Raw genomic sequence first — 43,537 nt, forward strand, 5'->3', positions numbered from 1 at the left:
GGCGGGGAGCGCGCGGCCGTGCCCGGCCACGGCGGGGGAGGGCCGCTGCCGAGCGACCTCGGCCCGCTCTACCGGGGCGGCCCGGTCGGCCTCGCCGACCTCGTCGCCGCCTGGCACCGCGCCGGAGCCGTGGACGGCTTCCACCTCACACCCGTCGAGCCGCGCCGTGACCTGGAGCGGCTCGTCAACGGCACGGTGCCGCTGCTCCAGCACCGCGGCCTGTTCCGCACGTTCTATCCGGGCAGCACCTTCAGGGAGCACCTGGGGCTCGCCCGGCCCGCCAACCAGTACGCCGCGCTCGCGGGGGGCCCGTCATGACCTCAACTGCCACGCCACGTAAGCACGTTCATCTCGCCGCCCACTTCCCGGGGGTCAACAACACCACCGTCTGGACCGATCCGCGCTCCCGCTCGCAGATCGACTTCGCGTCGTTCGAGCACCTCGCCCGCACCGCCGAGCGCGGCCTGTTCGACTTCTTCTTCCTCGCGGAGGGGCTGCGGCTGCGCGAGCACAAGGGGCGCGTCCACGATCTCGATGTCGTCGGGCGGCCGGAGTCCGTCACCGTCCTGAACGCCCTCGCGGCCGTCACCGAGCGCCTGGGCCTTGCCGCGACGGTCAACGCGACGTTCAACGAGCCCTACGAGACCGCCCGCAGGTTCGCCACGCTCGACCACCTCAGCGGGGGCCGCGCCGCCTGGAACGTCGTCACCTCCTCCGACGCGTTCACGGGCGAGAACTTCCGCCGCGGCGGCTTCCTCGACAGGGCGGACCGGTACACGCGTGCCGCAGAGTTCGTCGCCACGGCCCGCGAGCTGTGGGACTCCTGGACACCCGGAGGTGAGCCGCGGCCCTTCGCGCACACCGGCCGGCACTTCGACATCGAGGGCGAGTTCACGCTGCCGCGCTCCCCGCAAGGGCACCCCGTCGTCATTCAGGCCGGGGACTCGCCCGAGGGGCGTGAGTTCGCGGCGTCGGCGGCGGACGTGATCTTCACTAGGCACGGCACGCTGGAGGCGGGCCGCGCCTTCTACGCCGATGTGAAGAGCCGGCTCGCCACGTACGGGCGGTCCGCCGAGGACCTGAAGATCATGCCGGGTGTCACCGTGGTACTCGGCGACACCGCCGCCGAGGCCCAGGAGCGCGCCGCCGGGATCAGGCGGCAGCAGGTGTCCCCGCAGAACGCGCTCCTCACCCTGGAGCAGATCTGGGGCGTCGACCTCTGTGCGTACGACCCCGACGGGCCGCTGCCGGACATCGATCCGGTCGTCGACTCCGAGCTCTCCCAGGGCCGTACCAAGCGCGGCGACCCCCGTGCCATCGCCGAGCAGTGGCGCGCCCTGTCGCGCGCCAAGGGTCTGTCCATCCGGCAGACCGTCATCGAGACCACCACGCGCCAGTCGTTCATCGGCACCCCGCAGGCCGTCGCCGCCGAGCTCGACGAGTTCGTGCAGAGCGACGCGGCCGACGGCTTCATCCTCGTACCGCACCTCACCCCGGGCGGCCTGGACGAGTTCGTCGACCAGGTGGTGCCCCTGCTCCAGGAACGCGGGGCGTACCGCACGGAATACACCGGTACGACGCTGCGCTCCCATCTGGGGCTGAAAGAACCCGTACGCCCCGCACGCGAGGAAGGCCTGACCGCATGACCGACGACGCAGCCGGTGCCTGGCAGCAGTGGCACGAGCAGCGGACCGCATCCGTCTCCGAGCCCTACGGACCGCTCGCCCTCACCGGCACCCACTGGCTGGACGACTATCCGGAAGGCACACTTCCGGCCATTCCCGGGAAGTGGCGGGCCGACGGCGGCCAAGTCGTCCTGACCGCCGCCCCCGAGGACGGCCTCACCCGCGACGGACAGCCGCTGACCGGCGAGGTGCGGCTCACGGCCGACGCGCGGATCGGCCTCGGCGAGCGCCGCCTCGTCGTGATCGTGCGCGAAGGCCTGTGGGCCGTACGCGACTTCGACCCGCAGTCGGGGCCGCGACGCGACTTCGGAGGCATCGAGGCCACCGGCCACGACCCCCGCTGGACGGTCGAGGGCCGCTTCACGCCGTACGAGGAGAGCCGCACGGTCCGCGTCGAGAACGCCGACGGCAAGGAGCGCGGCCTCGGCCTCGGCGGTGAACTGGCCTTCTCCCTCGACGGACAGGACCTGACCCTCCAGGTCGCGGTGCAGGCGGACGGCTCGCTGTGGGCCGTGTTCGCCGACGCCACCAGCGGCGACGGGACCTTCCGGTTCCGCTTCCTGCGACCCGCCGCGCCCGACGCCGAAGGCCGTACGAGCGTCGACTTCAACCGCGCGGTGCTGCCGCCCTGCGCCTTCGCCGACCACTTCGTCTGCCCCTTCCCGCCGCCCGGCAACACCCTGCCGGTCAAGATCGAGGCCGGCGAACGGAACCTCGTCGGCCGCCACTCCGTCTGACAGAAGAGCCGAGCCCCGGCGGCCTGCGAACCACCGCAGCAGCCGTCGGGGCATGTGGACGTGTACCGGACGGACGGCCGAAAGGCGCCCTTGTGCCGGTCAGTTGAAACGCCGAATACTCCCGACCAGCGCTTGTCAGGGGCACCGCATCTTCGGAACATTCCGGAATCCGGAATCCGAACGGGAGCCGCTGGCTGCGCCTCACGGGCCCCCGACCCCACGCGGGCCCCCGACTTCCCTCGGGAGGAACGACCAGTGAGGATCAAGCGCACCACCCCCCGCAGTGGCATAGCGAGACGCGCCCGGATGATCTCCGTGGCCTCCGGACTCGTCGCCATCGGCGCACTCACCGTCCCCACGGCCAGCGCGTCGGACGCGCCCGTCGCGCACACCTTCAGCGCGACCCAGCTCACCCAGGCAGGCACGTCCGTCCTGAAGTCCGATGTACCCGGCACCGCCTGGACGGTCGACCAGAAGACCAACCAGGTCGTCGTCACCGCCGACAGCACGGTCTCCCAGGCCGAGATCGCCAGGATCCAGAAGGCGGCCGGCAGCAACGCGGGCGCCCTGAAGATCGAGCGCACCCCCGGCACGTTCAAGAAGCTGGTCTCCGGCGGCGACGCCATCTATGCGAGTAGCTGGCGCTGCTCGCTCGGCTTCAACGTCCGCTCGGGCAGCACCTACTACTTCCTGACCGCGGGCCACTGCACCGACGGCGCCGGCACCTGGTGGTCGAACTCGTCCCACTCGACGACCATCGGTTCGACCGCGGGATCCAGCTTCCCGGGCAACGACTACGGCCTCGTCAGGTACAGCAGCACGGGGACCCCGCCCGGAACGGTCGGCAGCCAGGACATCACCGGTGCGGCCACGCCGTCCGTGGGGACCACGGTCACCCGGCGCGGCTCGACCACCGGCATCCACAGCGGCCGCGTCACCGCGCTCAACGCCACCGTGAACTACGGCGGCGGCGACATCGTCTCCGGCCTCATCCAGACCACGGTCTGCGCCGAGCCCGGCGACTCCGGCGGCCCGCTCTACGGCGGCTCGACCGCGTACGGTCTGACCTCCGGCGGCAGCGGCAACTGCACCTCCGGTGGTACGACCTTTTTCCAGCCGGTCACCGAGGCGCTGAGTGCGTACGGAGTGAGCGTCTACTGATCCGTGTCCCTCGGCCGGCGGTCACCGGCCTTCGGACAGCGTGACCTGCAGCCAGCAGCAGGGAGCCCCCGTACGGCAACTGCCGTGCGGGGGCTCGCCCTTGTGCGCGTTCCGGAGTTACCTTCGAAGGAGAAACCGTCGAAAAACGTCCCTGAGTGCCTGGGTCCGACCCCTGGAGGCCTCCATGGTCGAGGAGCTGGTGGTGGCGGGAGCCGCTGCCGCGTCCGCCGCGGTGATCTGCGTGACGGCCGCGGCAGCGCGCGTCGTCAATCAGTACGAGCGGGGCGTGGTCTTCCGTCTGGGGCGGCTGCGACCGGATGTGCGCGGCCCGGGGTTCACGATGATCGTGCCGTTCGTGGACCGGCTCCGTAAGGTCAACATGCAGATCGTCACGATGCCGGTGCCCGCGCAGGACGGCATCACGCGGGACAACGTCACGGTGCGGGTCGACGCCGTCATCTACTTCAAGGTGGTTGACGCGTCCGAGGCCGTCGTACAGGTGGAGGACTACCGGTTCGCCGTCTCCCAGATGGCGCAGACGTCGCTGCGCTCCATCATCGGCAAGAGCGACCTCGACGACCTTCTCTCGAACCGCGAAAAGCTCAACCAGGGCCTCGAGTTGATGATCGACAGCCCGGCCATCGGCTGGGGCGTGCAGATCGACCGCGTCGAGATCAAGGACGTGTCGCTGCCCGAGACCATGAAACGCTCGATGTCGCGGCAGGCCGAGGCGGAGCGCGAGCGGCGCGCCCGGATCATCAACGCGGACGCCGAACTCCAGGCGTCCAGGAAGCTCGCCGAGGCGGCCTCGGAGATGTCCGAACAGCCCGCGGCGCTCCAACTGAGACTCCTGCAGACCGTGGTGGCCGTCGCCGCCGAGAAGAACTCGACCCTCGTACTGCCCTTCCCGGTGGAGCTGCTGCGCTTCCTGGAACGGGCGACGCCGGGGGATGCGGCGCGGCAGCCGGCCGCCGAGCGGCCGCCGATTCCCGGCCCAGCGGCATCGGAATCAAGACAGGACTAGACCTCACCCATTGCGGACCGCCCCTCTGCGCGGAGTGTTTGCAGTGGGAACCGACGTGGTGCGACAGGCGCATGACGGGGGTGCATGCGGCCGGGGGAGCGCATAGCGTCAGTCGCACGCGCGTCCTGAAGTCGACCTTGTGTGTCCCCTGTGGCCGTCGGGATAGTGGGCGCGTCAACCTACGGGACCGGCTCACCCCACAGCGGTCGGTTCCGACCCCCCACAGGAGGACGAGAGTTGAAGCACCGACGCATACCCAAGCGGCGTGCCGCCGCGGTAGGAGCGGGCATCGCCGCCCTGGTCGCCGCGGGAGTCACCTTCCAGACTGCGAACGCGAGCACGGACACCCCTGATGTGGCCCCGCAGACCCTGTCGATCGCGAAGGCCGGAAATCTCGCCTCGTCCCTGACCAAGGACCTCGGAGCGGACTCGGCGGGCACGTACTACGACGCGAAGGCCAAGCACCTCGTCGTGAACGTCCTGAACAAGGACGCGGCGGACGTCGTGCGGGCGGCCGGAGCCAAGGCCAGAGTCGTCGAGAACTCCCTGGCCGAACTGAAGGGCGCCCGCACCACCCTGAAGCAGGACGCGACGATCCCCGGCACCTCGTGGGCGGTCGACCCGGCCACCAACAAGGTCGTCGTGACCGCCGACCGCACGGTCGACACGGCCGCGTGGAGCAAGCTGAGCAAGGTCGTCGACGGTCTCGGCTCCAAGGCCGAACTCCAGCGCACCAAGGGGGAGTTCAAGCCCCTCATCGCGGGCGGCGACGCCATCACCGGCAGCGGCGGCCGGTGCTCCCTCGGCTTCAACGTGGTCAAGGGCGGCCAGCCGTACTTCATCACGGCCGGCCACTGCACCGAGGCGATCTCGACCTGGTCGGACTCGAGCGGCCAGGAGATCGGCACGAACGAGCAGTCCAGCTTCCCGGACAACGACTTCGGCCTGGTCAAGTACACCGCCGACGTCGCGCACCCGAGCGAGGTCGACCTCTACAACGGCTCCAGCCAGCAGATCACCAAGGCGGGCGACGCGACCGTCGGCATGAAGGTGACCCGCAGCGGCTCCACGACCCAGGTCCACGACGGCAGCGTCACCGGCCTGGACGCCACCGTGAACTACGGCAACGGCGACATCGTCAACGGCCTCATCCAGACCGACGTCTGCGCCGAGCCCGGCGACAGCGGCGGCTCGCTCTTCTCGGGCGACACCGCGATCGGCCTCACCTCGGGCGGCAGCGGCGACTGCAGCTCCGGCGGGGAGACCTTCTTCCAGCCGGTGACGGAGGCGCTGTCCACGTTCGGCGCCGAGATCGGCTGATGTAACGACAGCGGGACAGCCGGAAGCCCGGACAGCCAGACGCAGGGGCCGACCCGTCATCGACGGGTCGGCCCCTCGCGTTCTGGGCGGTTCGGGCGTGCCGGGTGCTTCGGGGCCCGGGCGGGGTGTCAGCTGTCTGGATCATGCTCCCACGGTCCGGGGAGCACGGTGTTCGTGCAGGTGGGGTGGGCTGAACGGGTGCCCGGGGCAGCGACCTCACTCGGATGTCGCACATGCGTTCGATACTTGGTCTATGGTGGTGGTGGGGAGGCGAGAGCAGGTCGGTTCGAGGTGCGCAGGAGGTGCGTGTGCCAGGGTTCACGCATTTGCACACCGTTTCCGGGTTCTCCCTTCGGTACGGGGCCTCGCACCCGGAGCGGCTGGCCGAGCGTGCCTCCGAACGGGGCATGGACGCACTCGCCCTCACCGACCGGGACACCCTCTCGGGCTCGGTCAGGTTCGCCAAGGCCTGCGTCAAGGCAGGGGTGCGGCCGCTGTTCGGGACGGACCTCGCGGTGGGCGGACCCCCGCCGGCCGGATCCCCCGCGCCGGGCCGCACCCCGGCCGAGCGCCGCAGGCAGCCCGTGCGCGGTGGTGCCTTCATCGACGAGTCGACCCCGCGCGTGACCTTCCTCGCCCGCGACGGAGCCATCGGCTGGGCCTCCCTGTGCCGCCTGGTCACCGCCGCCCACGCCGCCGGCGAGACCCGGCTGACCTGGGAGGACAACCACGGCGACGGCCTGACCGTGCTGCTCGGACCCGCGTCCGACGTCGGCCGCGCGCTCGCCGCGGGCCGCCCCGACCGGGCCGCGCACCTCCTCGTCCCCTGGCGGGAGATCTACGGCGACGCCCTGCGCCTCGAAGCCGTCCACCACGGACGCGAGGGCACGGGCCCCGGATCCCTGCGCCTGGCCGCCCGCACCGTCGGCTTCGCCGCCGAGCAGGGCATCCGCCCCGTCCTCAGCAACGACGTCCGGTACGCCGACCCGGGCCTCGGCCCGGTCGCCGATGTCCTCGACGCCGCGCGCCGCCTCGTCCCGGTCGACCCCCGCAAGGAACTCGACAGCGGCGAGCGCTGGCTGAAGGACGCCGGGGCCATGCTGATGACGGCCGAACGGGTGGTGGAGGCCGCGGGCTTCCGCCGCGACGCCGCGTACCGGCTGCTCGAACAGACCAACGCCGTGGCGGCCGAATGCCGCGTCGACCCCGAGGACGACCTCGGCCTCGGCTCCGTGCACTTCCCCGAACCGCGGCTCGTCGGCGCCGGCCGCCGCACCGCCCAGCGGGTCCTCGTGTCGCGGGCGGCGGCGGGGATGCTGCGCCTCGGGTACGACCGGAAGCGGGAGTACTGGGAGCGGATGCACCGCGAGCTGGACATCATCGCGTACCACGACTTCGCCACCTACTTCCTGACGGTGTCCCAAGTCGTCGACGACGTACGGGACATGGGCATCCGGGTCGCCGCGCGCGGCTCCGGTGCCGGGTCCCTGGTCAACCATCTGCTCGGGATCGCGCACGCGGACCCGGTCGAACACGGCCTCCTCATGGAGCGGTTCCTGTCCAAGCGCCGCTCCGTCCTGCCCGACATCGACATCGACGTGGAGTCGGCCCGGCGCCTGGAGGTCTACCGGGCGATCATCGACCGGTTCGGCGCCGAGCGCGTCGCGACCGTCTCGATGCCGGAGACGTACCGCGTCCGCCATGCCGTACGCGATGTGGGCGCGGCCCTGTCCATGGACCCGGCCGACATCGACCGGATCGCCAAGTCCTTCCCGCACATCCGTGCCCGCGACGCGCGGGCAGCGCTGGAGGAACTGCCCGAACTGCGGGAACTGGTAGGGGAGTCCCGGCGGGGCGGGGACAGGTACGGACGCATGTGGGAGCTGGTCGAGGCGCTCGACGCGCTGCCGCGCGGTATCGCCATGCACCCGTGCGGGGTGCTGCTCTCGGACGCCTCGCTGCTCGCCCGTACACCCGTCATGCCGACCAGCGGCGAGGGCTTTCCCATGTCGCAGTTCGACAAGGAGGACGTCGAGGACCTCGGCCTGCTCAAGCTCGACGTCCTCGGGGTGCGGATGCAGTCGGCGATGGCGCACGCGGTCGCGGAGACCGAGCGCGCGACCGGCTCCACGGTGGACCTGGACGCGGTGGCGCCCGGTGACCCGGAGACGTACCGGCTCATCAAGTCCACCGAGACGCTGGGCTGTTTCCAGATCGAGTCGCCGGGCCAGCGGGACCTGGTGGGGCGGCTCCAGCCGGCCACCTTCCACGACCTCGTGGTGGACATCTCGCTGTTCCGCCCGGGACCCGTCGCCGCCGACATGGTGCGGCCGTTCATCGAGGCGCGGCACGGGCGTGCGCCGGTCCGCTATCCGCACCGCGACCTGGAGGGACCCCTGAAGGAGACGTACGGGGTCGTCGTCTTCCACGAGCAGATCATCGAGATCGTGAACATCATGACGGGGTGCGGCCGCGACGAGGCGGACCGGGTCAGGAGGGGGCTGTCCGACCCCGATTCGCAGGGGCGCATCCGGTTCTGGTTCGCACAGCAGGCGGCGGCGCACGGATACGACGCCGAGACCATCGCCCGCACCTGGGAGATCGTCGAGGCCTTCGGGTCGTACGGGTTCTGCAAGGCACACGCCGTCGCCTTCGCGGTGCCGACCTACCAGTCGGCGTGGCTGAAGGCCCATCACCCGGCCGCGTTCTACGCGGGGTTGCTCACCCATGACCCCGGGATGTACCCGAAGCGGCTGATTCTCGCGGACGCGCGGCGGCGCGGGGTGCCGGTCCTTCCGCTGGACGTGAACAAGTCCGCGGTCGCTCACCGTATCGAACTGGTGTCTGATAAAGGGAGTGCCGGTCGCGAAAGTGGTGGTCACGAAAGTGGCGGTCGCAAAAAGGAGAAGTGGGGCGTGCGGCTCGCGCTCTCCGACGTGCACGGCATCAGCGAGGCCGAGGCGGCCCGCATCGAGGAGGGGCAGCCCTACTCCTCGCTGCTCGACTTCTGGGAGCGGGCCAGGCCCAGCCGGCCGCTCGCGCAGCGGCTCGCCCAGGTCGGCGGGCTCGACGCGTTCGGCGCCAACCGGCGTGACCTGCAACTCCACTTGACCGAACTGCACCGGGGAACGCGCGGGTCCCGAGGCGCCCGCGGCGCCCAACTGCCCCTGTCCGGCGGCCACGGGACCGCGCCGGCCGGCCTGCCCGACCTCGGCGACGCCGAGCGGCTCAGCGCCGAACTCGGGGTACTCGGGATGGACGCCTCCCGCCATCTCATGGGCGACCACGAGAAGTTCCTCGAGGAGCTGGGAGTGCTGACGGCGCGCCGCCTGCGCGAGGCCGAGCACGGCAAGGTCGTGCTGGTCGCGGGTGCCAAGGTCGCCACGCAGACCCCGCCGATCCGCTCCGGAGAGCGCGTCATCTTCACGACCCTGGACGACGGCACGGGCCTGGTCGACCTGGCCTTCTTCGACGACGCGCACGCCGCGTGCGCGCACACCGTCTTCCACTCGTGGCTGCTCCTGGTCCGCGGCACGGTCCAGCGGCGCGGACCGCGCAGCCTCAGCGTGGTGGGCGCGGCCGCGTGGAACCTCGCGGACCTGGTGGAGGTGCGCCGGCAGGGCGGCCTCGACGCGGTGGCGCTGCGCCTGGCGGAGCCGCCCGAGCAGCCGCCGTCCGACGAGGACGACCCGGTCGACGGCCGTCGTATCCGCATGGCCACGGGATACGAGATGCACCCCTGGGCGGACCTGCGCCCGGCGGGCGACGGCCAGTCCGGACCGCCGCGCAAACTGTGGCACCAGAGCCCAGGGAGCGCAGGATGACCACTCTGTACGTACGGTTCCTGCTGCCGCCCGTGTACGAGGCGGCACTGCCCCAACTGATCGGCCTGCTGGGCGAGTTCAGCCCGACGGTCGAGGCGCTGCCGCCCGACGCCGCCCTCGTGGACCTGGGCGGCGCCGTGCGCTACTTCGGGCGGGACGCCGTCGAACTCGCCGCGGTGATCCGGGTGCGGGCGCTCGCCCTGTACGGGGTGGAGTGCGTGATCGGCGCGGGCCCCGGCCCGATGCTGGCGCGGATGGCCGCGCGGACGGCCTCGCCCGGGGTGACCCGGGTGGTGCCGGGGGACCCCGGCGCCGTGGCGGAGTTCCTCGCCGGGCAGCCGGTCGCCGCGCTGCCCGGCGTCGGCGCCGCCACCGCCCGCACCCTGTGCGAGTACGGGCTCGACACCCTGGACAGGGTGGCCGCCGCCCCGCAGGGCACCCTGCAACGGCTCACCACCGCCCGTATCGGCCGTGAACTGCACGAGAAGGCGCGCGGCGTCGACCGCACCCGGGTCACACCCAACGCCGCCACGCGGTCCACCGCCGCCGAACGCCCCTTCCCGCGCGACGAACTCGACCCGTACCGGCACCGCCGCGCCCTGCTCTCCCTCGCCGACGAGCTGGGCGCCCGGCTCCGCGACGGGAAGCAGGTGTGCCGCTCGCTGACCCTCACCGTGCGCTACGCCGACCGGTCCACGACGACCCGCAGTCGTACGCTCCCCGAGCCCACCGGGCACACGACCGCGCTGTCCACGGCCGCGTACCGGATGTACGAGGCGCTCGGCCTGCAGCGGGCCAGGGTGCGGGCGCTCGCTCTGCGGGCGGAGGGGCTCCGCCCGGTCGAGGGTTCCGCCTGTCAGCTGACCTTCGACCCCGCGGACGAGAAGGCGCGGGCGCTGGAGGCGGTGGCCGACCGGGCCCGGGCGCGGTTCGGACCCGGGGCGATCGTGCCCGGGCGGCTCGCGGCGTGAGCCGCTACTGAGCCCAGGGCGGCGTGAGGCGGGTGCCGTCCGCCAGCACGGCCTCCAGGCCCGCGGACGTCGTGACCCACATGGCGGCGGGCGAGTCGCCGGGGTTCTCGACGGTGAGGGTCGCGCCCGGATTGACGATCGCGGTGTCGCCCGCGGCGAGCGTGTCCGTGCGCCCGTCGACCGTGAAGCGCAGACTGCCGCTGAGCACGTGCAGGATCTCCTCGCGGGACACCGTGTGGGCGACGCCCGGGGTGCCCGCCGGGATCTCGGCCCGCCAGGCGCACAGCTCCTTGCTGCCGGCGGCGGGTTTGGCGTACGAGACGAAACGGACGCCGTGCATCTCGTGAACGACGGCATCGGATGCGCGGACGACTGGCATGGCGACTCCCTTGAGCGGATCGGTCGAGCGAGCTATGTAGTCAAGCAACTTGACTACATAGTCAGGCAGCTTGACCAAACCGTCAAGGGTGTTTCAATGGCTCCGTGCAGAACTCCGAGGCCATGGCCCTGTCCGCCGCCCTGCTCTCCGCCGCCGGCGAGCTGACGCAACGCATCCACGAGGGGGTCGTCGCCCGCGGCTTCGAGGGGCTGCGGCCCGCGCACGGATTCGCCTTCGCGCGGCTCTCCTGGGACGGCGCCACCGCCACCGACCTCGCCGCGCATCTGGGGGTCACCAAGCAGGCCGCGAGCCAGCTCGTCGACGAGCTCGTGCGCAAGGGCTACGCCGAGCGCCGGCCCCACCCGGACGACGCCCGCGCCCGGCTCGTCGTCATGACCGAACGCGGCTGGGCCTGCGCACGGGCCGCCGAGGAGTCCGCCGCCGACGCCGTACGGCCGTGGGTCGAGCGGCTCGGCGAGCGCAAGGCCCGTGCTCTGCTGGACCAGTTGACCGCCGTCGCGCCTGACGGACCCATCAGGCCCGCCTGGTGACACCGCGTCAGCACCGGAAGCGTCCAGCTACCACTGCAAGTTTTTACTGACGCGTAACTTCACTCTTTTACTACTGGCGCGTAATTTGGCTGGCAGTACAGCATCCTCGTGATCCGGATCACAGGGCACGCACCCCACATCGCAACTCCCTTGAGCCGCAAGGAGATCACACGATGCTGCCCCGGAACTGGAAACGTGCGGTCAGATCCCTGACCGCGGCCCTGCTGCTCACCGCCGTGGCCGGCGCCGTCCCCGCCGCCGCCCACGCCGACACCGCCGTCAGCAGCGGCTGGAACAACTACGCCTGCAAGCCGTCCGCCGCTCACCCGCGCCCCGTCGTCCTCGTCCACGGCACCTTCGGGAACTCCGTCGACAACTGGCTGGTCCTCGCCCCCTACCTGGTGAACCGCGGCTACTGTGTCTTCTCGCTCGACTACGGACAGTTGCCCGGCGTCCCGCTCTTCTACGGCCTCGGCCCCATCGACAAGTCGGCGGGCCAGCTCGACACCTTCGTCGACAAGGTGCTCGCCGCCACCGGCGCCCCCAAGGCCGACCTCGTCGGCCACTCGCAGGGCGGCATGATGCCCCGCTACTACCTCAAGTTCCTCGGTGGCGCCGCGAAGGTGAACTCCCTCGTCGGCGTCGCGCCCGACAACCACGGCACCACCCTGAACGGCCTGACGAACCTCCTGCCGTACTTCCCCGGGGTCGGTGACCTGCTGACCCTCGCCACCCCCGGCCTCGCCGACCAGATGGCGGGCTCCCCGTTCATCACCAAGCTCAACCAGGGCGGGGACACCGTCCCCGGCGTCCACTACACCGTCATCGCGACCAAGTACGACGAGGTCGTCACGCCGTACGGCACCCAGTTCCTGAGCGGCCCCGACGTCCGCAACGTCAAGCTCCAGGACCTGTGCTCCGTCGACCTGTCCGAGCACGTCGCCATCGGCACCATCGACCGCGTCGCCTTCCACGAGGTCGCGAACGCCCTCGACCCGGCCCACGCCACCCCCACCACCTGCGCCTCGGCGGTGAGTTGAGCGCACCGCAGCCAGAAACGCAAAAGGGCCGCCGCCTCCAGGAGTGGGCAGGGAGACGGCGGCCCGGCTGTGCGGCGTCAGCGGCTGTGACGCCCACCCGCCACGGAGCGGCGCCGCACCGACGCGAACATCGTCGCGGCACCGATCGCCAGAACCGCGGCGCCGCCCATCGCGATGTACGGGGTGGTGCTGTCGCCGCCCGTCTCGGCGAGGTTGTCGTCGGCGAGGGGCTTCGCGGCACCGCCCTTCGCCTCGGGCCCGTGGCCGCCCGTCGAGTCGTCGGCGGCGTCGGCAGCGGGGGCCGCGGACTCCTCGGCCTGCGGCTCGGCGCTGCCCCCGGCGTCACCGTGGTGGTGCTCCACGGACGACTTGCCGGCACCGTCCGCGATCTCCTGGTCGGAGGGCGCGGACGCGGCGGGAGCGGCCGCACCGGCCCCGCTGTCCTTGCCGAACACCACGTCGGAGCACGTGTAGAAGGCCTCGGGGGAGTCGGAGCGCTGCCAGACCGAGTAGATGAGGTGACGGCCCGACCGTGCCGGGACGTCACCGTCGAAGACGTAGTCGCCGTTCTCCAGCTTCGGGTCGGTGACCTTGACGAAGGGCTGAGCCTCCAGGTCCGACCACTTCAGCGGCTTCGCCGGGTCGTACGAGTCCTTGGTGATGTACAGCTCGAACGAGCCCTTGTGCGGGGCCGTTCCCTTGTAGTGGAAGGTGTGGCTGCCCGCCGACATCGGGCTCGACGGCCAGTCGGCGCGCGGAAGGTCGAGCCCCTTGTACTTGTCGTTGCCCGCGCTGCACAGCTTGCCGTCGGGGATGATCTCCTTCGACCTGCCCGCGGCGTTCGCGATGTTGACCGCGTTCCAGTCGTAGAAGGCCTGCGCGCCACTGGCCGCGACGGCGGCCTTGCACGCCGCTGACTGCGGGCTCTCCGGGCCCTCCGCGTAGCAGGCGGAGACGCGGCTGACCGGATCCGTCATCGAGCCGTGCGCCGACGCGGGCGCGGCGGCCAGCGCGGTCAGGGCGAACGGGACGGCACCTGCGACGGCGAACGCGGCGGCCTTGCGGCGAACTGTCATGAGTGGAACTCCTCAACGGCGGTTCAGGGGTGGGGGGACGGGCCGCGACGACGGCCCCGGCGGTGAGAAAGCTAGCCCCTGAAAACCGCGAAATCGCCTGCTGAGGGCAGGCGATGGCGATCTTTATGGTGCGGTTAAGGGAGGGCTAATCGGGGGCTCAGACTGCGATCATGTCCCGTACTGTGCGGCCATGACTCACACAGTTCGCCGCGCCGAAGCAGCCGACGTGCCCGCAGTGAAAGCGGTGACCGACGCCGCGTACCGCCACTACATCGACCGGATCGGAGTGGTGCCCGCGCCCATGGAGGCCGACCACGGCGCCGAGGTGGCCGCGGGCAAGGTGTACGTCGTGGACGGCGAGCGAGGCGGCGGGCCCGCCGTCATCGGGCTCGTCGTCATCGAGCCCCGCGAGGACCATCTGTTCCTCGACAGCATCGCCGTCCACCCCGACGCCCATGGACAGGGCGTGGGGCGGCGGCTGCTGGCGTTCGTCGACGAGCACGCGCGCGTGCTCGGCCTTCCCGAGGTGCGGCTCTACACGAACGCGATGATGTGGGAGAACCAGGAGCTCTATCCGCGCTACGGATACGAGGTCGTGGAGCGCCGCACCGACGGCCTCTACGACCGCATCCACTACCGCAAGCGGCTCTCCGCGGCCCGGTCCGCCTGACGCGTGCGTCCCGGCCCGCTCACTCGTCGGGCCACCACGTGCGCCGGATGTCCTTGCGCACTTCCGGACGGTCGTGGCGGCGCTCCGCGGCGGCGTCGTCCTGCTGCTGCCGGCGGGTGGTGCTGGTCTTCGCCACGGGCTTGTTGATGGTCACACGGCGCATGACTGCCTCCTGTGCCTACCCCGGTTCCACTGCGGTACCGCTGTAGACGTGTTCCCCGGAGGGTGACGCATCGAAGCGTGATTGTCAGTGGCAGGTGTCACGATCTGGGCATGAGGATGAGCGAGGACACCACGAAACGGGACATGACGCCCCTCGGACCGGTCGACTGGGACACCGAGGCCGCGGCCTTCGACGACGAACCCGACCATGGCCTGCGTGATCCCGCCGTGCGCGAGGCCTGGGCCGCGCGCCTGCGGGACTGGCTGCCGGATCACCCCTGTGACCTGCTCGACCTGGGCTGCGGCACGGGCAGCATGTCGCTGCTCGCCACCGACCAGGGACACAGCGTGACCGCGGTCGACCTGTCGCCCGCCATGGTGGACCTCGCGCGCGCCAAGCTGGCCGGCCGGGCCGCGCGGGTGCTCGTCGGGGACGCCGCGGCGCCGCCCGTCGCAGGCGAGACCTTCGACGTCATACTCATGCGGCACGTCGCGTGGACACTGCCCGACCTCGACGGCGCCCTCGCGCACTGGCTCTCGCTGCTGCGGCCCGGCGGGCGGCTGATCCTGGTGGAGGGCGTGTGGGGAACGCTCAGCCCCGTCGGCATCCCGGCGGCCCGGCTCACCGGCGCCCTCGCTCCGCTCGTCGCCCACATCCGGCACGAACCGCTCTCCGGGGACGCGCTGCTGTGGGGGAGACAGGTCGAGGACGACCGGTACGCGGTGGTCGCGACGCTAGGCCAATAGCCGGCCGAACCCCTCGGTGCGCGCGAGGAGTTCGAGGTCGTCGAGGGCGCGGACTGCGGCCGCCGCCGCGTGCGGGTCGCGCTCCGCGAGCCCGCTCTCCGCGAACTCGTCCTCGTCGAGGCGCAGTACGTCGCTGCCGTCCGCCGAGACCCACAGGTCGAGGTCGAGATCCTCCACGCGGAGCTCGCCGCCCTCGCGGACCGCCGGCCGCGTCACATCGCAGTACCAGCCCTTGAACGTGCCGCCGCCGGTGCGTACCTCCTTGACCGCGTACCACCGGTCCCGCCAGTAGTGCTCGGTGAAGACGTCGCCCGGCCCGAACTGCACGAACCCGAAGTCCCTGACCCCGGGGGAGGCCCAGGCGGCGGTGACGGTCACGCGCGTGCCGTCGTCACGGACGACGTCCGCGGGGTAACGGATCTTGAGCCGGCCCGCCTTGACGAGGACCACGTCGAGGGCCTCGGCGGGATCAGGTGAGGGTGCGGACATGGCGTACCTCCGTGGCACAGATCTCGTAGCCGAACCATTTGTTGATCGCGAGCATCGGGCCGTTCCCCGCGTCGTTGCCCGTGAACGCCTCAGTGATGCCGGCCTCGCGGGCGCGGTGCAGGGAGTCGTTCTTGGCGAGCTTGGCCAGGCCGTGGCCGCGGAACTCCCGCGCGGTGCCGGTCATCCCGGACATGTAGCGGGTCTCGTCGTCGGTACGGGCCAGACTGAACGCCACGGGCCGGCCGCAGACCACGGCCACCGACGTCAGCCGATGGTCGGTCAGCGGATGGTGCCAGGTCTCGTCGAGCCAGTGCTCGTAGTCCGTGAACTCCGTGGCCACGTCGCTCGGTTCGTCGCTCACCGTCTCCGCGTCCAGGTCGAACAGGGGACGCGGGCCGTCCGCGAAGTCCGCGCCGGTCCGCAGCGTCACTCCGGCCGGCGGCGCGGTGAGCGGGGGCAGCGTGCCGTGCGCCAGGTCGAGTCGGAGGAAGTGGGCGGGGCGGCTGGCGTGGTAGCCGCGGCGCGTGGCGAACGCCCGGTCGTCCGGGGTGTCGAGCACCCACGAGTAGACGGCGACGGCGCCCTCACCGGCGAGGTACTCCTCCGCCGCCCGCACGATCAGCGACCCGGCCCCGAGCCCGCGGCGCTCCGGGTGCACATAGGCGTTCACATAGCCCTGCCCCGGGTCCGGACTGTCGTACGCGATCCCGACCTGCGCGGTGCCGACGACCTCGCCCTCGGCCTCGGCGACCAGCGGCCGGTACCGGGCGTCCGGATGGGCGTGCGCCAGATCGAAGGCGACCGACTCGGCGGTCGCGAGCATGGCGGGCAGCGCGGCGCGCCGCACCCGGGCGAACGCCGCAGCGTCCTCGGGCCGCAGAGCCCGGACGATCACAGTCATACGGCCGCACGCTACGCGCGGGTCGCGCCTGGGTGCCTCCCATTTTTCCGGGGTGCGGGACAATCGGCGCGTGACCTTGATGATCGACATCGATGCGGGCGCGGCGACGGCGCCCTACGAACAGGTACGGGCCCAGATCGCCGGGCAGGCCCTCTCCGGGACCCTGCCCGTCGGCTACAAACTGCCGACGGTGCGCGGGCTCGCCGAGACGCTCGGCCTGGCCGCGAACACGGTGGCCAAGGCGTATCGGGCGCTCGAGTCGGACGGGGTGATCGAGACGCGCGGCCGCAACGGCACGTTCGTCGCCGCCGCCGGTGACGCGTCGGCCCGGGAGGCCGCGGCGGCGGCCGCCGCGTTCGCGGAACGGGCCCACCGCCTCGGCCTCACCGAGCCGCAGGCACTCGCCGCGGTACGGGACGCGCTGCGGGCGTCGTACGGGGAGAAGGGGTAACGGGAAGTACAGCCCCACCCCTACAAGTACAGCCCCGCGTCCGCCGACTCGCGCGGGTCCGGGACCGATGTCGGGCTGGTGCCGCGGCGCAGCGCGTACAGCTCGGCGAGTGTCGCGCCGTCGCGGCTCACGCCCTCCTCGCTGCCGAGCCAGTTCACCGACTCGCGGTGGGTGAGGGGGCCCACCTCGATACGGGCCAGGCAGCGGCCGGGGCGCACGACCGCCGGGTGGAGGCGCTCCAGGTCCTCGTTCGTCGTGACGCCGACCAGCACGTTCCGCCCCTGTCCGAGCAGGCCGTCCGTCAGGTTGAGCAGGCGTGAGAGCGCCTGCCCCGCCGTGTGCTTGGCCTCGCCCCGGATGAGCTCGTCGCAGTCCTCCAGGAGGAGGAGGCGCCAGCGGCCCTTCGCTGTGCCGTCGTCCTCGCCGATCGCGATGTCCATGAGATAGCCGACGTCGGAGAACAGCCGCTCCGGGTCGAGTACGCAGTCCACCTGGCACCAGTCCCGCCAGGACCGGGCCAGGGTGCGCAGCGCGGACGTCTTGCCCGTGCCGGGAGGACCGTGCAGCAGAAGCAGCCGGCCAGCGATGTCCTCCGGGGTCGTCTTCATCAGCTGGTCCATGGCCCCGGCCACCGGCGCCGTGTAGTTGTCCCGCACCTCGTCCCACGTACCGGCCGAGATCTGCCGCGTGGTGCGGTGCGGCCCGCGCCGGGGCGAGACGTACCAGAACCCCATCGTCACGTTCTCCGGCTGGGGTTCGGGCTCGTCGGCGGCGCCGTCCGTGGACTGCCCGAGCACCTTCTCGGCGAGCTCCGCGGTGGTCGCCGTCACCGTGACGTCGGCGCCCCTGTTCCAGCGGGAGACGAGGACGGTCCAGCCGTCGCCCTCGGCGAGCGTCGCGCTGCGGTCGTCGTCACGCGCGGAGCGCAGGACCACCGCGTCGGGCGGCAGGAGGGTGGCCCCCGACCGCACGCGGTCGATGTTCGCCGCGTGCGAGTGCGGCTGCTCGCCCGTCGCGAAGCGGCCGAGGAACAGCGCGTCGACGACGTCGGCAGGAGAGTCGCTGTCGTCGACGTTGAGCCGGATCGGCAGCGCGTCGTGTGGGTTCGCAGACATGCCGCCATGATCCGCCACGCACGGCGCTCCCGCACGGGATTTCCGCAGCGCGTCACACGCTTGCCCGCACGGCGGCCCGGTCCCGCGCGCCGCTACAACGCTGTCGCAGCGGAGTCTGTCCCTCCGCGAACGACCGTAGTTACTCTTGCCCTTGATGGGACGTCATGGGTGGGTTTCGGGGGCGGGGCGGTGGCGGCTCACCGCCCTGCTCGGCGTGGGGGTGGCCGCTCTGGCCCTGGTGCTGACAGTGATCAGCACACTGCCGAACGACCGGGCCGACGACAGGGGCACCACGAGCGCGGGTGACAAGGTGCACGGCTCCCCGTCCGATCCGCCCGCACAGCTGGGGCCGGCGGTCGGGTGGGGCTTCACACACACCCAGTACAGCGCGGACGAGGGCGACGACGGCGCCACGCGGCGGGTCGAGGACAGGCTCTCCGGCCAGTCGGTTCCGCAGATCCAGCACATCATGGGCTGGGGCGCGGGGAACCCGGAGCCCGTCAAGGGCCGTTACGACTTCGACGAGATGGACCGCCGGATCGACTTCATCAGGAAGTCGGGCGGCACCCCTGTCGTCACCCTGTGCTGTTCGCCGGACTGGATGAAGGGCGGCAAGGAGGGCGTCGACAACACGGACTGGAGCCAGCAGTCCCTGGAGACCGCGCCCGACCGCGCGCACTTCAAGGACTTCGCCGCGCTCGCCGCGACGGTCGCCAAGCGCTACCCGGACGTGCGCCACTTCATCGTCTGGAACGAGTTCAAGGGCTTCTGGAACAACGGGAAGCAGCGCTGGGACTACGAGGGCTACACGGAGCTGTACAACCTCGTCTACAAGGCCCTCAAGAAGGTCGACAAGGACATCATGGTCGGCGGGCCCTATCTGGTGATGGACAGCGTCGATCCGCGTCAGACCGAGAACGCGTCGGCGGACGTGAAGGGGCCCTGGGGCAGCATGGACCAGCGTGTCCTCGACGCCTTCGACTACTGGAACAAGAACAAGGCGGGCGCCGACTTCGTCGTCGTCGACGGCTCCAGCTACACCGTCGACGACGAGCTGCTGCCCGACGAGTTCAAGGCCACCGACAAGCTCACCGCCGTCGGCAAGTGGGTGGAGCGACAGACCGGTGACCTGCCCCTGTGGTGGGCCGAGTACTACGTGGAGCCCGGCGACCGGAACGACGACCGCAAGGGCTGGAGCGAGCCGCACCGCGTCGCCGTCCAGGCGTCCGGCCTCGTCGCGATGGCCAAGGGCGGCGCGTCCTCCGGCTTCTACTGGAACCCGGAGGAGAAGACGGGCACGACGTGTGCCGGCTGTCTGTGGACGCCCACGCAGTCGGGCGACGGCGGCGCGAAGCTGCCCATGTACGACCTGATCTCCCGCTTCCACAAGGCGTTCCCGCCCGGCACCGAGTACGAAACGGTGCCGGTCGCCGCGGACGACGTACCGAACGTGCGGGTGCTCGCCGACGACAGGACCGTCGTCGTGGTGAACACCCTGAACCGGAAGATCAGCGCGCAGGTCGACGGGAAGCGGTTCGAGATGGGTGCGTACGAACTGAAGTGGCTCGAGCGGAAGTAGTCCGCCCGAGCCACATCTCACCGTGAAATGGGCCTACGCCATCGTCAGGAACCTCTGGAGGATGGACGCGAGCAGCACCGCGAGCAGCGGCAGCGAGAACCAGAAGCTGCTCTGCAGCCAGCGCAGTTGCCGCACCCCCGGCCGTACCGCCACCCGCACGATCTCGCGCGCCCCGAGCAGCAGGACCAGGGCGACAGCCGCGAGCCCGCCCACCACGGACCACGGGGTCCAGGTGATCTGCGGGCCGATCGGCCCCGGCTCGGCCTTCGGGACCTCACCGCTCGGCTGCTTGCGCAGGGTGTACATCGTGACGTCGTCGTTGACGAGGACCTTCGTCAGCTCCTGGCGGTCGTCGAGATTGCGGATGAGCCGCGTCTCCCAGGTCTTCGAGTAGCCGACATCCATCTGCAGATAGACGACCTGACTCTTGTTGATCACGAGGTACGAGTTCGGGCCCGCGTCCTTGAGTGCCTTCACCAGGCCGGAGACGAGCACGGGGTCGACGGGCGCGAGCGTGGGAACGTACTGCACCTTCTCCATGTCACGCGTGCCCCACGGCATCGCGGGCGTCACGTTGTCGACGGTGTCGTTGCTCATCCACAGGAGGCGCACCGTCGGGTCGTCGTGCGCGTAGACGTAGTCCATCGCCGCGACCTCGCCCGGCCTGATCCGCTCGAACGGCTCGTTGCCCCAGCGCGCCACGAGGAAGCCGCCCATGAGGATCAGGCCGGCCATCAGCGCGGCGAGCGGCGCGAGGCTCACCCGGTCGCGGTCGCGTTCCTTCGCGGTGATCCCGGTGCGCGGGAACAGCGCGAGGCCGGCGAGCAGCGCGGCGCCCGGCAGCGCGAACATGAAGACGCGCAGCGCCATCTCGCCGCCGTACGACTGCATGCCGAAGCCCAGGAACGGGACGAACGTCAGGACGAGGAGGGACCGCTCCCGGTACTTGGCGTCGCGCCGCCGCCACCAGCCCCAGCACGCGAACGCCATCACACCTCCGGCGAGCAGCACGCGCGCGTAGAGGACGAGTTTGTGGGCCGAACTGCCGCCCTGGATACGCCCGGAGACCGACGACGACACATTGCCGCCGACGCCGCCGAGCCCGCCGAACAGCTCGTCGAAGTGGCCCGACCAGTACGGCTCCGCGAGGAACGAGACCCAGACGGCGACCAGGACCGCGAACAGGATCGGCAGGCCGCGCAGCTCGGAGCGGCCCACGAGCACCAGGACCGCGAGGACCCCGAGCATCACGAACGGGGTGAGCTGGTGGGCGGGGACCGTCGCCGCGAACAGGCCGATCAGGACGAGCAGCAGCACCGCCCGCTGGCGCCGGTCGGTGGGCTCGACCTCCAGCTCGCCGGGCCGCCGCTTGGTCCACAGCACCCGCGGCGCCCGGAACCACACCAGCAGGATGGCGACGAAGGCCAGGTAGAGGAGGTACGTGAAGCCCTGCGGGGAGAAGTAGTCCTGGCCGACCCAGCCACTCAGCACGAAGATCCACAGCCCGGTCCACCGGGCGCGCCAGCTCGCCCGCATCGAGCGCGTGAGCAGGAACATCGGTGCCAGGTAGAGCAGTTGCATGGCGAGCGGCCACCAGCGGATGACCTCGGTCATGTCTGTGACGCCGCACGCCCTGGCGAAGAACGTCGCGACGGCGAAGAACCCCGGCCAGCTCCAGCGAGCGTCCAGGTCGGGCACCGCCGAGCCGGTCCTGTCGATGTACTCCATGAAGCCGAGGTGCTGCCACGCCGTCGCGAACCGCGGCTCCGCCTCGATCACGGCGGGCAGCGCGTGCAGCGAGACGACCGTGGCGAGCAGCGTCAGCAACAGCAGCCATTTGTGCGGGTGTTCGAGCCACAGAAGGGACGCGAACACCCCGATCAGGAGCGCCGCGCCCAGCAGCGTCGCGGGCGGCAGCACCGAGATGAGCCCGAGCCCGCCCATCCCGTCGAGATCGCCGTCGCCCAGGCCCAGCACGGGTCCCCAGTACAGCCCGAGCGCGGCGACGAGCAGCAGGGCCAGGACGACGACGCGGGGGCTGAGCAGTGCGAGCCGGTCCCGCAGGGTCCGGGCGGCTGGGGCGTCCGTGGCAGGCGGGGCGAGAACTGCGGTGTCAGAGGTGCCATCAGTGCCTGAGGTGCTGGATGTGCCGACGATGCCTGAGGTGGCAGAAGCCTCCGACGTGGCAGAGGTTTCGGATGTGGCAGAGACGGTGGCCGGCTTCGGCTCCGGTTCGGGCTCCGCGGGCGGTCTCGGTGCCGGTGGCGGTGGGGACTTCAGCGCCCAGGTCGGCCGGTGCCCCATCTCGTCCTCCCCGCCCCCCGCCGCCGGCGTCCCGTGCGCGGGTGTCGCGGGCCCCGGCCGCACGTCGGGGCGCCGCTCCTGATGGTCCAGATTGAGCTGCACCGCGAGGTGCAGGGTGTCCGAGTCGAGCGTGCCACGAAGCGCCTGCCCGGGGCCCTGACGCCTGGCCCCCGTGGTCACGTCCGGAGTGCCGAGGTCGGCCAGATCGCCGTCCGGGGCCGGCACGACGGTCGGCGGCGCCGGGGGAGCGGTCCGCACGATGCGGTACAGCTTCGGCGCGGCGAGCGCCACGATCACGGCCAGGCTGGAGATCTCCGCGACGCCCGCGCCCGTCAGGCCCATCCGGGGCAGGAGCAGCAGCGTCAGACCGAGGACCAGGACGCACAACAGGCCCTGCAGCCAGGCGAGTCCGGCCGTCCGGCTCTGCGCACGCAGCACCGCGAAGTACGTCTCCATGACCACGCGCAGCGCCGCGCCGACGGCGAACCAGCGCAGCAGCGGGGTCGCCGCGTGCGCGTAGTCGTCGCCGAAGATGTGCAGGACCAGCGGCGCCGCGAGGAAGAGCAGCCCGCAGACCGGCAGCATGATCCGCGCCATCCGGCGCAGCGCCGCCCGGGTGTTCGCGGCGAGCTGCGCCGGGTCGTGCGAGCCTTCCACGGTCAGCGAGGCGCCCATGTTGATGGCCAGCAGATTGACGGTGCCGCCGATGGTGGTGGTGATGTAGAAGTACGCGTTGTCGGCGGAGCTGACCTGCGAGGCGATCAGGACCGGGACGAGGTAGACGACGGCGAGCGAGAACAGGGAGCCCGTGTAGTCGCCCGCCAGGAAGCGGCCCATCTGGCGCAGAGTCGGTGGATCCGCCTTGCCGCCGGTGGCCTTGATGTGGCGCGGCACGAGGCGCCGGAACACCAGCCAGCCCAGCGGCACCACCGACGTGGCGATGGCGACGACCCACGACACGAACACGCCGGTGGTCGGGACGGCCACGGCGAAGGCGACGAGCAGCCCCAGCTTCACGGTCGAGAACACGGTGTTGCCGACCGGTACCCACAGCGCGCTGCGCAGGCCGGTCAGCACACCGTCCTGGAGCGTGAGCAGTGACCAGGCGACGACAGCCGCGATGAAACCGAGCCCGTTCACCGGCCCGTGCAGGAAGCGGTACGAGGGCCCCCACACGTCGAGCGTGAGCAGGAAGACGAGCGCCGCGAACGACACAGCGACGGAACTGCCCGCGTATGTACGGAAGATGAACCGCCCCGTGGCCCGTCCCGCGATGGGGATGAAGCGGGCCAGGGCGCCCGTCAGCGTCACGGCGGTGAGCCCCGCGAGGAACTTCATCGCCGCGATCGCCGCCGAGCCCTGACCGACCGCGTCCGCCGTGTAGTAGTGCGCGGCGGCCAGCCAGAAGCCGACGCCGAGCACCCCGGAGATGCCGGTGTTGAGCATCAGGGCATAGGCGTTGCGGAACAGCTGGTTCCCGCCCCCCGAGCCCATGGCTTCCTTGTTGCCCTTGCCGCCCTTGCCCATGCCGGGCAGCCGCAGTTTGCGGCCGGCCGGTGGCTGGGGCTCGGTGCTCGGAGTGGTCGTGGCGGCCTGGGCGGTGGTCGTGTCAGACACGGGTTCGGATTGCCTTTCGGCGGACCTGTCGGGCTCTGCGGACCAGGGCGTACCCCTTGGTGAGGGCACGGTCCCTGACGAAGTTGCGGGAGATCGCGCGGCCCTCCACGAGCCGCGTGAACTCCTCGATACCGGTGGCGCGGCGCACGGTGACGCGCTGGAGCGCGTACGGGCCCTGCCGCCGCCTGGCCAGTCCGTTGCCGACGGCCAGGGACTGGGCGAACCCGGCCCTGCGCACGGCGGCGCGCACCCGTCGGCTGGAGTAGCCGTACGGGTACGCGAACGACACCGGCACCGCGCCGAGTTCATCGGCGACGATCTCCTTGCAGCGCAGCAGCTCGAAGCCGAGCGCGTCGTCGTCGAGCTGGTCGAGCTGCGGATGCGTGTGGCTGTGCCCGCCGATCTCCGTCCCGGCGTCGGCGAGCGCGCGCACCTCGTCCCAGCCGAGCATCGTGTCGAGCCCGCCCCCGGTGTCGTACGCCCCGCGCAGCCAGCCCGTCGACACGAACAGCGTCGACGGGAAGCCGTGCTTGGCGAGGACGGGGAGCGCGTGACGGTGCACGCCCTCGTAGCCGTCGTCGAAGGTGATGAGGACGGGACGCTCGGGCAGGGCGCGCCCCGGGGAGCGCCAGACCGCGGCGAGTTCGGCGGTCGTCAGGGGAGTGAGGCCGAGGTCGGCGACCGCCGCGAGCTGCTCGGCGAACGCCTCGGGCGTCACCGACAGCTCGCGCGTCGCGTCGTTCGGTTCACGCGCCACCGAGTGGTACATGAGGATGGGCACGGGTGCGCTCATGACGGCCCACCTCCCTCGGTGGACCGGGCGTCGCCGATCTCCACGACCGAGAACGTCGCGCCTGTCCTGCGCGCCCGGAAACTGCCGAGCGCGTACCCGCCGGCGGTCGTGAGGACTCCGGCCACGATCGCCCCGGCCCGCCCCGCGCCACCCGGCCGCGCCAGGACGAAGTCCCGTACTCCGCGCGCCACTCCGGCCGGCAGGACCCGCGTGGCGTAGCGCCGCTCGGACTCCAGGCCCTTGTCCGCGCCCACGCTCTGCGCGACCAGTGCCTTGGAAAGCCCCTCGGCGTACGCCCGGGTCCGGAAGTAGGCGAAGCGCTCGCGGCCCGCGGGGACCCGGTGGTGGATCACCGCACGGTCGTCGATCAGGAGCACCGCGTCCGGCCGGGCGCGGGTGAGCCGGATGCACAGTTCCGTCTCCTCGCAGCCGAGCGGCCGCTTGTCGCCGTCGCGGCCGATGCCCGTGGCGAAGCCGCCCGCCGCGTCGAACGCGGACCGCCGGAACGAGGCGTTCCCCCCGAGCACGTTGCGCACCCGCACCTTCCCGCGCGGCAGCCCTTTGTACGTACAGCCGACGACCCAGTCGAACTCCTCGGGGAACCACGCGGGGCGGCGGCCCGAGGCCCAGATGGGCTCTGTACGCCCGCCCACCGCCATGACCAGGGGATCCTCGTACCCGGCGGCGAAGTGACGCAGCCAGTCCCGCTCCGCGACCGCGTCGTCGTCGAGGAACGCGATGATCCCGCCGCGCGAGACGGCGATGCCCGTGTTGCGTCCGGCCGACAGGCCGCGCGGGCCCGCGTTGGCGAGCACGCGCACGTCGTCGGACTCCTTGAACTCCTTGCCGAGACGCTCCAGGAGAGCCGGATGGTGGTCGACCACCAGCAGCGTCTCGAGAGCCGGCAGCGACTGCGCCCGCACCGAGGACACCGCCGCGAGGATGTCCTCCCAGCGGTCCTCGGTGTAGACGCAGATCACGACGGACACGCCGCCGTGCGGGGCGTGAGTGCTCAAGACACCTCTCCCCGGCCCGTGTTGAGCATGCTTGCCTGCGTCCGGCGGCGCTGTGCGCGCCGGGTCGAGCGCTCCCTGAGGATCACCTTGAGGACCCGCAGCCCGTCCCGCACGGCGCGCAGATTGCTCGCGCCGTGGATCCGCAGGTACTCGTGGCTCGGGATCTCCTGGACCTTGAGGCCGGCCTTGACGACCCGGATGTTCATCAGGGTCTCGACCTCGAAGCCGGTGCAGTCGAGGTCGATCTGGTCCAGGCAGTGCCGCCAGAACGCGTTGTAGCCGTAGCAGAGGTCGGTGTAGCGGGCGCCGAACTTCTTGTTGACGACCGTGCACAGCGCCCAGTTGCCGAGCTTGCGGATCGGCGTCATGTCGTCGGTGCCGCCGCCGTTGGCGAAGCGGGAGCCCTTGGCGAAGTCGGCGCCCGAGACCAGGGCGGAGACGTAGGAGACGATCTCCTGGCCGTCCGCGGAACCGTCCGCGTCGACCATCACGATGATGTCCCCGGTGCACGCCGCGAAGCCGGCGATCAGAGCGTCGCCCTTGCCCTTGCCGCGCTGCGGGACGACGACCACGTCGGGCCACAGTTCGCGGGCGACTTCCACCGTGTTGTCGGTGGAATTCCCGTCGACGAGAACCACTTCGTGGATCCAGTCGGGAAGTGTCTTGAACACATACGGAAGATTTTCCGCCTCATTCATGGCGGGGATCACGACGCTCACCGGCGGCGCAATCGCTAGATGGGTCGAGATCGCCCTGTACTGGCCGGCTATCGCAGGACGCACAAAAGAACTCATGAGTCTGGTCCCTCTCGTCCGGTGGACCGCCCGCCCCCGGGCGGTCCGATTATTTATCCGGTTCGAAAGGGGGGTGCTCACCTACGGCCATGACAAATAAAGCTCTGTACAGGCCGAGTGAGCTGGCAAAATAGACCGATCGACTAAATCGGCCACGCGGCACGCGACTCGGCTGAATTTCGGTCACCGAGCACGGCACCCCCCTACCGCGCCCCGCGCCCGACCATCGCGATCTTGAGCCCTCCCCTAGATCGCTATTGCGTTGATGGTCCGATGCGGGTGGATGTACGACGGTATTGATGATTGAAACTGTATGGCAAGACCTGCAACCAGGCCTCACGTTTCTGTTGTTTTGACCTTTACCTGACCCTCGCCATTAACCCCCCGAACGGATTTTCCCCATCCGTTTCAGGAGTTTGTCGGCCGGCTCGAAGAACTCGGGCCGGGACAGCACGGTGTTACGCAGCGCCCGGACCGGAGCGCGGCGTGCCCGGTGTCCGAGAGCGACCGGATGACGACGCGTCACCCAACCCTCGTGCACGGTCAGTTCCCGTGTCTTGAGGGAGTCCTTGTATTCCTTCTGGCCGCGGCCGAGATCCAGATAGGCGATGCCGTCGGCGGAGGCCGCCTCGGCCATGCGCAGATGCAGGATCAGCCCGGGCGAGAATTTCGCGAACGCCGGGTCGTAGGCCGGGAACCAGCAGGCGAGCACGCGCTCGGAGCGGAGTCCGAAGTGTGCGGCGACCGGCTTCCCGCCCGCGTACAGGACCGACAGGATCCCGGCGAACGGCTCCGAAGAGGTGTGGAAGAGCTGCTGCGCGAGGCGGTTGATCCAGGGGTGGGCGAAGCGGTCGCTGCGGCCGGTCCTGCGGTACTGGGCCGACTTCCACTCCATCAGCGTGGCCAGGGCCTCCGGGTCGCGCTCGTCGTGCACGTAGCGCACCTCGCCGGCGTCCCGGCCCAGCTTGCGGTCCTTGGCCAGCGTCGTCCTGGTGAACTTCGGCGACCGCTCGCGCAGCACGCGCAGATACGTCTCGTATCCCTGGTCGACGTCCATGACCGGGGAAGGGAAGCTGCCGGAGGCCTCCGCCTCGAACGGCTCCTGGCCTCCCGCCAGGTGGTCGAACTCCCATACCGAGAGCCCGCAGGCCCGCAGCAGGTCGCGGGCGTCCCACTCGAAGCCGGGTCTGTGCACCAGGCCCTGGCTGTCGGAGACACCGAGGCCGACGGCTCTGCCGACGCCGGTGACGGATCTCTGGAACGGGAAGAACGCCGCGGGCTCGCCGTCCTCGCGCACGACGGCTATCCGCACGCCGCGCCGGCAGCGGCCCATCGCGAGGGTGAACTCGGGTGAGAGGAAAGGGTTCGCCAGCTCGGGCGAGCCGTGCAGATGTGCCTTGGACTGCATGGCAGTCCAGGCCGCCCGGTCGGCGGCGGTCAGCTCACCGGGCCGGTGCAGGGTGATGTCCACGTCAGGAGTTCCGCCTTCCCGGTGCGCGGCCGAGGAGCCGCCGCGCGGGGACCATGGGTGCGACGAGGCCGACGACGCTGATCACCGCGATCGTGACGACCCCGCCGGTCACCGACCAGCGGTGCGTGGCGAGCATCACCTCGGCCACGAGCAGGTCGAGCGCGACCGCTCCCGCGGCGGCACAGATCCAGCGGCCCCACGGATCGAGTCCGCGCAACGCCGAACCGATCGCGGCGCCGGGTGCCGTGAGCAGGAAGAAAAGCGTCAACGGGCCGCGTAACGGCGACGAGATGTCCGCGAGCGCCAGTACCGCGCCGACCCCTGCGACGGCGGCGGCTGCGCCTGCTCCCAGGGGTGATACGTCCCTGCTGCGTCCCCACCGCGCAGGTGACGGTGCCCTGTCTGATGACGGTGGCTTGATGCCGATGGTCTGCATTGGCGACTTTGCCCCCCGAAGCGCCGGATGCCGGACTTCAATGTCGCGCAGTCCCGGGGCCCCAGTCAAGACGCGGAGGGAGTGTGCAGACGTCATGCGCCCGTTCCCCGGAGACCTGGTGCGCCACGGGGGAACTCACGTTCACACAGGGGTGGTTGGGATGGGCCGGTCTACGGGCGTAGCTCAAGGAAGTTGAGGGTATGTCACAAGCCTGACATGTACCTGCAATCGAACAACGGGCGAACTCTCGTGAGGCGTACGAGAAAAGGTTGACATGGACACTTCCCGTGAACTGTGGGGCGTGCTACCACAGTTGTGGCAGAGATCCTGCTAAGGGAGGTTTTCATGAGACGTTTCCGAATTTCGGCGTACGTGACCTCAATCCTCTTCGCGGCCGGCGTCGCCCTCACCGGGGCGGCATCGGCCCAGGCGTCCGAACAGGCCGCAGCCACGGGCTATGTGGCCCTCGGCGACTCGTACTCGTCCGGCGTGGGTGCCGGCAGCTACGACAGCTCCAGCGGCTCCTGCAAGCGCAGCACCAAGGCCTATCCCGCACTCTGGGCGGCCTCGCACTCACCTTCGAGCTTCAGCTTCACCGCCTGCTCGGGCGCTCGTACGGGTGATGTCCTCTCCGGTCAGCTGGGCCCGCTCGGCCCCGGCACCGGCCTCGTCTCGCTGTCGATCGGCGGCAACGACGCGGGCTTCGCGGACGTCATGACCACCTGCGTCCTGCAGTCCGAGTCGACCTGCGTCGCCCGCGTCAACGAGGCCAAGGCGTACGTCCAGAACACCCTGCCCGGCCTGCTCGACCAGGTGTACTCCGCGATTACCGCGAGGGCACCGGCCGCCCATGTCGTCGTCCTCGGCTACCCGCGCTTCTACCAGCTCAACGGCTCCTGCGTCGCGGGCCTGTCCGAGACCGAGCGCGCCGCGATCAACAGCGCGGCAGACCTGATCAACTCCACCACTGCCAAGCGGGCCGCCGACCACGGCTTCACGTTCGGCAACGTGACCTCGACCTTCACCGGTCACGAGATCTGCTCGGGCAGCGCCTGGCTGCACAGCGTCAACTGGCTGGACCCCAGCGAGTCCTACCACCCCACCGCGGCCGGCCAGTCCGGCGGCTACCTCCCCGTGTTCAGCGCGGCCGCCTAGTACCACCTGTACGTCTGCGAACGTCTGCGTACCTAGTACGACGGTGAAGGCGAGGGGGAGGCCCCGCCCGTAGGGGACTCCGTCTTGCACGTCACCGCGTACGCCACCGAGTTCGACGTGGCACGGACGGGGTCGCGCACCTCCACGCTGACCTGGTTGTGGAGCGTGGCCCCGTCCGTGTAGCCCGTCTCGACATGGTCGACCGACCTGGTCCTCGGGCCGCCGGACGCGAAGCTGAGCGTCTTCCACCCCGGGTCGCTCGACTCGCCGCTCTCCGTCACCCAGCGGTACTGGACGTCGACGGGCACGCGGCCCACGGTGAACGTCGCCCTGAAGGCCGGAGCCTCGCCTCCCGGCGGCGGACAGGTGCCGCTGTAACTCCCGCGCACTGCCGAGACGCTGACCCGCACGGACTGCTGCGGCGGCGTCGAGTGCTCTCCGCCGCCCTTGCCGCTGCCGTCGTCCCCGCTCGGCGAGCCGCCACCGCCACCCTTCGAATCATCGTCCGAGGGGCTGCGCGAAGCGCCGGAGGAACTCCCGCCGGAACTCCCGCCGCTCCCGCCGGAGTTGTCGCTCCCGTCACCCCGGTTCATCAGCGCGTATGTGAGCCCGCCGAGCGCCAGAAGCAGCGCCACGACACCGGCCAGCAGGACGGCGACGGAGCGACGAGGGCGTTCCGGATGCGTCGTGGCCGGATCCGGGGAGACCGTCGTGCCTTGCCCCGAGCCGAATCCGGCCGGAACCGGAGCCGGCGGCGTCCCCTGCCAGGACGTCTGTGTCGGCGCCGACTCCGGGGACGCCAAGACCGTGCCCGCGCGGGGCGTGCCGCCCGCACCCACCTGCCGCAGATCGCGCTCGGCGTCGGCCGCCGACGTCCGCTCGGCCGGGTCCTTGCGCAGCAGCCCCTCGATGACGGGGGCCAGCGGGCCCGCCCGGTGGGCGGGAGGCAGCTCCTCGTCCACGACCGCCCGCAGCGTGCTCAGCGGCGTCTCCTGCCGGAACGGTGACTGTCCCTCGACGGCCGCGTACAGCAGGACCCCGAGCGACCACAGGTCGGACTCGGGTCCCGGTGTGCGCCCCAACGCCCGTTCCGGAGAGAGGAATTCGGGCGAGCCGATCACCTCGCCCGTCATCGTGATCGCCGACGTGCCCTCGACCATGGCGATACCGAAGTCCGTCAGGACGATGCGCCCGTCGTTCGCGATCAGTACATTGCCCGGCTTCACGTCCCGGTGCAGAACGCCCGCCTCGTGCGCGGCACGCAGTGCGGCGACCACTTCGGCCCCGATGTGCGCGGCGCGCCGCGGGGGCAGCGGGCCCTCGGCGTCCAGGAGGTCGGAGAGGGAGAGCCCGCGCACCAGTTCCATCACGATCCAGGGGCGGCCGTCCTCCGTCGCCACGTCGTAGACGGTGACCACGTTCCGGTGCGAGATGCGGGCCGCGGCCCAGGCCTCCCGCTCCAGGCGCGCGTACATCCGGTCGACCTCGCCCGTCGGGAGCCCGGCCGGGGCGCGTACCTCCTTGACGGCGACCTCACGGCCCAGGACCTCGTCGCGGGCGCGCCAGACGGTGCCCATGCCGCCCTCGCCCAGGGGGCTCAGCAGCCGGTACCGCCCCGCGATCACACGCGCTTCGCCGGCCCCTCGACTGCCCGGATTCTCGCTCACGGGCGACCCCCATCCGTAGCGGTGCGATTCTCCACAAAGCTAGCCCAGTGTCCGTGAGATCGCCCACGTTCCGGACGCGCTCGTTCATGCCCGCCATGTCCAACTCGCCCTGGAATCAGTTGGATTCGGTGAGTAATCGTCAACCTCCTTATAGGGGAGGTGAATCCTGCGACCGGGATACACGAGTGTCACCGCGGGGCGATAGGGTTAACCTGCCCGGGCCGGGTGCCCTCGTACGGGTGGGGAGTGACATGGAACAGATAACAGTGCGCAGCAGGCCACGTGTGCCTGCGATCACCTGCGGGAGCAGCGCGACCAGCACGCGTCTCGACCGCCATCTCTCGGTGCTGGGCGGTCCCGCCGTCCCGCAGCGCGAAGCGGCCGAGGCGACGTTGCTGATGCGTGAGCTCACCTCGCGTGACGTCGCGCACGAGCGCAGCAGCAGGGGCGCGCGAGTGAGCCGGGTCTCGCTCTTCGCGCCACTGCGGCGACTGCGCCGCTCGCTGTTCGGCGGCCGCCGCTGACAGGCGGTCATCACCGGCACAGCCCGATCCCGCGCTCAGGCGACCATGCCGTACCGGCACGGCGCCGCGATCTCCGCGACCGTCATCCCCACGGCACGCGGCGTCACCCAGGTGTGCTCGCCTGACGCGGGACAGAAATCTTCTGCCGCCCCGGCACCGCTCTCCCCATCGGACCGCCCGGCACTGAAACGGCGCTGACGCGCGCCGACACGGCATGTGAGCCGCACCTTCCCCGCTCCCGGTGCGCCGCCGTACATCCCGTCACCCTTGCGTCGCCGCGCCTCTCCTCTCGCCTCCGACGCGTGCCCTCCGCACGGTCGGTTTTCCGTCGTTCCGGGGCCTGTTGACGCCCTCGCAGGCGTCGCCGCGCGCAGTCGTCCATGTCCGGTGCGTAACACCTTTGTCATGCACAGATGTTGACGGGGCAATGTTCCGGGGCCAATGTTGCGCCTGATCCTGATCGCTTGGCCTGTACACGGAAACCTCACCCCCGGAGGTACGCGCGTGTGTGACCTGCACGACCAGCATGAGCACGAGCATGAGCACGGGACGACCCAGACCGCCGCCGGTCCGCAGCTCAGCAGGCGCCGCATCATGCAACTGCTCGGCGCGGCCGGAGTGACCGCCGCCGCCATGACCGCCGAGGCAGACCCGGCGATGGCCGCGGCCGCCGATTCCATCGTCGAGGAGGCCGGTGCGTACAAGGCGCCCGAGGGCCTCGCCGAGGACAGCCCGGCGAAGGCCTCCGCCCTCGGCTGGATCACCTCCAACTCCTCCCGCATCACGGGTCTGAACGAGGAGATCTGGGAGCACGCGGAGCTGTCGCTGCGCGAGTGGAACTCCTCGGTCGCCGAGGCCGGATTCCTCGAGAAGGCGGGATTCGACGTCAAGTTCGGCACGGCCGGCTTCCCGACGGCGTTCACGGCGACCTTCTCGTACGGCAGCGGCGGCCCGGTCCTCGGCTTCAGCGGCGAGTACGACGCGCTGCCCGGGCTCTCCCAGAACAAGGGTGTCGGTCACCACGATCCGCGCGAGTACATCCACGACCCCTTCTCCCCGAGCTACGGGCCAGGCCACGGCTGTGGGCACAGCGCCCTCGGTACCGCGGCGGCGGCAGCGGCGGCCGCCGTCGCGCAGGCCGCGAAGAAGCACAAGCTGCCGGTCACGGTGAAGTTCTTCGGCTCCACGGCCGAGGAGGCGCTGATCGGCAAGACGTACGCCGTCAGCAGGGGCGTGTACGACGGGCTCGACGCGTTCCTCGACTGGCACCCCTCCACTGCGAACGCCACCGGCTGGGGCACCAGCAACGCCATGACCGCGGTCACCTTCACGTTCCTCGGTGTCGCGGGCCACGGCGGCACCCCGCTGGGCAACAAGTCGGCGCTGGACGCCGCCGTGATGATGGCGACGATGTCGGAGTTCCTGCGCGAGGAGAACATGGCTCCGGCCGCGCGCCTGCACTGGGTCATCAACAACGGCGGCGACATCCCGAACGTGACCCCGGAGATTGCCGAGATTTCGTACTACGTGCGCGAGGGCAGTACGGCCCGCGTCCAGGTGCTGCTGGACAAGGTGATCGCGATCTCCGAGGCCGCGGCCAAGGCCTCGCAGACGAAGGTGCAGCACCGCATCACCTCCGCCTGCTGGAACCAGCTGCCCAACAAGGCGGCCGCGGAACTGCTGTACGACAACATGCGCCAGATCGGCCCGCCCGCGTTCACCGCCGAGGCGCACCGGCTGGCGAAGGACCTGCAGAAGTCCCTGGGGCTCGCGGAGGTCGGCATGCACGACAAGGTCGCCGAACTGATCCCGCCCAACCCTGTTTTCCTGGGCGGCGGTTCGACGGACGTCGCCGACATCAGCTGGAACGTGCCGACCGTGTCGATGGGCGCCGCGCTCGCCCCGATCGGCGGCAAGTTCCACACCTGGTCCACCGCGGCGTGCGCCGCAGCGGCGCCCGGTCAGGCCGCGGTGATCGCCGCCGCGAAGTACCTGGCGGCGACGGCGGTCGACCTGATCACGCAGCCCGAGCGGCTCAAGGCGCTCAAGGACGAGTTCAAGGAGCGCACCAAGGGCGTCGAGTGGAAGACGGCCCTGCCGGACGGCTATGAGCCGCCCATGTACGAGCCGCCGGCCTGGTTCCTGAAGAAGACCGGGCAGAAGTGGCCGCCGAACAACATCACCTGGCCGCCCCGACGTGTCGTCTCGAACGAGAAGTTCTCCTCGCTCGGACCCGAGCTGGCCCCGCAGAAGTAGACCGGCCGCAGTTCGCTCAGCGTCCGCCGGTGGTGTACCGGCGGACGGCGAGCGGCACGCACACCGCGAGCAGTACCGCGCACCAGGCGAGCGAGCCGGCCACCGGGTGCGCGACCGGCCACGAGGAGCCTCCCGGCACGGGGGCGTTGCCGAACAGGTCGCGTACGGCCGTGGCGACCGCGCTGATCGGGTTCCACTCGGCGAGCACGCGCACCCAGCCGGGGAAGCCCGCCGTGGGGATGTACGCGTTCGACAGGAGCGGCAGCATGAACGTCGCGCCGCCGAGCTGGCCCGCCGCCTCCTCGCTGCGCGAGGCAAGCCCGAGCAGGATCCCGACCCATGTCGTGGCGAAGCGGAACAGCAGCAACAGGCCGAAGGCGCCCACCGCTTCGAGCGCGCCCCCCTCGATGCGCCAGCCCATCGCGAGCCCGACGGCGAGCAGCGGCACGAGACCGGCCGCCGTCGTCACGATGTCGGCCGCCGCCTGCCCGAGGGGGACGGCCGCACGGGTCATCGGCAGCGTGCGGAAGCGGTCCATGACACCCCGGTGCGAGTCCTGGGCCGCCGTGAACATCCCGGTCATGATCCCGTTCGCCGCGGTCGCGACGAGCATGCCCGGCACCAGGAAGGCGCGGTAGTCCGCGCCGGGCATCGCCAGGGCGCTGCCGAAGACGTATCCGAAGAAGAGCAGGAAGACGATCGGCATCGTCTGCGTCATCACGAGGATCGCCGGCGCGTGCCGGATCCGCTGAAGGTGCCGGCCGAGCATGGCTGTGCCGTCGTACAGGAGAGCGGTGGTCATCAGGTCTCCTCCGGAAGGGAGTCGGGGCCGGTGTGCGGTGTGGTCATGCGACGAGTTCCCGGCCGCCGGTGAGGCGCAGGAACGCCTCGTCCAGGGTCGGCGGGCGCAGGGTCGCATCCACGATCGGGACGCCCGACGCGTCCAGTTCGCGGACGATGCGGGGGAGGGTGAGGGTCTGGTCGAGGGTGACGACGCCGACCGCCCTGCGGTCCGGGTCGAGGGTCGGCTCGGCACCGGAGAGCTGGTCGAGGACGACGGCCGCGGCGTGCAGGGCCGCGTCCTCGGCGACCACCACTTCCGCGTAACTGCCGGTCTGCGCCTTGAGTTCGGCGGGGGTGCCCCGGTGGGCGGCGCGGCCCCCGTCGATCAGGACCACGGAGTCGGCGAGCTGGTCGGCCTCCTCCAGGTACTGCGTGGTGAGCAGCACGGTCGTGCCCTGGCCGGTCAGCTCGCGGACCGCGTCCCAGATGCCGTTCCTGCTGTGCGGGTCGAGGCCGGTCGTCGGCTCGTCGAGGAAGAGCACGACGGGCCGGGTGAGCAGGCTCGCCGCGAGGTCGAGGCGGCGCCGCATGCCGCCGGAGTACGAACGGGCCGTGCGGTCGGCCGCCGCCGTGAGGCCGAAGCGGTCGAGCAGTTCGTCGGCGCGGGTACGCGGCAGCCGCAGGAGACGGGCGAACAGGCGCAGGTTCTCGCGCCCGGTGAGGTCGCCGTCGACCGACGCGTACTGCCCGGTGACGCCGATCCGGCGGCGTACGGCCGCGGACTCGGTCAGGACGTCGTGGCCCGCGACACGCGCGGACCCCGCGTCGGGCCGCAGCAGGGTGGTGAGCACCCGGACGGCCGTCGTCTTGCCCGCGCCGTTCGGCCCGAGCAGCCCGCAGACGGTGCCCTCCTCGACAGCGAGATCGAGGCCCCGCAGGGCGTGGACCACCTGGTCCCCTGAGCCGTAACGCTTCTCCAGACCTTCACTAAGTACAGCGTACGTAGAAGTCATGGAGCCAACGTAGCGCACTACGTACGGTGTACGTAACTACGATGGTGGGCGAGGTGATGACCGATGACGGGCCGAGCGGCCGAACCCGAAGTGATCTGGACGCGCCCCGAGCGCGCGGGACGTGGCCCGAAACCCGCCTACGGCAGGAGTGACATCGCTGCCGTCGCCGTGCGCGTCGCGGACGCGGACGGGATCGACGCGGTGTCGATGCGGCGGGTCGCGGCGGAGCTCGGCCTCGGCACGATGTCGCTCTACAACTACGTGCCGAGGAAGGACGACCTCTACGAGCTGATGGTCGACGCGGTGAGCGCCGAGTACGACCTGGCCGATCCGACCGGCGACTGGCGCGCCGACCTGCTCGGTGTCGCCCGGCAGGCCCGCGCCCTCATGATCCGGCATCCGTGGATGCCCCGGCTCATGTCACCCGTCTACGGCTACAGTCCCAACGCCCTGCGGTACCTGGAGTACTGCATGGCCTGCCTCGCACCGGTCGACCTGCCGGCCGGGACGAAGATGGAACTCGTCGCGTCCCTCACCGGTGTCGTGACCTTCTACGTCGCCAACGAGATCTCCGCCGCCGAACGGACCCGTTCGCTGCCCTGGTCGCAGGAGCGGGAGTTCGCCATGCGGACCGCCTACCTGGTGAGCCGGATCTCGACCGGCGAGTATCCGCACCTGGCCGCCGCGTTCACACAGAGCGCCGGACCCGTCGACATGGAGGCGGCCTTCGAGCGGGCCCTCGCGCGCACACTCGACGGGTTCGTGCCCTCCTGAGTCCGGCAGGAGCACTGCGCTTCAGAGCAGCGCGAACTGGCCGCCCGGGCCCTCCTCGTGATGGTCGAGGACCGAGGCCGGCCTGCGAGTGGCCGGCGCCGGCGGCAGGACGCGCGCCCTGAGCAGGTCCGTCGCCGTGATGAGGGAGACGGCGGCGGTCATCAACTCCTCTTGCTGCGTGCGCAGTTCGGCCAGCAGTGCCAGTACCGTGACGATCTCCAGGAGCTCCGACGTCCACGGCTGCGGCCAGGTCCTGGGACGGATCCCCGCCAGCGTCCCCGGCTCGGGGGCCGTGGTCCTGCGGGCGAACCACTGCTCGATCACCCGTACCCCGCTGACCTGGAAGTCCCAGGCCTCGGCGGGGACCGGGGAGATGCGGCCGTCGCCGATGAGCAGGGCCTGCTCCTCCCGGTCGTAGAGCAGTTCGGCCAATGGGGTCTCCCCTGCTCGAACGGAGTTGAGAGCCTGGGGACGGTCCGGGAGCGGGGCCCGCACGTACGGGCGGCGGCCGCCGGGAAGTTTGGGCCGGTCGCCGTCGGCGCCGCGGCGCAGCAGCCACAGGATCCGCTCGCCGAGGGCCGTGCCGGTGGCCCAGAGTCCGGCGTCGTCCGGGAGCGGGACCCGCGGCCCCTGAGGGGAGGGCCGCGCCGCGGCGAGGGTCCAGGCGAGCAGGTCCCGCGCCCCGACCCCGTGCCCGAACCGGCCGGACAGCTCGGTGAGCAGACCCGGCGTGACGTTCGGTTCAAGGCCCCCAGGGCGCCGGTACAGCGGGCGGATGCGGCCGGGGCGTCCTGCGGGGGAGCGGCCCTCGGGCAGGATCGCGCAAGCGAGCACCGCGGGTCCGCCCGCCCCGGGCACGAACCCCTGCTCGACGACGAACAGCTGGCTCTCGTCGGCCACCCGCCACAGCTCCGGGCGGGCCGCGTCGATCAGCCGGTGGTCCGGTATCAGCCACTGCTCGTCGAAGGGGGCGTGCAGCACCCGGACGGGTTCGGGGCAGGGACCGTCGGCGTGGGTCAGGTCGTCCGTCGCGGTGCGCCGGCCGGGGAGCTGGGCCACGGCCGTGCGCAAGGTGCGCGCCCGGCTCGGTTCGAGCAGCGACTCGCGCTCCGCCGCCTCGGCCTTCACGAACGCGGACCAACGGGCCTTCAGGGAGGCCGGGTCCGGGGCGAGCGGCCAGGCGCGGCCGAGGCGCAGGGGCGCGACGGACCACGGCATGAGGTCCGCGAGCAGCGGCGCGTCAACAAGGCTTTCGAGGCTGTCGGGCGTCACGTTCGGCATCGTACGACGCGGTCAGTGCGCGTCGAGAGTGACCGTGAACGAGAACCGGTCGCCGCGGTAGTGGATGACGGCGACGTCCAGCGGCCGGCCGTCCTCGTCGTAGGTGATACCCGTGTAGTGCAGGATCGGGCTGAGCAGCGGGACTTGGAGGAGCCGGGCCGTCTCAGGGTCGGCGAGCCGGGCCTCGACGGTGTCGGTGATCCGGCTGATGCGCACGCCGACGACGTCGCGCAGGACCTTCGTCATCGGCCAGCGCACCAGGTCGGCCAGGTCGACGCGGTCGGCGAGGTCGGCCCTGATGTAGTTGCGGGCGTGGTTCGTCGGCTCGCCGGTCTCCTCGTCGCAGCGCAGCCGGTGGTACGTCGCCACGGTCCCGGCCCCCGGGAAGTGCTCGGCGAGTGCGCCGGGCACCGGCACCGTGCCGTGGTCGAGGAGTTCGGTCGTCATGCCGGACTGCTGGGCCACGATGGCGTCGACCGAACCGAGGAGGCGCACCGGCGCTCCCCGCAGTGCGGCCGGTTCGATGAAGGTGCCGCGCCTGCGGTGCCGGGTGATGAGTCCCTCGTCCTCCAGCTCCTTGAGCGCCTGCCGCATGGTCAGGACGCTCACCCCGTAGTGCCCAGCGAGTTGTTCCTCGGTGGGCAGGCGCAGCGGGTCGTCGGGGGAGCGCCCGAGTATCGAGGCGCGCAGGGACTGCGACACCTGATACCAGAGCGGCAGCTTGCGGTTCAGGACGATCGAGTCCGGGGCGAAAGAGGTCACGGGGCTATCCGTATCGGTCGGGCGCGTTCAGTGCAACGGCTCAGTCCGACGTCCTGAAGTGCCGCTCGAGCCCGCTCCACACGTCGTCGTAGCCGCGCTGGAGGTGATCGGCCTGCGCCGCCTGGGCGGTCGCGGTCACCGGCCACCGGGTCTCGAACATGAAGGCGAGTCCGTCGTCGATCTTCTGCGGCCTGAGTTGGGCCGCCGACGCCTTGTCGAACGTCTCACGGTCCGGGCCGTGCGCCGACATCATGTTGTGCAGCGAACCACCGCCCGGAACGAAGCCTTCAGCCTTGGCGTCGTACGCACCCTCGATCAGGCCCATGTACTCGCTCATCACGTTCCGGTGGAAGTACGGCGGCCGGAACGTGTCCTCGCCGACCAGCCAGCGCGGCGCGAACACGACGAAGTCCACGCCCGCGAGCCCCGGGGTGTCGCTCGGCGAGGTGAGGACCGTGAAGATCGACGGATCCGGGTGGTCGTAGCTGAGCGACCCGATGACATTGAAACGGCGCAGGTCGTAGACGTACGGGACATGGTTGCCGTGCCAGGCGACGACATCGAGCGGCGAGTGGCCGTACGTGGCACGCCAGAGGTTTCCGCAGAACTTGTTCACCACCTCCACCGGCCCTTCGGTGTCCTCGTACGCGGCGACGGGGACCATGAAGTCCCGGGCGTTCGCGAGGCCGTTGGCGCCGATCGGGCCCAGGTCGGGCAGGCGGAAGGGGGAGCCGTAGTTCTCGCAGACGTAGCCGCGGGCCTCGGCGTCCAGGAGTTCGACGCGGAAGCGGACCCCGCGGGGGATCAGCGCGACGTGGCCGGGCTCCGCGTGCAGCAGGCCGAACTCGGTGCGCAGCAGCAGCCCGCCGCGCTCCGGGACGATCAGGAGCTCGCCGTCCGCGTCGCTGAACACCCGGTCCGTCATGGAGGAGTTGGCGTGGTAGAGGTGCACGGCCATACCGGTGCGCTGGGTCGCGTCGCCGTTCCCGCCAAGCGTCCACAGGCCCGCCAGGAAGTCCGTGCCGGGGGCCGGCTCGGGCAGCGGGTTCCAGCGCAGCCGGTTCGGGTCGGGGACGGACTCGGTGAAGGGGGCGGTGCGCAGCGCGCCGTTGTCCGCCCGTACGAACGCCGGATGCGCGGCCGACGGGCGGATCCGGTACAGCCACGAACGCCGGTTGTACGCCCTCGGCTCGGTGAACGCGGTGCCGCTCAGCTGCTCCGCGTACAGACCGAGCGGGGCGCGCTGCGGCGAATTGCGTCCGTGGGGCAGAGCGCCGGGCACCGCCTCCGAGCTGTGCTCGTTGCCGAAGCCCGAGAGGTAGGCAAGCCCCTCGGCGGTCTTCCTCGCGTCACGCATGTCGCTCCCTCGTCCATGATTCCTATGCTTAACCGTAGGATTCCCTTTTTCCTCGCGCAAGAGCACCCCGCGAAGCTGAACAGTCCTCTACTCTCCGGGGCATGCCGTGGACGACCCCGGGACCGCCGTGGACGCGGGTGGTCCTGTACGCCGCCGCGCCCCGCGGGGTACTCGTGAGCGCCGGAACGGGGGGCGGGTGACAGCCGTGGACCCCGTACCCCGCACCGCCTCCCTGCGCCGCGCCCCCGTCCAGCAACGCAGCGCCGAACGCCTGAGCCGGATACTCGACTCCTGCGCACAGCTCCTCGACGAAGGCGGCTACGAGGAACTCAGCACCCGGGCCGTCGCAGTCCGCGCCGGAGTGCCCATCGGCTCCGTCTACCGCTTCTTCGGCAACAAGCGCGCCCTCGTCGACGCCCTCGCCGAGCGCAACCTGGAGCGCTACGCCGAGCGGATCGCCGAGCGGATCGCGGGGATCCCCGCGGCCGACTGGCGTGCCGCGATGGACGCCGTCCTCGACGAGTACCTGGCCATGAAGCGCACCGCTCCCGGCTTCTCCCTCGTCGACTTCGGCAACCAGATCCCCGTCGGCGCCGACGCCGGCCCCAACCACCGCCTCACCGACCGCCTCACCGAACTGCTCGCCGCCCACCTCGACCGCACGCCCGACGACACCCTGCGGCGCGCGTTCCTGATCGCCGTCGAATCAGCGGACGCCCTGGTGCGCCTCGCGTTCAGGCTCGACCCGTCGGGCGACGAGAACGTCATCGCGGAGACGCGGGAGCTGCTGCGGGCTTATCTGGCGCGGGTGCTGGACTGATCCGGGGGCCCCGGCGGGGGCGGGTACCGGAGCCCTGAACGTCCTCGCCGGCCGCCCCGATCGCCACCCAACCCCGTGACCTGGAGTTTTGCGCTTATTGCTCGCACGTCAACATCTTGTTAACGCTGATGCGCGCGCCCTAACGTCTCGCTGACCGCAAGGCCCCGGTGGAAGTTCAAGGGCGAACGTTAGGTATCCACATGTTGACCATCCTCGGCTTCGGCATGATTGCCACCTTCCTGGTGCTGATCATGATGAAGAAGGTGTCGCCGATCGCGGCGCTCGTGCTCATCCCGGCTCTGTTCTGCGTCTTCGTGGGGAAGGGAGCCAAGCTCGGCGACTACGTCGTCGCGGGCATCGGTGACCTCGCGCCCACGGCGGCGATGCTGATGTTCGCGATCGTCTACTTCGGTCTGATGATCGACGTCGGCCTCTTCGACCCGATCGTGCGCGGCATCCTGAAGTTCGCGAAGGCGGACCCGGTCCGCATCGTCGTCGGCACCGCCGTCCTCGCGGCGATCGTCTCGCTCGACGGCGACGGATCCACCACCTTCATGATCACCGTCTCGGCGATGTACCCGCTGTACAAGCGCCTCAAGATGAGCCTGATCGTGATGACGGGCGTCGCCGCGACCGCCAACGGCGTCATGAACACGCTGCCCTGGGGCGGCCCCACCGCCCGCGCCGCGACCGCGCTGAAGCTCGACGCCAGCGACATCTTCGTGCCGATGATCCCGGCGCTCGCCGTCGGCCTGCTCTTCGTCTTCGCCCTCGCCTACGTCCTCGGCCGCCGCGAGCGCAAGCGCCTCGGCTACCTCTCCCTCGACGAGGTCACCGAGACCGTCACGGAGAACTCCGACGAGAAGGTGCTCGTGGGCGCCGGCGCCTCCGGCGGTAAGGCTTCCGGGTCCGGCTCCGGCAAGCAGTCCTCCGGCGGCGCCGCCGGTACGGGTTCCGGCTCCGCCGCGCCCTCGTACCAGAACGAGGACGGCGAGACCTTCGCGGCCCTCGACCCGAACCGCGCCACCCTGCGCCCCAAGCTCTACTGGTTCAACGCGCTGATGACGGTCACGCTGCTCACCGCGATGATCATGGAGTGGCTGCCGATCCCGGTCCTGTTCATCCTGGGCGCCGCGCTCGCCCTCACGGTGAACTTCCCGCACATGCCCGACCAGAGGGCCCGCATCGCCGCCCACGCCGAGAACGTCCTGAACGTCTCCGGCATGGTCTTCGCCGCCGCCGTCTTCACCGGCGTCCTCCAGGGCACCGGCATGGTCGACCACATGGCCAAGTGGGTCGTCGGCGGCATCCCCGACTGGATGGGCCCGCACATGGCCCTCGTCACCGGCGTCCTGTCCATCCCGTTCACGTACTTCATGTCGAACGACGGCTTCTACTTCGGCATCCTGCCCGTCCTCGCCGAGGCCGGGAACGCGCACGGCGTCTCCACCCTCGAGGTCGCCCGCGCCTCCCTCATCGGCCAGCCGCTGCACATGTCGAGCCCGCTCGTCCCCGCCGTCTTCGTCCTCGTCGGCATGGCCAAGGTCGAGTTCGGCGACCACACGAAATTCACGGTCAAATGGGCCGCGCTCACCGCACTGGTGATGCTCGGCGCCGGATTCCTCTTCGGGATCCTCTGACCCCGATGAGTCTCACTACAGAGCCCGGCAGGAGAAGCTGGCTGCTCCGCCTCGTCATCGCCTTCAGCTTCGCGCAGGGGGCGGTGTCGATGGCGCGGCCCGCCGTCTCCTACCGGGCTCTGGCGCTCGGCGCGGACGAGCGCGCGATCGGTGTGATCGCGGGCGTGTACGCGCTCCTTCCGCTGTTCGCGGCGGTACCCCTGGGCCGCCGCACCGACCACGGCCGGTGCGCGCCCCTGCTGCCCGTCGGCGTCGTCCTCATCGCCGGCGGCTGCGCGCTCAGCGGCACGGCCGACTCCCTGGCCGCGATGGCCGCCTGGAGCGGGGTGATGGGCCTCGGCCATCTGTCGTTCGTGATCGGCGCCCAGTCGATCGTCGCCCGGCAGTCGGCTCCGGCGGAACAGGACCGCAACTTCGGTCACTTCACGATCGGCGCGTCCCTCGGCCAGCTCGTCGGGCCGATCGCCGCGGGCGCGCTCATCGGCGGGCCCGATCTGGGGGCCACAAGTGCGCTCGCGCTGCTCGTCGCGGCCGCCGTCGCCGCGGTCTCCTTCACCTCGCTGTGGCGCATCGAGCACCCTCGTACGACGACGGGTGCGGCCGCATCCGCCGGGCCACGTGTGCCGGTCGGCCGGATTCTGCGTACCCGGGGTGTGCCCGGCGGCATCTTCATCTCGCTCGCCGTGCTGTCCGCGACGGACATCCTCACGGCGTATCTGCCGGTCGTCGGCGAGCATCGGGGGATCGCGCCGTCCGTCGTCGGTCTGCTGCTGAGCCTGCGGGCCGCCGCGACGATTGCCTGCCGGCTTGTCATGACGCCGATGCTGCGGCGCCTCGGCCGTGCGGCGCTCCTCGCGACCACCTGTCTGGTCGGCGGGGTCATGTGTGCGGGGATGGCGCTGCCTGTGCCGGTGTGGGCGCTCGCTCTGATGCTTGCCGTGCTCGGGTTCTGCCTGGGCGTTGGGCAGCCGCTGTCGATGACTACGGTCGTCCAGGCCGCGCCTGATGAGGCCCGGTCGACGGCGCTTGCGTTGCGGCTCACCGGTAATCGGCTGGGGCAGGTGGCAGCGCCGGCCGCCGCCGGTCTTGTCGCGGGTGTTGCTGGGGTTGCGGCGCCGTTCCTGATGCTGGGTGTGTTGCTGGTGGGGGCGGCGGGGGTTGGTCTGCGGGGTGGGGGGTCCTCCGGGCGGGG

38 protein-coding genes and 1 pseudogene are annotated in these 43,537 nt (G+C 71.0%); 21 read left to right on the forward strand and 18 right to left on the reverse strand.

Annotated elements, in window-relative coordinates; all coding sequences use genetic code 11:
• From CG723_RS37860 to CG723_RS37895, 8 genes and pseudogenes are all read left to right on the forward strand, one after another.
• Positions 1 to 318: pseudogene (locus CG723_RS37860) on the forward strand (LLM class flavin-dependent oxidoreductase); the annotation flags it as partial.
• Positions 315 to 1,646 (forward strand): NtaA/DmoA family FMN-dependent monooxygenase, encoded by a 1,332-nt coding sequence (locus CG723_RS37865; RefSeq protein ID WP_100598082.1) that lies wholly within the window; start codon positions 315 to 317, stop codon positions 1,644 to 1,646. The pseudogene CG723_RS37860 and the gene CG723_RS37865, both read left to right, overlap by 4 nt.
• Positions 1,643 to 2,422 carry a DUF1684 domain-containing protein gene (locus CG723_RS37870; protein ID WP_100598083.1) on the forward strand — a complete coding sequence of 260 codons (780 nt, stop codon included), beginning with the start codon at positions 1,643 to 1,645 and terminating at the stop codon, positions 2,420 to 2,422. Before CG723_RS37865 ends, CG723_RS37870 begins: the two co-directional genes overlap by 4 nt.
• A gap of 255 nt (positions 2,423 to 2,677) precedes the next feature.
• A complete protein-coding gene (locus CG723_RS37875) occupies positions 2,678 to 3,583 on the forward strand; it encodes a S1 family peptidase (protein WP_100598084.1) in 906 nt (301 codons plus the stop codon).
• A 184-nt stretch (positions 3,584 to 3,767) separates the two neighbouring features.
• Positions 3,768 to 4,607 carry a slipin family protein gene (locus CG723_RS37880; RefSeq protein ID WP_100598085.1) on the forward strand — a complete coding sequence of 280 codons (840 nt, stop codon included), beginning with the start codon at positions 3,768 to 3,770 and terminating at the stop codon, positions 4,605 to 4,607.
• Positions 4,608 to 4,844: 237 nt separating this feature from the next.
• Positions 4,845 to 5,927, forward strand: coding sequence for a S1 family peptidase (locus CG723_RS37885; RefSeq protein ID WP_100598086.1), 1,083 nt, complete (start codon positions 4,845 to 4,847; stop codon positions 5,925 to 5,927).
• A 308-nt stretch (positions 5,928 to 6,235) separates the two neighbouring features.
• Complete coding sequence (locus tag CG723_RS37890; protein ID WP_100598087.1) at positions 6,236 to 9,751, forward strand: DNA polymerase III subunit alpha; 3,516 nt, start codon at positions 6,236 to 6,238, stop codon at positions 9,749 to 9,751.
• Entirely contained in the window at positions 9,748 to 10,722 is a 975-nt protein-coding gene (locus CG723_RS37895) for a DNA polymerase Y family protein (RefSeq protein WP_100598088.1), read from the forward strand. The genes CG723_RS37890 and CG723_RS37895 overlap by 4 nt, the downstream gene beginning before the upstream one ends.
• Before the next feature lie 4 nt (positions 10,723 to 10,726).
• Here CG723_RS37895 and CG723_RS37900 read toward each other — a convergent pair whose 3' ends face one another.
• Positions 10,727 to 11,101 (reverse strand): cupin domain-containing protein, encoded by a 375-nt coding sequence (locus CG723_RS37900; protein ID WP_100598089.1) that lies wholly within the window; start codon positions 11,099 to 11,101, stop codon positions 10,727 to 10,729.
• A 104-nt stretch (positions 11,102 to 11,205) separates the two neighbouring features.
• Between CG723_RS37900 and CG723_RS37905 the strand changes: the two genes are divergently transcribed.
• On the forward strand, positions 11,206 to 11,652 hold the full coding sequence (locus tag CG723_RS37905) for a MarR family winged helix-turn-helix transcriptional regulator (protein ID WP_100598090.1): 447 nt from the start codon (positions 11,206 to 11,208) through the stop codon (positions 11,650 to 11,652).
• A 173-nt stretch (positions 11,653 to 11,825) separates the two neighbouring features.
• Entirely contained in the window at positions 11,826 to 12,692 is an 867-nt protein-coding gene (locus tag CG723_RS37910; protein ID WP_100598091.1) for an esterase/lipase family protein, read from the forward strand.
• Between the two features lie 77 nt (positions 12,693 to 12,769).
• Here the strand turns inward: CG723_RS37910 and CG723_RS37915 are convergent, their stop codons facing one another.
• A complete protein-coding gene (locus CG723_RS37915; protein ID WP_100598092.1) occupies positions 12,770 to 13,768 on the reverse strand; it encodes a lytic polysaccharide monooxygenase in 999 nt (332 codons plus the stop codon).
• A gap of 190 nt (positions 13,769 to 13,958) precedes the next feature.
• Here CG723_RS37915 and CG723_RS37920 point away from each other — a divergent pair, with 190 nt between their 5' ends.
• Positions 13,959 to 14,438, forward strand: coding sequence for a GNAT family N-acetyltransferase (locus CG723_RS37920; protein ID WP_100598093.1), 480 nt, complete (start codon positions 13,959 to 13,961; stop codon positions 14,436 to 14,438).
• 19 nt (positions 14,439 to 14,457) lie between these two features.
• On the opposite strand, the gene CG723_RS47140 is transcribed toward CG723_RS37920, so the two are convergent.
• On the reverse strand, positions 14,458 to 14,601 hold the full coding sequence (locus CG723_RS47140; protein ID WP_199842054.1) for a hypothetical protein: 144 nt from the start codon (positions 14,599 to 14,601) through the stop codon (positions 14,458 to 14,460).
• A gap of 110 nt (positions 14,602 to 14,711) precedes the next feature.
• Here CG723_RS47140 and CG723_RS37925 point away from each other — a divergent pair, with 110 nt between their 5' ends.
• Positions 14,712 to 15,347 (forward strand): class I SAM-dependent methyltransferase, encoded by a 636-nt coding sequence (locus CG723_RS37925; protein ID WP_100598094.1) that lies wholly within the window; start codon positions 14,712 to 14,714, stop codon positions 15,345 to 15,347.
• Here CG723_RS37925 and CG723_RS37930 read toward each other — a convergent pair.
• Positions 15,336 to 15,836 (reverse strand): DUF402 domain-containing protein, encoded by a 501-nt coding sequence (locus CG723_RS37930; protein ID WP_100598095.1) that lies wholly within the window; start codon positions 15,834 to 15,836, stop codon positions 15,336 to 15,338. The genes CG723_RS37925 and CG723_RS37930 overlap by 12 nt on opposite strands.
• Positions 15,817 to 16,737, reverse strand: a complete 921-nt coding sequence (locus tag CG723_RS37935; protein WP_100598096.1) for a GNAT family N-acetyltransferase — start codon at positions 16,735 to 16,737, stop codon at positions 15,817 to 15,819. The genes CG723_RS37930 and CG723_RS37935 overlap by 20 nt, the downstream gene beginning before the upstream one ends.
• A 70-nt stretch (positions 16,738 to 16,807) precedes the next feature.
• Here CG723_RS37935 and CG723_RS37940 point away from each other — a divergent pair, with 70 nt between their 5' ends.
• On the forward strand, positions 16,808 to 17,188 hold the full coding sequence (locus CG723_RS37940; protein WP_199842055.1) for a GntR family transcriptional regulator: 381 nt from the start codon (positions 16,808 to 16,810) through the stop codon (positions 17,186 to 17,188).
• A gap of 20 nt (positions 17,189 to 17,208) precedes the next feature.
• On the opposite strand, the gene CG723_RS37945 is transcribed toward CG723_RS37940, so the two are convergent.
• Positions 17,209 to 18,303, reverse strand: coding sequence for a DUF5925 domain-containing protein (locus CG723_RS37945; protein ID WP_100598097.1), 1,095 nt, complete (start codon positions 18,301 to 18,303; stop codon positions 17,209 to 17,211).
• Between the two features lie 154 nt (positions 18,304 to 18,457).
• On the opposite strand from CG723_RS37945, the gene CG723_RS37950 reads away from it, so the two are divergent.
• Positions 18,458 to 19,882, forward strand: coding sequence for a GH39 family glycosyl hydrolase (locus CG723_RS37950; protein ID WP_100598098.1), 1,425 nt, complete (start codon positions 18,458 to 18,460; stop codon positions 19,880 to 19,882).
• A gap of 33 nt (positions 19,883 to 19,915) precedes the next feature.
• On the opposite strand, the gene CG723_RS37955 is transcribed toward CG723_RS37950, so the two are convergent.
• The 6 genes from CG723_RS37955 to CG723_RS37980 all read right to left on the reverse strand — a co-directional run bounded on the left by CG723_RS37955 (position 19,916) and on the right by CG723_RS37980 (position 28,145).
• Positions 19,916 to 23,803: a lipopolysaccharide biosynthesis protein gene (locus CG723_RS37955; protein ID WP_100598099.1), complete on the reverse strand. Its 3,888-nt coding sequence runs from the start codon at positions 23,801 to 23,803 to the stop codon at positions 19,916 to 19,918.
• The gene (locus CG723_RS37960; RefSeq protein ID WP_100598100.1) at positions 23,796 to 24,596 is read right to left on the reverse strand and encodes a polysaccharide deacetylase family protein; all 801 of its coding nucleotides are present in this window, start codon (positions 24,594 to 24,596) and stop codon (positions 23,796 to 23,798) included. Before CG723_RS37960 ends, CG723_RS37955 begins: the two co-directional genes overlap by 8 nt.
• Positions 24,593 to 25,612 (reverse strand): glycosyltransferase family 2 protein, encoded by a 1,020-nt coding sequence (locus CG723_RS37965; RefSeq protein ID WP_100598101.1) that lies wholly within the window; start codon positions 25,610 to 25,612, stop codon positions 24,593 to 24,595. The genes CG723_RS37960 and CG723_RS37965 overlap by 4 nt, the downstream gene beginning before the upstream one ends.
• Positions 25,609 to 26,406 (reverse strand): glycosyltransferase family 2 protein, encoded by a 798-nt coding sequence (locus tag CG723_RS37970; RefSeq protein WP_100598102.1) that lies wholly within the window; start codon positions 26,404 to 26,406, stop codon positions 25,609 to 25,611. Before CG723_RS37970 ends, CG723_RS37965 begins: the two co-directional genes overlap by 4 nt.
• Positions 26,407 to 26,782: 376 nt before the next feature.
• A complete protein-coding gene (locus CG723_RS37975) occupies positions 26,783 to 27,877 on the reverse strand; it encodes a GNAT family N-acetyltransferase (RefSeq protein ID WP_100598103.1) in 1,095 nt (364 codons plus the stop codon).
• 1 nt (position 27,878) lies between these two features.
• On the reverse strand, positions 27,879 to 28,145 hold the full coding sequence (locus CG723_RS37980) for a hypothetical protein (protein ID WP_234374719.1): 267 nt from the start codon (positions 28,143 to 28,145) through the stop codon (positions 27,879 to 27,881).
• 513 nt (positions 28,146 to 28,658) lie between these two features.
• Between CG723_RS37980 and CG723_RS37985 the strand changes: the two genes are divergently transcribed.
• Positions 28,659 to 29,468 carry an SGNH/GDSL hydrolase family protein gene (locus tag CG723_RS37985; RefSeq protein ID WP_199842056.1) on the forward strand — a complete coding sequence of 270 codons (810 nt, stop codon included), beginning with the start codon at positions 28,659 to 28,661 and terminating at the stop codon, positions 29,466 to 29,468.
• A 32-nt stretch (positions 29,469 to 29,500) separates the two neighbouring features.
• Here CG723_RS37985 and CG723_RS37990 read toward each other — a convergent pair whose 3' ends face one another.
• Entirely contained in the window at positions 29,501 to 31,135 is a 1,635-nt protein-coding gene (locus CG723_RS37990; RefSeq protein ID WP_442802626.1) for a serine/threonine-protein kinase, read from the reverse strand.
• 251 nt (positions 31,136 to 31,386) lie between these two features.
• Between CG723_RS37990 and CG723_RS37995 the strand changes: the two genes are divergently transcribed.
• Both CG723_RS37995 and CG723_RS38000 read left to right on the forward strand, forming a co-directional pair.
• Positions 31,387 to 31,659 carry a hypothetical protein gene (locus CG723_RS37995; protein WP_100598106.1) on the forward strand — a complete coding sequence of 91 codons (273 nt, stop codon included), beginning with the start codon at positions 31,387 to 31,389 and terminating at the stop codon, positions 31,657 to 31,659.
• 504 nt (positions 31,660 to 32,163) lie between these two features.
• Positions 32,164 to 33,915: an amidohydrolase gene (locus CG723_RS38000; RefSeq protein ID WP_234374720.1), complete on the forward strand. Its 1,752-nt coding sequence runs from the start codon at positions 32,164 to 32,166 to the stop codon at positions 33,913 to 33,915.
• Positions 33,916 to 33,931: 16 nt separating this feature from the next.
• Here CG723_RS38000 and CG723_RS38005 read toward each other — a convergent pair whose 3' ends face one another.
• Positions 33,932 to 34,717 (reverse strand): ABC transporter permease, encoded by a 786-nt coding sequence (locus CG723_RS38005; RefSeq protein WP_100598108.1) that lies wholly within the window; start codon positions 34,715 to 34,717, stop codon positions 33,932 to 33,934.
• Positions 34,718 to 34,760: 43 nt separating this feature from the next.
• Positions 34,761 to 35,711: an ATP-binding cassette domain-containing protein gene (locus CG723_RS38010; protein ID WP_100598109.1), complete on the reverse strand. Its 951-nt coding sequence runs from the start codon at positions 35,709 to 35,711 to the stop codon at positions 34,761 to 34,763.
• A gap of 63 nt (positions 35,712 to 35,774) precedes the next feature.
• Between CG723_RS38010 and CG723_RS38015 the strand changes: the two genes are divergently transcribed.
• Positions 35,775 to 36,485, forward strand: coding sequence for a TetR/AcrR family transcriptional regulator (locus CG723_RS38015; protein WP_100598110.1), 711 nt, complete (start codon positions 35,775 to 35,777; stop codon positions 36,483 to 36,485).
• A gap of 21 nt (positions 36,486 to 36,506) precedes the next feature.
• Here the strand turns inward: CG723_RS38015 and CG723_RS38020 are convergent, their stop codons facing one another.
• From CG723_RS38020 to hmgA, 3 genes are read right to left on the reverse strand one after another with little or no spacing between them, the layout of a single operon-like run.
• Positions 36,507 to 37,766: a type ISP restriction/modification enzyme gene (locus CG723_RS38020; RefSeq protein ID WP_100598111.1), complete on the reverse strand. Its 1,260-nt coding sequence runs from the start codon at positions 37,764 to 37,766 to the stop codon at positions 36,507 to 36,509.
• Positions 37,767 to 37,778: 12 nt separating this feature from the next.
• A complete protein-coding gene (locus CG723_RS38025) occupies positions 37,779 to 38,528 on the reverse strand; it encodes a GntR family transcriptional regulator (protein ID WP_100598112.1) in 750 nt (249 codons plus the stop codon).
• Positions 38,529 to 38,568: 40 nt separating this feature from the next.
• On the reverse strand, positions 38,569 to 39,885 hold the full coding sequence (gene hmgA, locus CG723_RS38030) for a homogentisate 1,2-dioxygenase (RefSeq protein WP_100598113.1): 1,317 nt from the start codon (positions 39,883 to 39,885) through the stop codon (positions 38,569 to 38,571).
• Positions 39,886 to 40,090: 205 nt separating this feature from the next.
• On the opposite strand from hmgA, the gene CG723_RS38035 reads away from it, so the two are divergent.
• From CG723_RS38035 to CG723_RS38045, 3 genes are all read left to right on the forward strand, one after another.
• Positions 40,091 to 40,705, forward strand: a complete 615-nt coding sequence (locus tag CG723_RS38035) for a TetR/AcrR family transcriptional regulator (RefSeq protein ID WP_100598162.1) — start codon at positions 40,091 to 40,093, stop codon at positions 40,703 to 40,705.
• A gap of 200 nt (positions 40,706 to 40,905) precedes the next feature.
• On the forward strand, positions 40,906 to 42,345 hold the full coding sequence (locus tag CG723_RS38040; RefSeq protein ID WP_100598114.1) for a CitMHS family transporter: 1,440 nt from the start codon (positions 40,906 to 40,908) through the stop codon (positions 42,343 to 42,345).
• A gap of 5 nt (positions 42,346 to 42,350) precedes the next feature.
• The coding region (locus CG723_RS38045; protein WP_100598163.1) for an MFS transporter at positions 42,351 to 43,537 on the forward strand (1,187 nt) is incomplete at its 3' end.

Source organism: Streptomyces sp. CB01635, assembly GCF_002803065.1.
Classification (GTDB): domain Bacteria; phylum Actinomycetota; class Actinomycetes; order Streptomycetales; family Streptomycetaceae; genus Streptomyces.

Coding starts and splice junctions, on each gene's coding strand:
- CG723_RS37865 (WP_100598082.1), top strand. CDS start 315: ATGACCTCAACTGCCACGCCACGTAAGCACGTTCATCTCGCCGCCCAC.
- CG723_RS37870 (WP_100598083.1), top strand. CDS start 1,643: ATGACCGACGACGCAGCCGGTGCCTGGCAGCAGTGGCACGAGCAGCGG.
- CG723_RS37880 (WP_100598085.1), top strand. CDS start 3,768: ATGGTCGAGGAGCTGGTGGTGGCGGGAGCCGCTGCCGCGTCCGCCGCG.
- CG723_RS37895 (WP_100598088.1), top strand. CDS start 9,748: ATGACCACTCTGTACGTACGGTTCCTGCTGCCGCCCGTGTACGAGGCG.
- CG723_RS37900 (WP_100598089.1), bottom strand. CDS start 11,101: ATGCCAGTCGTCCGCGCATCCGATGCCGTCGTTCACGAGATGCACGGC.
- CG723_RS37910 (WP_100598091.1), top strand. CDS start 11,826: ATGCTGCCCCGGAACTGGAAACGTGCGGTCAGATCCCTGACCGCGGCC.
- CG723_RS37915 (WP_100598092.1), bottom strand. CDS start 13,768: ATGACAGTTCGCCGCAAGGCCGCCGCGTTCGCCGTCGCAGGTGCCGTC.
- CG723_RS37920 (WP_100598093.1), top strand. CDS start 13,959: ATGACTCACACAGTTCGCCGCGCCGAAGCAGCCGACGTGCCCGCAGTG.
- CG723_RS47140 (WP_199842054.1), bottom strand. CDS start 14,601: ATGCGCCGTGTGACCATCAACAAGCCCGTGGCGAAGACCAGCACCACC.
- CG723_RS37925 (WP_100598094.1), top strand. CDS start 14,712: ATGAGGATGAGCGAGGACACCACGAAACGGGACATGACGCCCCTCGGA.
- CG723_RS37930 (WP_100598095.1), bottom strand. CDS start 15,836: ATGTCCGCACCCTCACCTGATCCCGCCGAGGCCCTCGACGTGGTCCTC.
- CG723_RS37935 (WP_100598096.1), bottom strand. CDS start 16,737: ATGACTGTGATCGTCCGGGCTCTGCGGCCCGAGGACGCTGCGGCGTTC.
- CG723_RS37945 (WP_100598097.1), bottom strand. CDS start 18,303: ATGTCTGCGAACCCACACGACGCGCTGCCGATCCGGCTCAACGTCGAC.
- CG723_RS37950 (WP_100598098.1), top strand. CDS start 18,458: ATGGGACGTCATGGGTGGGTTTCGGGGGCGGGGCGGTGGCGGCTCACC.
- CG723_RS37960 (WP_100598100.1), bottom strand. CDS start 24,596: ATGAGCGCACCCGTGCCCATCCTCATGTACCACTCGGTGGCGCGTGAA.
- CG723_RS37970 (WP_100598102.1), bottom strand. CDS start 26,406: ATGAGTTCTTTTGTGCGTCCTGCGATAGCCGGCCAGTACAGGGCGATC.
- CG723_RS37985 (WP_199842056.1), top strand. CDS start 28,659: ATGAGACGTTTCCGAATTTCGGCGTACGTGACCTCAATCCTCTTCGCG.
- CG723_RS37995 (WP_100598106.1), top strand. CDS start 31,387: ATGGAACAGATAACAGTGCGCAGCAGGCCACGTGTGCCTGCGATCACC.
- CG723_RS38005 (WP_100598108.1), bottom strand. CDS start 34,717: ATGACCACCGCTCTCCTGTACGACGGCACAGCCATGCTCGGCCGGCAC.
- CG723_RS38010 (WP_100598109.1), bottom strand. CDS start 35,711: ATGACTTCTACGTACGCTGTACTTAGTGAAGGTCTGGAGAAGCGTTAC.
- CG723_RS38015 (WP_100598110.1), top strand. CDS start 35,775: ATGACGGGCCGAGCGGCCGAACCCGAAGTGATCTGGACGCGCCCCGAG.
- CG723_RS38020 (WP_100598111.1), bottom strand. CDS start 37,766: ATGCCGAACGTGACGCCCGACAGCCTCGAAAGCCTTGTTGACGCGCCG.
- hmgA (WP_100598113.1), bottom strand. CDS start 39,885: ATGCGTGACGCGAGGAAGACCGCCGAGGGGCTTGCCTACCTCTCGGGC.
- CG723_RS38040 (WP_100598114.1), top strand. CDS start 40,906: ATGTTGACCATCCTCGGCTTCGGCATGATTGCCACCTTCCTGGTGCTG.